Here is a 55375-nt window from a genome sequence, read left to right as displayed (position 1 = left end):
GTGCGGACGCCGCCGAGAACCTTGCCGCCGAACTTCTGCACGACGTTCTTGATGTCGCCCTCCATGGCATGGCCGAAGGCATAGTCGGCCGTGAGCAGGAACCAGCTCTTGCCGCCGCTCTCGACGACGGCGCGCGCGACACCCGACGAGAGCGCGTAGGTGTCGTAGGTCCAGTGCACGAGATTGGGCGAGCAGGACTTGCCGGTCAGGTCCGACGACGAGGCGCCGGAGACCAGCAGGGTTTTGTTGTTCTGCTGCACGACGTTGCGCACCGCGAGGGCGACGGCCGAATTCGGCGCATCAACGATGACATCGACGCCTTGCCGATCGATCCACTCGCGCGCGATGTTGGCGCCGAGATCGGCCTTGTTCATGTGGTCGCCGCTGATGATCTCGACCGGCCGGGTCAGCTTTGGACCCGAAGCCTGGAAATCCTCGACCGCCATTTTGGCAGCCAACAGCGAGCCCGGGCCGGTGACATCGGCATAGAGGCTGGACATGTCCGTCAGCACGCCAATGCGCAGCGGCTTTGCGTCTTGCGCCCGTGCACCGAGCCCCGTCATGCCCAGCGCCAATCCGCCGGCGCCAGCCAGCAGCCGGCGGCGGCTCACCCGAAATCGTGCTGCCATGGGCAGACCCTCCTTTGCCTTGTGCGTGTTTCTTCCCAATTTTCGCCGCCCGCATGTACATGGCACGCAGGCTGATCTTGTCGTTCAGGGTGTGAGGCGCTCGATGAGCCTGCGGTCCTCGACCTCGAATCCGCCGCCATAGACGTCCGACACCATGAAATGCGCGCCGAGAATCTCCGGCTCGAGCTCGGCAATCGGATCGTACGCGCTGGCGTGCAGCGTCATCGCGGCGCGGCCGGGCACCGGCGTCGAATATTTCAACGGCGTGCGGCGGTAGGCGATGTCCGCATAGGCCGTGCCGAGCCGCTCAGGATGCGGCAGACGGCGCACATGGATCTCGCCGGCCGGCAGCTCGTCGCCGTCGACGATGCGGACAACCGGCGCGGACGGATCCGGCGTGAAGGAGAAATCGGCGAGCGGAATGCCGCGGCGCCGCACCCATCCAGTGATCGATCCATCGGCATGCTCGTCGAAGGCGTAATGCGCATCCTTCTTGGTGTAGCCGAACACCTCGCGTCCGGCACAGATCCCCATGGGATCGCTGCAATACATGAAGATGTGCGTCTCGGTGAACAGCCCCTTGTAGCGCACGGGCACCGAGATCATCAGGTCGAACATCTCGCCCGCGTGCACGGCGAGGGAATGGCCGGGCGAACGCATGAAGCGGAAGGCGACGCGGTCGCTGGCGATCTCGAACGGCGTCTCTGCAAGCAAAGTCGCGACCTTGGCGGGCGCGACACGGGTCATGATCTCGACGGTCCGCAAGGTGCAGCCCCACTCCACCGGATAAGCCGGCGAATAGGGCGGGTTGACCCCGCTATTCGGCTTGAGCTGGTACTGCCCGAACATGCGTCCGCGCGGGTCGTCGGGATCGGTGACCACAGCCATTGGGCCGCTTCCTCTGAATTTATATATGATTTATTGATTTCATATATGAAATAGGAGACGAGTCAAGTTACCTTCCAAGGCGCGGTTCCCCAGGGCCATCGAATCGATTGGCGCAACGCGGCGAAAATCCTTAACGTCGGGTCTGACCCCCAAATGCCGAATCGTTTGCCGATGCCGCCCGCGGAACAACTCAACAACGCCTTCGAATTCACCGTCTCCGAGCTCTCCCTGTCCCTGAAGCGGACGGTCGAGGACGCCTTCGGCCATGTCCGGGTCCGCGGCGAGATCTCCGGTTTTCGCGGGGCGCATTCCTCCGGCCATTGCTATTTCGCGCTCAAGGACGAGAGCGCCAAGATCGAGGCGGTGATCTGGAAGGGCGTGCACAGCCGGATGCGCTTCAAGCCCCAGGAGGGGCTCGAGGTCATCGCCACCGGCAAGCTGACGACCTATCCGGGCTCCTCCAAGTACCAGATCGTGATCGAGGCGCTGGAGCCGGCCGGCATCGGCGCGCTGATGGCGCTGATGGAGGAGCGCAAGAAGAAGCTCGCCGCCGAGGGCCTGTTCGACGAGGCGCGCAAGCAGCTGCTGCCCTGGCTGCCGGAGGTGATCGGCGTCGTGACCTCGCCGACCGGCGCCGTCATCCGCGACATCCTGCATCGGCTGGAGGACCGCTTTCCCCGCCGCGTGCTGGTGTGGCCGGTCAAGGTGCAGGGCGACGGCTCGGCCGAGCAAGTCGCGGCCGCGATCCGCGGCTTCAACGCGCTCTCCGAGGGCGGCAGGATTCCGCGGCCCGATGTGCTGATCGTCGCGCGCGGCGGCGGCTCGCTGGAGGACCTCTGGTCGTTCAACGAGGAGATCGTGGTGCGGGCGGCGGCCGAGAGCATGATCCCGCTGATCTCGGCGGTGGGGCACGAGACCGACATCACGCTGATCGATTTCGTCGCCGACAAGCGCGCGCCGACGCCGACGGCGGCGGCCGAAATGGCCGTGCCGGTGCGCAGCGACCTGTTCGTCGAGGTGGGCGATCTCGGGCGCCGCACCCGCGCCTATTGGCAGCGCGCCCAGGAGAGCCGCCGCAGCGAGCTGCGCGCCGCCGCGCGCGCGCTGCCGGCGGCCGGCGATCTCTTGGCGATCCCGCGGCAGCGGCTGGATTCGGCGGGCGCGTCCCTGCCCCGCTGCCTCAAGGCCAACACGCATGCGCATTTCCGCAGGTTCACCGCCGCAAGCTCGAAGCTGACGCTGCGCGTGCTGCACGGCCATATCTCGCAGGCCGATCATCGCCTCACCGTTTGCGGCGAGCGGCTTGGTCTCTCCACGCGCTCGCTGCTGCGGCAGCGGCGCGACCGCTTTGCGGGACTGGAGGTGCGCCTGCGCGCCTCGAAACTTGCGAATGCGCAGGCGCAGCGCAACACGATTGCCCGCCAGCGCGAGCGCACGCATCGTCTGACTGAGCGGGCAGAGCGCGCGCTTGTCACGCTGCTGCACCGGTTGGAGGCGCGGGTCGAGAACAGCGGCAAGCTGCTCTCCGCTTTGTCCTATCGCAGCGTGCTCGCGCGCGGCTTTGCTTTGGTGCGCGACGAGGCCGGCCATCCCCTGCACGCGGCAGATAGCGTCGGCCCCGGCGCGCGGGTCGAGATCGAGTTCGCGGATGGACGCGTCGGCGCGACCGCGGATGCAGATCGCCCGGCGCCTGCGGAGAGGCGCGCGCCGGCGCAGGCCAAGCCGGCGGCGGAGACCAAGCCGGCGCCGAGGCGGTTGGTCAAGCCGGTGGATCAGGGCAGCTTGTTTTGAGGAGCGAGGAGCGAACGCTCCACCCTCGCTGTCATTCCCCGCGCAGGCGGGGAATCCAGTACGCCGCAGCTTCTCGATGACTCACTGACATCTCGGCGTACTGGATCGCCCGGTCAAGCCGGGCGATGACAGCGCGTGTGTGGAGGCAGCGCGTCGCCACAAATGCGTGGAGACCGTTCTCCTACCGGCACGACAATCCCGCCTCGATCGTGGTCCAGAAGCCGCAATGGTCCGGCGCGCGGTGGGGGCCGGCGTGGGCTTCGAACAGCAGGATCGCGACGGTGAAGACGATCAGGGCGGAGGCGAAGAGCGTGATGCGGCCATGCATGTGAGATGCGTTTAACCGACATCGTGGTCGAATGATGGCGCGGCCATGTGCGGCGCCACCGCCATCACCGCGCCAGCCACTGCGCGACGTCCTTCTGCGAGGCCGCGCGGGCCTCGGCATCTCCGTGCTCGGGCGCGGCGGCGTGCAGCGGCGCGCCGGCGCGGTCGAAATCGTGATCGGCGCCGGGATAGACCACGATGCGCGCCAGCGCGCTGCGGCCGCGCGCGCCGTCCACCATCTGGCGGCAGGCCGGCGGCGAGGACACCTCGTCATCGGCGCCGATCAAGACCAGCGTCGGCACCCGCGTGCTCCAGCCGAGGCCCGCCGAGATCCGGCAATCCGGATCAAACGCGATGGCGGCGCGGAAGTCCGGACCGGGATCGCGCCCCGCGCTCTGCGGACGCACGGCCCAGAGCAGCGCGCTCGCACCATTGGTCCAGCCGATCAGGCTGACGCGGTCCCGCGCCACGAAAGGCTGCTGCATCAGCCAGGCGCGCGCGGCCGCGATATCGGCGACGCGTTCGCGCCGCGCCTTGACGTGCATCTCCTTGACACGGCATTGCGGGCCGAGCTCGCGCGAGCCGTAACTGTCGGGCAGCAGCACGGCATTGCCGGCCTTGAGCAGGCGCTCGGCCCATTCGCGATAGCGCGGCAGCACGGGATCGGAATGGCTACCCAGCCCCCCGCAGCCGTGCAGCGCGATCACCGCCGGAAACGGCCCCTTGCCCTCGGGCTTGTAGAGCTGCGCATGGAGCACCCCGGACGCGAGCGGAATCTCGACCGGCTGCGGCGCCGGGGCGGCGTGCGCCGCCGACATCAGCAGCGTCAGGAACAGGGCGGTCATCGGAGTCTGCCGCAGGAGCTGCCGGAACCGGCGCGCCTTCGACTGAAGCCCTAGCATGCGAAAACGGCGGCAAATCATCACGAACCGGTGGGTTTAACGGGCGGACAAGCCACCCCATCTATGCTACATCCCGTCCAACACATCGTGCCTTCCACGGTTTTCCATGGAGAGGCCTCCCACGGAGACTTTCGACCGTGCTGAACAAGTTCGGCCCCTCGGGCCATGGCGAAGCGCAGGTGCAATATCTCGACGGTGATTTCCGCGTGATCTCGCCGGGGACCTTCGTGCGCTGCGCGATCACCGACGTCCGCATCCCGCTCGACGAGCTGAAGTACTGGAGCGTCGATCTGCAGGAGGCCTATGCCACGCCCACCGCGGTGCTGCAGCGGCATTTTCCCGGCGCGCTGAAGCAGCCGTGATCCTTGGGCTCTCGCAACTCTCGTAAGGCGGGTAAAACCGGCAGACCTATAATGCTGGCGGTAACAATTGCAGAGTGCAATTCCATCTGACTTCTCCTGGATGCGGCTTCATTCAATAAGATTGCGGCCATGAATGCCGGCTGAATGTTCGCCGATATCTAAAATTGTCCGGCTTCCATTGGGGCCCATTTAAGCCGCCCCGCACCACATTGCCTCGGGATAAAGTGGCAATCGGGTAGGAACGCATGGACCTCCGGAGAATTTTCAGCCGTTCGTTCGGTGCACCTTCGAGCGCAAAAGATCATTTGCTTGAACGGTTCATCCGCGACGAGCAGGGCAGCTACGTGCTCATTTCTGCGCTGCTCATGCCGGTCTTGGTCGGCACCGCCGGCCTCGGAACGGAAGTGGGCTGGTGGTACTACAAGCACAAGAACATGCAGAGCGTTGCAGATTCCGGCGCGGTCAGCGCTGCGACGGCTGCCAGTGCAGGCGGCGACCCCCGGTCCGAAGCCAAGGCGGTCGCGGCAAATTATGGCTACACCGACGGCGCGAACGACGTCACTGTCACGGTGAACCAGCCACCGAAAACAGGCAGTCAGGCGTCGAACGCGCAGGCCATCGAAGTCATCGTCAGTCAACCGCAGCGGCGGCTGCTATCGGCCTTGTTCGGTTCGGACCGCGTACCAATCACCGCGCGCTCGGTTGCGCTGCCCAACTCCGGGACGGGCTGCGTCCTTGCGCTCAACACGAGCGCAAGCCCCGCCGTCAACGTCAGCGGCGGCAACCAGCTCAATCTGATCAAGTGCAATCTCTACAGCAATTCGAGCGCGAGCCCCTCGCTCAACGTCGCCGGCAGCGCCTCGGTGGCGGCAAACCAGGTCGGCGTGGTTGGCGACGTCTCCGGCGCGAGCAGCATCACGGCGACCAACGGAGTCAAGACGCACATCACGCCTGTCGCCGATCCCTATGCCGACGTCACTCCGCCGACGCGGCCGAGCTGCAGCAATGCCAAGATCACGGTCAACGCCAACGGAAAGACGAACTCGCTCGACCCCGGCTGCTACATGGGCAGCATCACGGTCAACGCCGGCGCAGTCCTGAACCTCAATCCCGGCATCTATTATCTTGATGGCGCCAGCTTGAGCGTCGCCGGAAATGCCACCATCACCGGCAGCGGCGTCACCCTGGTGTTCACGGGCTCCGGCAGCGACTGGGGCACCGCCTCGATCGGCAGCAACGCGACCGTCGACCTGACCGGGCCGACCAGCGGCCCGACAAAGGGCATCGTCATGTACGGCGACCGCAACATGCCGGCCGGGACCAATTTCAATCTCACCGGCGGTGCTACGCAGAATTTCGGCGGTGCCATCTACCTGCCAAAGGCCAATCTCAGCTTCAGCGGCGGCAACGGCACCAGCACATCCTGCACCAAGATCATCGCGGATACGCTGACGTTCAGCGGCACGTCGAACCTGCAGGTCAATTGCACCGCGCTCGGCACCGCGACGATCGGTTCGCAAACCGCGCAGCTCGTCGAATGAGGTTTGGAGCGATGCAGATCCAGAATGTCTCATCCAGGTTTGGCCGTCGATGGCTTGGTTATCTGGCGCGGCACGTGCGCAATGCGGCCGGCGATCAACGGGGCGTCGCGGCGGCCGAATTCGCCATTCTGGTTCCCCTGCTGTCCCTGATGGTCGTCTCGGTCACGGACATCGGGCTTGCGCTCTATCGCAAGATGCAGGTCGAAAATGCCGCGCAAGCAGGAGCCCAGTACGCGATCGCGCGCGGCTTCGACACGAGCGGCATCGCGAACGCCGTCGCAAGTGCCACCAGCGCGACGAACATCACCGCTTCACCTCCGCCGGTCCAGTTCTGCGGATGTCCGACGAGTGCGGGCGTGAGCGCCACCAGCTGCGGAACAGTCTGCACCGGCGGTGCGCCGGCCGGGACATATACGACGGTCTCGGCGCAAGCGACGTACTATACGATCATCGACTATCAGATCGTGGCGGCTACCTACACATACACCGCGCAGTCCACCACGAGGCTGCAGTGAAGCTCACCGCATTATGGCGGGACACGCGCGGCACCACAGCGCTGGAATTTGCGCTGACCGCTCCCGTGTTCTTCCTGTTCATATTCGGGATCATCGAATGCGGGCTGCTGTTCTGGACTCAGCTCGGAATCCAGCATGGCAGCGAAATGGCCGCGCGCTGCGCGAGCGTCAACAACACGCTCTGCCCGAGCAGCAGCGCGATCACGACCTACGCTGCCCAGCAGGCCTACGGCCTCACGCTCCCGCCGGGGACATTCACCTTTGCCACGGCCGCATGCGGCAACCAGGTCAGCGCGAGCTATTCATTCGAGTTTCCGCAGATCATCAACCTGTCTCCGATCACGCTGACCGCGCGAGCCTGCTTCCCGAGTTGAGGTCGCCGACAGAAAAATGGTTTCTGCCATGCCAATCGCTTGCGTTCTACATTCCTTGCAGCCGTGGGTGAGTCGTTTCGCCCTGTGGTTGGATTCTTTGTTGCAATTCCGCGCCCTAGAGTTGTTTGATGAAGTTCTGCTGAAACAAAGCACTGCTATAGTGCAGGTTAGGTAATTGGCCCTGTTCTTTTTATCGCACAGACGATCAGGTCAACCAAACAGCCATCGAGCGTTGGAATTGGCGCGGTCTGTGAACGGGCTCATATCGAAGAGAGCCATCTGACGGGCGACGATCACCTTGAAAATTCGCGGTGGAATATCTGTAAATTGACAATCAAGCGATGGGGGTGATCATGCCCGCCATTTTCGACCTGCTCTATCGTGAATATTGCCGCGCCCGTCTCGCTGAGATGCGCAAACAGCTTCTGATCGCAGCTGAGCGCGCTGAAGCTGTCGCAGCGGATCATTATCCCGCCACGCTGAGTGACGATGAGAGAACGGACCCGCACCGCAAGACCGGTCTCGGCCTGCCGAATTGAAGCGGCTCCAAGACCGGCGATCACTCCCGCGTAGCAGTGACCAAGCAATTGGCAACAGTTTGGGAGACGGCAATGAATACACCCGAATGCTACACCGTCGTCGTCGCCTGCATGTCGTGCCTCACCATCATCGGATTGATGGCCGTCGGGGCGTGGTGAGCATGCCCTCGTCTCGTTGCAGACATGATTCCGACTTCGACATGAGTACAGCCGCCGCGTCGTCCGACGGCGGCGGCTGCGCTTTGGATCCGCAGATCAGCTTCGCGGCGGCGAATACGACACGTTTCGCAACCAGGGCAGAGACATTGCCTCACGTTGCGAGATCAGCGCGCACTGAACCTTCGCTCGCGCGCTCTGTATAGATGATCGCTGATCAATTGCCGCAGCTTCGCCAGGTCATCGAACTCGAGCTGAACGGCGAACGGCACGATGCCGTCAGGCACGCCTGCGCGGCCGCGCAAGCGTGCAAGATCCTTTTCCGTCGTCACCAGCGTGAGCTGCTCGCGCTGCGCCTCCGCTGCGAGCGCCGCAATCTCGCCGTCCGAAAACATGTGGTGATCGGCGAAGGCGCGCGTGCGAACGACGTCGATGCCGCTCGCACGCAGGGTACGGAAGAAACGCTCGGGATCGCCGATGCCGGCGAAGGCGAACACCCGCTTGCCGAGCAGCTGCGCGAGCGAGGCCGCATCCGGCTTCAGGCGCGCGCGCAGCTCGGGCTTGTTCCGCTTCGCGATCTCCGCCGCGACATCGTTGGCGGCATTGCCGTCGCCGATCAGCACCAGCGCATCGGTGCGCGCGAGCTGCGCCGCGAGCGGTGCGCGCAGGGGCCCTGCGGGAAACACCGCGCCGTTGCCAAGGCCGCGCTCGCCGTCGATCACGATCAGCGAGGCGTCCTTGAACAGGCGCGGATTCTGGAAGCCGTCATCCATCAGGATCACGGTGGCGCCTTGCGACTTCGCCAGCGCGACGCCGTCGAGGCGGTCGCGCGCGACCACGACCGGGACGTCACGCGCCATCATCAAGGGCTCGTCGCCGACGTCGGCCGCATCGTGACGCTCGCGGTCGACCATCACCGGCCCCTTCAGGCGCCCGCCATAGCCGCGGCTGAGCACGACTGGCGTCTCGCCGAGCTCGCGCAAGAGCTTGGTCAACACCAGCACCGTCGGCGTCTTGCCGGCACCGCCGACATGATAGTTGCCGACACAGATCACGGGGATGCCGGCGTCCACGCCCTGGCGCAGCATGCGCCGTGCAGTGATCGCGCCGTAAAGCGCACCGAGCGGCCATAGCGCGCACGATTGAAGGGAGCGTGGCCGGTACCAAAAGGCCGGCTCACGCATTGGCGGCCCCCATCTCGATCCGCAATTGCAGCAGATACGGCTCGAGCGCGGTCATGGTGCGATCGAGCGCACCGCCAAGCTGCTCGACCACGCCCGTGCCTGCGCGCTGCATCTTGTCGCGCATGGTGGGATCGGCCAGCAACTGGCCGAGCTGCTTGACGAGCGCCTCCTGCGTGTCGGCTTGCCGCGCCCCGCCGCTGGTATCGAGCGCTTCATAGACGTCGGCGAAGTTGAACACGTGCGGACCGTGGACGATCGCGGCGCCCAGCTTGATCGCCTCGATCGGGTTCTGCCCGCCATGGTGGATCAGCGATCCGCCCATGAACACGATTGCCGAAAGCCGGTAGAACAGGCCGAGCTCGCCCATGGTGTCGGCGACATAGACGTCGGTCGTCGCGGTCGGCAGCTCCTCGCGCGAGCGCAAGCTGGGTTTCAGGCCCGACGCCGTGACGAGGCCTGCGATCGATGAGCCGCGATCCGGGTGCCGCGGCACGATCACGGTGAGAAGCTGCGGGAAGAAGCCGACCAGGCTGCGATGCGCCGCGACCAGCATCTCGTCCTCGCCCGGATGGGTCGAGGCCGCGACGATGATCGGCCGCCCCCGCGTCATCGCCATCAGCCGCTCGAGCTTGGCGGGGTCGGCCGGCGGCGCGGGCACGTCGAGCTTGAGATTGCCCGTCGTCGCGACGTCGCGGCCGCCGAGCGCGGCAAAGCGCTCGGCATCGGTCTTCGACTGCGCAAGGCAGATGTCGAACCGCGACAGCAGCGCCGAGATGGTGCCGTGCATGCGGCGCCAGCGCGGGAAGGAACGCGGCGACATCCGCCCGTTGATCAGCACCATCGGCACCCGGCGCGCGGCGCCGGCGAGGATCAGGTTCGGCCACAAATCGGATTCGATGAACAGCGCCAGCGACGGCTTCCAATGATCGAGGAAGCGCGCGACGTAGCGCGGCGAGTCATACGGCACGTATTGATGGATGACGTCGGGCGGAAAGCGTTTTGCGACGACCGCGGCCGAGGTGACCGTGCCCGAGGTGAGCAGGATGCGCAGATTGAGATCGCGCAGGCGCTCGATCAGGGCGGCCGCCGCCAGGACCTCGCCAACGCTGGCACCATGAATCCAGACCAACGGGCCGTGCGGCCGCACGTCGGCGGACAGGCCGCGCCGCTCGCCGACGCGGGCGGGATCCTCCTTGCCCTGCTTCAGCCGCCGCTTGATCAGCGCAGGCGCGAGTGGCACCAGGCCGGCGGCCAGGCGCCGATACATCCGCAGCGTGATCGGCAGCGCAATGGGCAGCGACTTAGGCATCTTCCGGTCCCGGACGGCCGAGCTGCGCATAGGCGCGACGGGTCGCCTCGTTCAACGTGTCTTCCAGCTCCTGCCGCAACGTCTCCATCATGGCGGCGTCGGCATCTGCGGGAACGTGGATTTCCTTGATGCCGACCAAAGCGCCCCGCCCGAATGGCAAATTGATGGTGGTGCGATCCCAGTTCTTGAGCCGGACGAAGCGGCTGGTCGCCATCGCGAAAGGCATGATCGGCCGTCCCGATTCCCGTGCCAGCATGATAATGCCGAGCCCGACCACGCGCGAGCGCTTGGGGACATCGGCGGTCAGCGCGACATTACAACCGGCCTGGAGCGTCCGCACCATTTCCTTGAAGGCGCCGACGCCACCTTTGCGGTGGAACGCGCCGCCATGGTCGCCGGAACCGCGGATGGTGCCGATCCCGAGCCGCTCGGCGGCGATCGCATTGAACTCGCCGTCGCGGTGCCGGGAGATCAGCACCTTGGCCCGATAGGAGGCCTTGTTCTGGTTCTTGATGAAGGGCGTCAGGAAATGCTGGCCGTGCCAGAACGCGAAGATCGCAGGGAGCTGCGGCTCGACGCGCTCGTAGACGTCGGGCGGATCGAAGGTGAAGGTGTTGGTCCGCCAGACCAGACGCAGATATTCGGCCGCCAGGACCCCGACGGCACGCTGAAACCAGCTGCTTCGCAGCGTATTGCGAAGCAGTTTCTTCAACGCGCCGGTTCTTGATTCGGATCGAGCAGCCGATGCAGGTGGACGATGAAGTAGCGCATCTGCGCGTTGTCGACCGTGCTCTGCGCCTTGGCCCGCCAGGCGGCGTGGGCGCTGGCATAGTTCGGATACAGGCCGACGATGTCGACCTCGTCCAGATTCTTGAAGGTGTTGTGCTCGAGATCGACGAGCTCGCCGCCGATGACGAGGTGGAGCAGTTGTTGCGGGGCGCTATCTGGCATGAGTTCTGTTCCTAAGGGGCTGCCCGGCAAAGCAGTGTTCGAGAAGCACCACGAATGCGCCTTAGGCTATCGGACGGTTGCGAAAATGCGCGACAATGCCCGCATGACGTTCGCGTCCCGCTGCCACCAGCACCCCGTGCGCCACTTCGCGGCGGTTATAGAGGATGGGTTCTCCGGAGAGGTCGCTCATCCTACCATCCGCTTCCTGCACGATCAAATCGGCCGCCGCAAGATCCCAATCATGGCTGTTGCCGCCCGCAAATGCCGCATCCAGCGCGCCATCGGCGACCCGGCACAGCCGCAGCGCCAGCGAGCCGATCCGCCGGTGCAGCTTGATCTCGCCGAGTGACGGCTTCAGCCGCTCGACCAGCGGCTTCGGGCCGGCGACGCGGGCGAAGTCGAGTTCGGATCCGCCTGTCGCGCGCACCGGCTTGTCGTTGAGCGTCGTGCCCTTGCCGCGCACCGCGAAGAAGAATTCGTCGCTGGCCGGGGCGAATACGGCGGCGAGCACCGGCGAAGCGTCCGCCACCAGCGCCACGCTGACGCACCATTCGTCATGGCCGCCGAGATAATTGCGCGTGCCGTCGATGGGATCAACGATCCAGGTCAGCCGCCGCGACAGCCGCGCCGCATCGTCGGCGCTCTCCTCGGACAGCCAGCCATATTCGGGCGTTGCAGCACGCAGGCGCGATTCGAGCAGATCGTTGACGGCGATGTCGGCCTCCGACACCGGCGAGGACGCGCCCTTGGTCCACTTCCTCAGCTCGGTGCGGAACATCGACTGCGCCAGCGCGCCCGCCTCCCGCACCGTGTCCTTCAGCAGCGCCGCGTCGCGGGTCAGGAGAGTGTGGTCGAGAGAATGCGCGTCAGCGTCCGCCAAGCGTCAAACCCTCGATGCGCACCGTCGGCGCATTGATGCCGTAGCGGAATTCGAGATTGTTCGCAGGCTGCATCGACCTGAAGATCTCGAACAGATGGCCGGCGATCGTCACCTCGCTGACGGGATAGGTGATCTCGCCGTTCTCGATCCAGAAGCCGGAGGCGCCGCGGCTGTAATCGCCGGTGACGCCGTTGACGCCGGAGCCGATCAGGTCGGTGACGTAGAAGCCCTGCTTGATGTCGGCGATCAGCTCGGCCGGCGTTGCAGAGCCGGGCTCGAGATGCAGATTGTACGGCCCCGGCGAAGGCGAGGAGGACACTCCGCGATGGGCGTGACCGGTGGTGGTGAGGCCGAGCTCGCGCGCGGTGGCACAGTCGAGCAGCCAAGTCGTCAACACGCCGTCGTCGACCAGCGCGGTCCGCTTCACCGCGACGCCTTCGGCATCGAAGGTCTGCGAGCGCAGCCCGCGCTTGCGCAGGGGATCGTCGATGATGCGGATGTTGTTCGCGAACAGCTGCTGGCCGAGCTTGTCCTTCAGGAAGCTGGTCTTGCGCGCGATCGAGGCGCCGTTGATGGCGCCGACGAGATGGCCGACCAGCGAGCCGGCGACGCGCGGATCGAACACCACCGGGACCTTGCAGGTCTCGACCTTGCGCGGATTGTAGCGCGCCACGGTGCGCTCGCCGGCGGAGCGGCCGACGACCTCCGGCGACAGCAGATCGGCGCCATGCGGCGCCGAGGTGAAGTCGTAGTCCCGCTCCATGCCGGTGCCTTCGCCCGATATGGCGGTGGCGGAGATGCCCTGGCTGGAGCGCAGATAGGAGCCGTGGAAGCCGGTCGAGGTGACGAGCACCATGCCGCCGATGCCGGATGAGGCCGAGGCACCGCCGGACTTGGTCACGCCCTTGACGCCGAGCGCGGCAGCTTCGGCCGCGAGCGCGCGGCGCTCGAGCTCGGTCGTCGTGGGCACGGCGGGATCGAGCAGGTCGAGATCGGGAAAGTCGCGCGCGAGCAGCGCGGGATCGGCAAGGCCGACATATTTGTCGTCGGGCGCGACGCGTGCCATCGCAACCGCACGCTCGGCGAGCTTGGTGACGGCATCGCCGCTGAGGTCGTTGGTGGAGACCACCGCCTGACGCTGACCGACCAGCACGCGCAGACCGACATCGTCGCCCTCGGACCGCTCGGATTCCTCGACGCGTCCGTCGCGGACCTCGACGCCCTGCGAGACGCCGCGCACCGCGACCGCGTCGGCCGCATCCGCGCCGGCGCGCTTGGCCGCCTCGACCAGCCGCTGCGCGAGATCGGAGAGCGCGGACTGATCGAACAGGTCGCGATTGGCGGAAGGCGAAAGCGTCGGGCTTGGTGAAGAGTTCACGAACGAAATCCTGTTGGGGCGGGGTTCGGGACCGGAACCCACAGATGTGCCCTGAGAGCGCGGACTTCAAGCATTTTCAGCCCGCCAAAAGCTCAGATTCGCGATGTCGGCGCAACGTCTCGTCAATCATGCGCGCCAAGGTCTTGTCAATCATGAGGAGCGAGTGACGGTGGGTTAACCAGCCTTTTTAAGCGGTTTCGGACCGCCCGGCGCTAAGGTCCTCGCATCGACCGGGAACATAATCCTGGCGGGGAGAACGAAGCCGTGAGGCGTCAAACAGCAACATGCGGGGTCCACCCCGCCGGGTCGAGCCGCTCCTTGCGGCTCGACCCTCTTTCCCTTCCGGTCCGCTTCGATGCGCATGATCCGCGCGCCGACGGACATGTCAGGCAGATCGAGCTTCATCGCGAGCGTGTCGTGCTGCGCCGTGCCGTGCGCGGCATGCAGATGGCGATCAACGTGCGCGTCGCCGACTTCACCGGCGTTGCGCTCCGCGGCAATGACGAGACGCAGACGCTCGTCCTCGTGCATCGCGATCCTTCGCTGTCCATCCCGCTGCTGATCAGCACTGACGCGGACGAGATCGCGCAGGCCTGGGCGATCTGGAGCGAGATCTTTGCGCTGCCGCAGCTCGACGAAGGCGCGCGCAAACCCGCACCGCGTCGCCGCCGCACCAACGCGATCCGCGCCCGTCGTCCGAAATTCTTGATGCGCCGGCGCACCGCAATGGCGCGCGAGCTGCCGGTTCATCAGGGCGAGCGCGAGATCATCGCGAGGAATTAACGGTGCCGTGGGGTGGGTTAGCCCAAAGGGCGTAACCCACCTATTTGCTTTCTGCGCAGATAGAAGTTGGTGGATTACGCTTCGCTAATCCACCCTACGCATTCGCCTCACGCCGCCCGCAGCACCGCGTCGGCGAGCAATCCCGCAAACAACAGCAAGCCGGCATCGCGGTTCGACTTGAACAGGCGAAGGCAGAGCGCGCCATCGGCGATATTCAGCCGCACGATCTGCCACACCAGATGCGCGGCGAAGGCGGCAAGCCCAAGCCAGGCCGGCCAGCGCGCTTCGCCAGATGCCAGCGCGACGCCGATCAGCATCACCGCGAGCCCGTAGAACAGGACCAGCGCCTGGCGCGTATGCGCGCCGAACAGGCGCGCGGTCGACTTGATGCCGATCAACGCGTCGTCCTCAGTGTCCTGATGCGCGTAGATCGTGTCATAGCCGATCACCCAGGAGATCGCGCCCGCATAGAGCACGAGCGCGGTGGCGTCGAGGCGGCCGAAGGTGACGGCAAACCCCATCAACGCGCCCCAGGAGAAGGCGAGCCCGAGCACGATCTGCGGCCACCAGGTGATGCGCTTCATGAAGGGATAGATCGCGACGATCAGGAGTGAGGCGATGCCGGCTGCAATCGCGAAGCGGTTGAACTGCAGCAGCACCAAAAGACCGACCAGCGCCTGCGCGACCATGAAGACCAGCGCCTGCCTGGTGGTCACCTGCCCCGACGGCAGCGGCCGCGAGCGCGTGCGCTCGACCTTGTCGTCGAGGTCGCGATCGGTGATGTCGTTCCAAGTGCAGCCGGCCCCGCGCATGACGAAAGCGCCGACAAAGAACAGCACGATGGTGAGCGGCAGGCCGCGGACGTCGTGCGCCATGCCGGCGGCCAGCGCCGCCGACCACCAGCATGGCATCAGGAGAAGCCAGGAGCCGATCGGGCGATCGAAGCGGGACAGGCGCAGGTAAGGCCGCGCCCAATGCGGCGCGAGCGTATCGACCCAGTTGCCGGTGGAATCGGCAACGCGGGCGGATGTGCTGGTGCCCAGTTTTCGAAGTTCGTATTCCATCGCGGCGTATTCCGGTACGGACTTCGAAAACTACAAGGGCACGAGCAAGAAAACCAATTCACGCGCCGCTTATCGATTTGAAGTTCCTATGAGGATCTCGCGGCAAGCACCGTAGGAACTTCAAATCGGCGGCACGTGTATCATCGGGTCAGGACGTTGCCGTTGAGCGTATCGAAGGTGCTGCCGCCCTTCTTGCCGGCGTTAGCCTCGGGCGCGGAGCCAGAGCCCAGCACCTCGCTCAGCGACGGACCGGCCGGACCGCGCGGCTGGTTCTGCATCTGTTGCGCGACGTTGCAGACCTTCGTCGCCATGGCCTCGGTGTTCTTGTGACCTTCCTTCAGCTGGGCGCCGATCTGGGGCGGGATTCCGCATTTGGCGGCATTGGTCTCGATGTACTTGATCATCTTGACTTCAGCCTGGCTGAAATTGCGGATCAGCTTGCAGGCCTCGTCCGGCTGCGCACGACGATCGCTCGCGGCCTTGATCAGCTTGCCGCGCTTCTCGGCTTCCTCGCGCAGCGGAATGAATGCCTTCATGCAGTCCTCGCCGGGACCGGCCTGCGTCGGGGGAGCCGCGCTGAAGGCGCCGGCGCCACCGATCGGGGCAGCACCGTTCACGGGAAAGGACGATTGCGGCGCCGCACCGAGCGAAGCAGCGGGTGCCGAACCGTTAACCGGAGGAAATGGGGAATTGGCGGCAGGCTGGTTGGGCAGCGGCGCCGGGAACGCGCTTTGCGCAGACGCGCCCGCAGCACCCATGGCCACCATGGCGGCAGTGATCGGAACCATCAAATGGCGGATCATCAAGACAGTCTCTCCGGCAGGAGCTTACGGGTTCAGGGCTTCCCAATTGAAGCGCGACCAGCGTGTTCGCGTTTTTACGATTCCCGCCGGCGCTTAACAACCCGTGGAATAGGGCGAGAGCGCGGCGCTGGGACGCACCAGTTCGGCAATATTTACCCCCGAAATGGCGCCTTTCGGTTAAGAACGGCCGGTAATCGGATCCCAAGCGATGCCTTCCCACGATTTTCGCGCCCCCCGCCTGTTCGTCGATGCCCCCCTGGCCCAGGACGCCAGGGTGCCGCTCGACCGCGACCAGAGCAACTATCTAGGCAATGTGCTGCGGCTGGCGGCCGGGGCCGAGGTCCTGGCCTTCAACGGCAGGGATGGCGAGTGGCAGGCCGCCATCGAGGGCCGCAAGCGGCCGGACGGCCTCGTGATCCTGCAGCAGACCCGGCCCCAGGACCGGCTCGCGGACCTCACTTACGTCTTTGCCCCGCTCAAACATGCCCGGCTGGACTACATGGTGCAGAAGGCCATCGAGATGGGCGCCGCCGCCCTGCAGCCGGTCCTGACCCGGTTCACCCAGGCCTCCCGGGTCAACACCGAGCGGATGCGCGCCAATGTGGTCGAGGCGGCCGAGCAATGCGGCATCCTCAGCATCGCCAGCGTGGCCGAGCCGGTGCCGCTGGAGCGCTTCCTGAGCCAGCGGCCCGCCGACCGCCTGCTGATCTTCTGCGACGAGGCGGCGGAGGTCCAGGATCCCGTTCAGAGCCTGCAAGGCGCGCGCGAGATCGGACACGGCATCGACGTGCTGATCGGCCCCGAGGGCGGTTTTGCCGAGGAGGAGCGGGCGCTTTTGCTGCGCCAGCCCAAAATCCTGCGGCTGGCGCTCGGCCCCCGCATCATGCGGGCGGACACCGCCGCCGTGGCCGCGCTGGCGCTGGTGCAGGCGCTGCTGGGGGATTGGGGCGGCAAAAGCGCCTGATCCTGCGCATTGCCCACCCGTTAAGCGATTGATCCTTTGGAGGTCGAAACCGCTGTCGGGCCATGCTAAGGGCTGCGCCAATTCGCCTCCCCTTGCCTGCCCGGTTCCGCCGGGACGATGGACCCCTGAGATGACCGCGACTGCCACCTCAAATGCTGCCGGCTCCGCCGCCTGGGCGGATACGCTGCTCTTGTCGTTTGCGCAGGCCGGCTACGTCAGGGCCGAGCCCGCCATCCTGCAGCCGGCCGAGCCGTTCCTGGACCTGTCCGGCGAGGACATCCGCAAGAGCCTGTACCTGACCACCGACCTCTCCGGCGAGGAGCTCTGCCTGCGCCCGGACCTGACCATTCCCGTCGCGCGCGACTATCTGGCCTCGGGGCGCGCCGGCCAGCCGGCGGGGTTCAGCTATCTCGGTCCGGTGTTCCGCTACCGTAGCGGCCAGGCCCGTGAATTCCTCCAGGCCGGCATCGAATCGTTCGCCCGTCAGGATCGCGCCGCGGCCGATGCCGAGATGCTGGCACTGGGGCTGGAGGCGACGGCCGCCTTCGGCGTCCGCGACGTCGAGATCCGCACCGGCGATGTCGCCTTGTTCAATGCGCTGCTCGACGCCCTCAACCTCTATCCGGTCTGGCGCCGCCGCCTGGTCAAGGATTTCAACCGCAAGATCAGCCTGGAGCAGGATCTGGAGCGGCTCGCGGCCGCGACCACCGCGACGCGCAGCGAATATGAGGGCGTGCTGGCGGCCCTTGCCGGCTCCGACCGCAAGGCGGCGCTCGCCTTCGTCACCGATCTGATGTCGATCGCCGGCACCACCAATGTCGGCGGCCGCACCACCGCAGAGATCGCCGATCGCTTCCTTGAGCAATCGACGCTGAAGGGCGGCGCGCTGCCGCGCGAGGCGATCGCCGTGCTCAAGCGCTTCCTATCGATTTCGGGCAATCCAGACGACGCCATCGCCGAGCTTCGCGCACTCACGACGGACGCGAAGCTCGATCTCGCATCTGCGATCGATCAGTTCGAAAGCCGGGTCGGCTTCATGGCCGCGCGCGGCATCAACGTGAGGCAGATTCGTTTCTCGACCGCCTTCGGGCGCGGGCTCGACTACTACACCGGCTTCGAGTTCGAGCTGCATCACAGCGGCAACGGCACCGAGCCGCTGGTCGCCGGCGGCCGCTACGACGGGCTGATGACCCAGCTCGGATCAAGCGAGCCGATTCCGGCAGTCGGCTTCTCGGTCTGGGTGGAGGCGCTGAACCGGATCGGCCGCAAGGTGGGAGCGTAAAATCATGAGCGCGCCATTCGTTCTGGCCGTTCCCTCCAAGGGCCGCCTGCAGGAGAACACTGAGGCCTTCTTTGCCCGTGCCGGCCTCAAACTGTCAAAGGCCGGCGGCGCCCGCGACTACCGCGGCACCATCGCAGGCCTCGACAATGTCGAGGTCGCCTATCTCTCGGCGAGCGAGATCGCCGCGCAGCTGTCGCGCGGCTTCGCGCATTTCGGCGTCACCGGCGAAGATCTCGTGCGCGAGAACATCGCCGATGCCGACAAGCGCGTGTCGCTGATCGACGGGCTCGGCTTCGGCTATGCCGACGTCGTCGTCGCTGTGCCGCAGGCCTGGATCGACGTCCGCACCATGGCCGATCTCGACGACGTCACCACCGGCTTCCGCGAGCAGCATCACATGCGGATGCGGGTCGCGACCAAGTTCGTCAACCTCACCCGCGGCTTCTTCCAGACTCACGGCATCAGCGATTACCGCATCGTCGAAAGCGCGGGCGCCACCGAAGGCGCGCCAGCGGCCGGCAGCGCCGAGCTGATCGTCGACATCACCACGACCGGGGCGACGCTCGCTGCCAACGGCCTGCGGGTGCTCGACGACGGCGTGATCCTGCGCAGCCAGGCCAATCTGGTGGCCGCCAAGGAGGCCGACTGGTCGCCGCAGGCGCGCGAGACGGCGCGTGTCATCCTCGATCACATCGCAGCACGGGCGCGGGCCAACAAGTACCGCGAAGTCCGCACCCGCTTCCGCCAATGCGATGCCGACTTGCTCGGGGAAGCCCACAGCCGGTTCGGCGTGGAGGCCCCGTTCGGCGGTCCGACCTCGTCAGGCATGCTGACCCTGCACTGCCCACCGGGGCAGCTCTACGCGCTGGCGAGCTTCCTGCGCGAGCATGGCGCCGAGACCGTCTCGGTGGTGTCGCTCGACTACGTGTTCGACCGCGAGAATCCGCTGTTCGCCAGGCTGGAGGCGTTCCTGCGGCGGTGAGCCCAAGGTTTGTTCAGCTTTGCGACAGCAAACGGCAGCTACCATATGCGGTTGAGAAGACCTAAACACCTCTGGAACCTTGATCGATGACGCTGGGCTCTGACGTATCCGGCATGACGACCACCGCAGCCAGCGCAGCCGCGAAGGGGCTGTCGATCGTCGTTCCCGTCTACAACGAGGCGGCGGGCCTTGCCGGCTTGCATCAGCGCATCTGCGATCTCGCCAAGACCCTGCGGCAGCGCTATCGCCTGTCTTGCGAGGTGGTCTACGTCGACGACGGCAGCAAGGATGCGACGCTGGCGATCGCGCGCTCGTTGCCGGCCGACGCCATCGACGTTCAGGTGGTGTCGCTGTCGCGCAATTTCGGCAAGGAGGCCGCGCTGATGGCGGGCCTGGACCATGCCCGCCTCGGCGCGGTCATGTTCATGGACGGCGACGGCCAGCATCCGCCGGCGCTGGTCGAACAGCTGGTGCGGCACTGGATCGATGACGGCTATGACGTCGTCTATACCGCCAAGGCGCATCGCGACAACGAGTCCTTCCTGCGCCGGGTCGCGGTGCACGGCTTCTACGCGCTGATCAATTGGGGCGCCCGTCAAAAGATTCCGGAGGACGCCGGCGATTTCCGCCTGCTGTCGCCGCGCGCGGTCGCCGCGCTGAGGCAGCTGCCGGAACGCAACCGCTTCTTCAAGGGCCTCGCCAGCTGGATCGGTTTCCGCCAGATCCGCGTCGACTACGAGCCCGCAGCGCGCGCCCATGGCGTCACCACTTTCAACGCCGCGAGCCTGCTTGGCCTGTCGATCGAGGGCCTGACCTCGTTTTCGGTGGCGCCGCTGCGCTTCGCCAGCCTGCTCGGCGTCATTCTCGCAGGAGGCGCTTTCCTGTTCGGCCTTTCAATCCTCTGGGAGGTGTTCACGACCGGCAAGCAGGTGCCAGGCTATCCTTCGCTCGTGATCGGCCTGATGACGATCGGCGGCGTGCAGCTCATCATGATCGGGATCGTCGGCGAATATATCGGCAAGATCCTCTCCGAGCTGAAGGCGCGCCCGATCTACTTCGTCGCCGAGCACAGCGAGAAGCGTTCCGAAGCCGATGATGCCGCGAGCAGGACGGCAGCCGAATGAGCGTGGCCGCGAGCCCGCGGCGGATCTGGCTCTGCGCCGACGATTACGGCATCAGCCCGGGCGTCAACCGCGCCATTCGCGACCTGATCGAACGCGGCCGCCTCAATGCGACCTCGGTGATGATGGTGGGACCCGCGATCGCGCGCGGCGACGTCGAGGCGCTGCAGGCTTCGGCAACGCAAAGCCCGCGATGCGCGATCGGATTGCACGTGACGCTGTCGGCGCCGTTCCGGCCGCTCACCATGCATTTCCGCCCCTTGGACGGCGACATGTTCTTCGCCTTTCCCAAGCTGCTGCGCGCCGGATTGATGCGCCGGCTCGACCGTGAATTCATCCGCAACGAGGTGAAGGCGCAGCTGGCCGCCTTCATGGACGCGTTCGGACGCACCCCCGACTTCGTCGACGGTCACCAGCATGTGCAGCTCTTCCCGCAGGTGCGCGACGGTTTTGTCGATGCGGTCAGCGAAGTCGCGCCGAACGCCTGGGTGCGCCAGGGCGGCCGCGACCTGCCGCTGCGGCAGCGGCTGGCCTCACCGAAGGCGCTGGTGCTCGATATCCTCAGCGCGCAATTCCGCCGCCGCGCCGGCAGCGCCGGCCTCAGCTTCAACCCCGGCTTCGCCGGCGCCTATGATTTCACGCGCGCCGCCGATTTCGGTGCGCTGATGCGGCAATTCCTGGACGGCCTTCCCGATGGCGGCCTCGTGATGTGCCATCCCGGCTTCGTCGACGATGTCCTCACCGGCCTCGATCCCATGACCGACGTGCGCGAGCGCGAGCACGCCTATCTCGCGGGCGATGCCTTCGTGCGCCTGCTGGCCGACAGCAACGTGACACTGCAGTGAACGGCGAAAAGCGGCCCAGAGGCAGCTTGTCGCATACCGAAATTTAATCCGGTCGGCACTGTTGGGGCCACAATGGAACCCTACATCTCCTCCGCGCTTGGTTTGGCGCGAAGGAGACAGATCATGACGCCGCAGGAACGCCAGCTCGTCGACGACCTTTTTGACCGGCTTTCTAAGCTGGAGAATGCACAGCGCGATCCCGATGCGATCGCCGCGATCTCCGACGGCCTGCGCAAGGCGCCCGGCGCCATCTACGCGCTGGTGCAGACCACGCTGGTCCAGGACGAAGCGCTGAAGCGCGCCAATGCCCGCATCCAGGAGCTGGAAGCGGCCCACGCGCCCGAGCAGGCGCAGTCCGGCGGCTTCCTCGACACCATGCGCGACACATTGTTTGGCGGCGGCCCGTCCCGCGGCTCGGTGCCGAATGTGCCGCAGCGTGAGCAGCGTCCGGCTTGGAATACCGGACAGGCGATGCCGCAAGGCCAGCCGGGTTACGGCGCTCCTCCGCCTTATGGACAGGCCTACGGCCAAGGTCCGGGTCAGGGCGCTTCGCCGATCGGAGGTGGCGGCGGCTCGTTCCTCGGCACGGCCGCGGCAGCCGCGGCCGGCGTCGTCGGCGGCTCGCTGCTGCTCTCCAGCATCCGCGGCATGATGGGCGGATCGCACCAGCAGGGTTTTGGCGACAGCAACGCGCTCGGCGACCGCAGCGCTGGTGGAAGTCCTTGGGGCGGCGGCGATCAGTCCGGCGGCTCGCTGGCGCGCGAGGCCGGCCTCGATGACATCGGCTCGAACCGGGAATCCCGCCAGGGCTTCTTCGACCAGGCGTCGAACGAGCGCGACAGCAACGACCAGAACTACGGCAACGATCACGACGACAGCTTCGATACGGCCGACAACAGCGATTTCGGCGACGACGACGGCGGCAGCGATTACGCGTAGACCATTCGACCGACAGATGTGGAACGGCCGCCTCCGGGCGGCCGATTTCTGTTCAAGCAGAGCTCAACGCACTTCTGCTCTGCCACCACACGCCATGATGCCATTCGATATAATATGACTAGTGCGTGCGTAGTCGGACAGCACCGTGCAGGACGTCACGAGGTGCGCCTGACTTCACCATGCCGGGCGAAATCGTCCTCCGACACACGCCGCCGTAGACTCCCGGATTTCCAAATTTGGACATGGGTGTTCAATTGGAAGAACACACTGCTTATGCCACACATCGTGGCTGCCTCTCTTGGCTACAGTCGGGGGTTTTGAGAATGAGTCCACTTCAGCAGCGCATAGCGACCCTGAGCGACGTCACGACCCATCTCATCACCGAATTGTACGAGTTGGAGGGACTGCACGAGCGCCTCAGGAAGGCAGAGCTGTCGGTGCGGCGGCTGAACCGCTCGGCTCGCGCACCGCATTCGGCTTCATCAACTCGTCCTCGCCGCTCCGCTGTCCCTCGTCCCGGGTCGAGGCACCGTCATCGGACGTAGGACTATTCAGGCAGACGTTTGGCGGCGGCAGCGTCCCTTCGACGCCGCGCATTTCGAGCCGACGCGGCACCCGGACTTGATCGCTCCATCGAGCGCATGACGCTTCACATCACCACGACCTTGGTGCCGACGTTGACGCGGCCGTAGAGGTCGATGACGTCCTCGTTGCGCATGCGGATGCAGCCGGAGGAGACGTTGGTGCCGATGGTCCAGGGCTCGTTGGAGCCGTGGATGCGATAGAGCGTCGATCCCAGATACATCGCACGGGCACCGAGCGGATTTTCCGGGCCGCCTTCCATGTGCCTGGGCAGATCGGGCCGGCGCGCGAGCATTTCCGCCGGCGGCGTCCAGTCCGGCCATTCGCGCTTGGCGGTTATCGATTTCACGCCGGACCAGGTGAAGCCGGGACGGCCGACGCCGATGCCGTAGCGCAATGCCCGGCCGTTGCCCTCGACGAGATAGAGGAACTTGTTCGGCGTATCGACCACGATCGTGCCGGGACTTTCCTTGCCGCTATAGTCAACGAGTTGTTTCTCGAATTTCGGATCGAACGGACGCTGCCGCGGATCGACCGCCTCCTGCTGCAGAGACGCGCCCTGCTGATATCGGCCTTGTTGATACCCACCTTGCATCTGCGGCTCGCCCATCGGCGGCAGGCGCCGCTGGTCGTAATAGCCCGGCTGCTGCTGATACACCGGCTGCTCCGGCGCATAGGCCGGGCCGCGGCCGGGGCCATCGCCGAACAGGAATTCGATGAAGCCGCCGCCCATGTTGGAATGGGACGCCACGCGCACCGGCGCCGGCGGCACGCGCGGCTGGTACAGCACCGCCGGCGGATCGTTCGGCACGCTGTTGTCGAAGGCGCCTGCGTCGTTCGCGCCGGCCATGAAGGTGCAAGCGCTGCCGAGCAGCGCGACAGACATTTTCTTGAACATCGACGTACTCTGTACTGTTTCGTCTAGATCACATGCGTCGTGGAGAGCCGGTGGCTGATCCGCGCTCTTCGACGTGGTCAATAAAAAGCAAAAGCCGTTTTGTTTGGTAAACGGACAGCGCGTTTGGATTCACCACGTCGCGAGCGCGCCTGCAATTTGGCGATCAGCGTTTATTTTCGATGAACGCCGCGCGGCCATGGTTAATCGCTTCTTTGCGCCGCGTCGCGCGCGGCCGATCAGCAGTTCCTGCTGTGAACTTCGTGTTAAATCGCTTCTGTCTACAAAGACGCGTGAGTGAGGTGGGGGGAGTATCCTGATGGCTGTTCACCGCAAGCGTTTTCGCGTCGAAGATATCGTCGGTGGCGAGATGCCCATTGTAGACGTAACTGAAGAGGCACCCCCGATGCATAGCGAGATCATGGCCGAGCTGCGCGCGATCCGCGCCCAGATGGCGAAGGGCATCGTCGCGGCCCCGCTGTCCGGCAGCGCTGCCATGGCGGCGATCGACGCCTCGACCGCGCACGAGCTTGCCGAAGCGCGCACCATGCTCGAGACCTACCGGGCGCAGATCGAGCAGTGCGAGAAGCTGAAGGTCGAGCTCGACCTCATCCACGACGCCATCGACCGCACCAAGCGCGAGATCGCGACGCTGCACGGCAAGAGCTTCGACGGCGGCGAGATGGCCAAGGTCAACGGCGAGCTCGGCGCGGTGGTCGGCGGCACCGAGCAGGCGACCCAGCAGATCCTCGAAGCCGCGGAATCGATCGACCAGGCCGCCAGCGCGATGTCGAAGGTGGACTCGATCGATCAGCAGAAGCGCCTTGCCGACGACATCCAGGAACGCGTCATCTCGATCTTCGAAGCCTGCAACTTCCAGGACCTGACCGGCCAGCGCATCAGCAAGGTCATGGGCACGATGAAGTTCATCGAGCAGCACATCAACGCGATGATGGAGATCTGGGGCGGCGTCGACGCGATCAAGTCCCATGTGCCCGCGCAGGTCGACAACCGCAGCGAGGACGAGAAGCTCCTCAACGGCCCCAAGCTCGCCGGCGACGTCGGCCACGCCTCGCAGGACGACATCGACGCTCTGTTCGACTGAGCGGCGACGACATAGGAATAACAAAACGCCGGCCTTGGGCCGGCGTTTTTTGTTTGGGGCCCCTCCGCTGTCATCGTCCGGCTTGACCGGACGATCCAGTATTCCAGAGGCATCAGTGATTGAGCCGGGCAGCCGCGGCATTCTGGATGCCCCGCCTTCGCGGGACGAAGGAAAGATATTACGCCCTCGGCGCGCAGCGGACGTAGACCATGTTGCCGTAGCGGGTGCCGGCGTCCTTGTCGATGAAGCGGGTGATCATGACGCGACCGTCGAAGGAGACGATTTCGCGGTCCTGGTCGCCGGGGGTCGGGCCGGCCGGCCCGATGTAGTTCTTGCCGCTCGGCGAGCCCTTCAGCCGCAGCTCCTGCGGCGTCGCCTGGTCGGCGAGATGCATGATCACGCCACCGGAGGAACCGGCGGTGATCACGTAGGGGTTCCTGCATTGCTCGCGCGCCATCTTCTCGGTGCGGGCGCGATCGGCCGGGTTCTGGAACGAGGCGAGGCCCCAGCGGCCGACGATCTCGTCGGCGCGGATGGTGGCGGGCATTTCCGGAGCGACGCCAGGTTCGGCTTCGGGCGGCGGCGGGGACGACGTGAGGGACGGCAGGTTGAAGCCGCCGCCGCAGGCGCCCAGCAGCAGCGCCAGACAAGAGGCGGCCGCCAGATTGGCAACCATGCGCGCGTGAGCCGAACTGATCATGGCATTCCCCCGAACAAGACCATGGCCGCACCCCTCCCGCAGCCAAGCGCAAAACCGCTGCCGGAGCAATGACGTCGTTCTCTACGCCGACGCCCCGAGCGAGTTTCCAATGCCACCATCCTATATCCGCCTCAACAATCGCTTAACCACCTTTGCTTGACAGGATCGCGGCCAAGCCATATTTCCGGACCCACTATTAGCACTCGGAGAGCCCGATTGCTAAGCGCGCCGTTCGATCCTCGACGAGAGGGGGACGGAAGCGCCGCCCCACCGACCCCACTACTTCCGAAGCGAGCCTCCAAAGGGAAACGTCATGGCTAAATCCAAATTTCGTCCGCTGCATGACCGTGTCGTGGTCAAACGTATCGACGCCGAGGAAAAGACCAAGGGCGGCATCATCATTCCGGACACGGCCAAGGAAAAGCCGTCCCAGGGCGAGATCGTCGCCGTCGGCCCCGGCGGCCGCGACGAGACCGGCAAGCTGATCCCGATCGACCTCAAGGTCGGCGACCGCGTGCTGTTCGGCAAGTGGTCGGGCACCGAGGTCAAGATCGACAACGAAGAGCTCCTGATCATGAAGGAGTCGGACATCATGGGCGTGCTGGCCTAAGGCCGTCCGCCTGAACAGCCGCTGAATGTCATGCCCGGATCCAGGCGATCCGGGCATCCATCGTTCCGCCGCACGGCACAAGACAACACACATCACATAACACGAGGGATTGCAGACCATGGCTGCCAAAGACGTCAAGTTTTCCGGAGACGCGCGCGATCGCATGCTGCGCGGCGTCGACGTTCTCGCCAACGCCGTCAAGGTGACGCTCGGCCCGAAGGGCCGCAACGTCGTCATCGAGAAGAGCTTCGGCGCCCCCCGCATCACCAAGGACGGCGTCACGGTCGCCAAGGAGATCGAGCTCGAGGACAAGTTCGAGAACATGGGCGCCCAGATGGTGCGTGAGGTCGCCTCCAAGACCAACGACCTCGCCGGCGACGGCACCACCACCGCGACCGTGCTGGCCCAGGCCATCGTGCGCGAAGGCGCCAAGGCGGTCGCCGCCGGCATGAACCCGATGGATCTCAAGCGCGGCATCGACACCGCGGTTGCCGCCGTCATCAAGGATATCGAGAAGCGCGCCAAGCCGGTCGCCGCCTCCTCCGAGGTCGCCCAGGTCGGCACCATCTCGGCCAACGGCGATGCCGCCATCGGCAAGATGATCGCCCAGGCGATGCAGAAGGTCGGCAACGAGGGCGTCATCACCGTCGAGGAGAACAAGTCGCTCGAGACCGAGGTTGATATCGTCGAGGGCATGAAGTTCGACCGCGGCTATCTCAGCCCCTACTTCGTCACCAATGCCGAGAAGATGACCGCCGAGCTCGAGGACGCCTACATCCTCCTGCACGAGAAGAAGCTCTCGGGCCTGCAGGCCATGCTGCCGGTGCTGGAGGCCGTGGTGCAGTCGGGCAAGCCGCTCGTCATCATCGCCGAGGACGTCGAGGGCGAGGCGCTGGCCACCCTGGTCGTCAACCGGCTCCGTGGCGGCCTGAAGGTGGCCGCGGTGAAGGCGCCGGGCTTCGGTGACCGCCGCAAGGCCATGCTGGAGGACATCGCGATCCTGACCGGCGGCCAGCTGATCTCCGAGGAGCTCGGCATCAAGCTCGAGAACGTCACGGTGAAGATGCTCGGCCGCGCCAAGAAGGTGGTGATCGACAAGGAGAACACCACGATCGTCAACGGCGCCGGCAAGAAGCCTGACATCGAGGCCCGCGTCGGCCAGATCAAGGCCCAGATCGAGGAGACCACCTCGGACTACGACCGCGAGAAGCTCCAGGAGCGCCTCGCCAAGCTCGCCGGCGGCGTCGCGGTGATCCGCGTCGGCGGCGCCACCGAGATCGAGGTCAAGGAGAAGAAGGACCGCGTCGAGGACGCGCTCAACGCCACCCGCGCCGCGGTTCAGGAAGGCATCGTCCCCGGCGGCGGCGTCGCGCTGCTCCGCGCCAAGAAGGCGGTCGGCCGCCTCACCAACGCCAATGACGACGTCCAGGCCGGCATCAACATCGTGCTGAAGGCGCTGGAAGCCCCGATCCGCCAGATCTCCGAGAACGCCGGCGTGGAAGGCTCGATCGTGGTCGGCAAGATCCTGGAGAACAAGTCCGAGACCTTCGGCTTCGACGCCCAGAACGAGGACTACGTCGACATGGTCGAGAAGGGCATCATCGATCCCGCCAAGGTGGTGCGCACCGCGCTGCAGGACGCCTCCTCCGTGGCCGGCCTCTTGGTGACCACCGAGGCCATGGTCGCCGAGATGCCGAAGAAGGAAGCTCCGCCCGCGATGCCCCCCGGCGGCGGCATGGGCGGCTTCTAAGCCTTCCGTTCCGTGACAGAGTTGCGAAGGCCGCCTCCGGGCGGCCTTCTTTTTTGCCGACCCTGCCCGTTTCGCTTTCCGATTCAACCAGCGGCCAAAACCCACTACGGTGGCGCGCCGATTCTGATTGTTTGGGCATGATCCTAGAGACCGCTTCACGCTTTGCGGATCATGGCCGTTGCGCGAGGATGTCATCGATGCGTGCGCTTCTGGTTTGCTCCACGGCCGTTCTGGCCCTGCTCGCCGTTCCGCCGCAGGCCTCCGCCCAGATGAAGCTGTCGCCGAAGGCGACCGCGCCGGGGGGAACCGAGACGCGCTATTTCACCGCGATGGACGGGCTGATGGACGGTAATGCCGACGTGATCCTGAAGGAGACGCGCCAGGGCAAGACGCTGACCGCGGCGGTGCTCGACGTCTGCTACCCCATCGCCAAGAACTCCGACCGCAAGGACCGCTTCGTCGTCAACCTCCAGGTCGCCGGCCAGACGCTGACCGGAACGACGCAGAGCATCAGTGAGAAGTCGCCGGTCAGCGTCAAGCTGACGCGCAAGCAGTCCGGCGACATGTTCGAGTTTCGCGGCCAGATCGCGGTCGGCCAGGCGGTGACCGAAGTGACCTCGCCGGACAATTCCGATCTCAGCGAAAAGGAATTCCTGGACAGTCAGACCTCCGACGACGGCATCACGCCGCAGCCGAAGGATTTCACCGACGTCTCGCCGGAAGCTATCGCGGTCAAGGTCAAGCTCGACGCCGCGACCGACTTCCTGAAGAGCCTGAAGGGCCAGGAGGTCGAGGTGACGCTGGCGAGCCTCAATGTCGGCTGCGACGCGCTGCGCGCGGGCGAGCAGACCATCACCATGTCGGTCGATCCCGAGCGCGCCGGCGCGCTGCTGGCGAAGTTCAAGGCAATGCCGGGCGTCACGGCCGCAGGCTGGACCGCGGGCATGACCGAGATGGACCGCACCATCCGCTTCCCTGCGGCCGACTGGCGCGAGGGCGACAAGATCAACAAGGGCAAGCTTGCAACGGCGGTGGCGAGCGTGCTGAGCAGGACGCTCGCCGCAAAGCCGGTCACGCAAAACTTCAACCCAGCCACCGGCAGGCTCAAGCTGGTGTTCAAGCGGCCGAACCAGGACTTCCCGGCGCTCGAGCTCACCGACACGATCGAGGTTGCAGGCCTGGTCTCGCCCGACAAGCCGGGCACCACCGACAAGCTCATGCTCTGGATCGGCAGCCCGGCGACCACGACGGCCGACGAGGGCAGCGGTGCCAGGCTCAATCTGTCCGACGATGCCAGCCTCGACGAAGAAGGCGATCTGCCCGACGACAACGGCTCGATCGAGGCGCTCGTCAAGGAGCTGAAGGGCCAGCGCTGGGACGCCGACAAGTCGGTGTGGAAGTAGGCTTGACTTCCAGTACTCCGAGACAGCAGCGATGGAATCGATAGGCTGCGGCGTACTGGATTCCCCGCCTTCGCGGGGAATGACAGAGGCCTAATTCCCCGTCGTCCTGAAGCGCAGCGGCTTCGGGCCGATCAGCGTCAGCACGTCGCCCTGGCGCTTCCAGGTCTCCACGCTGCCGAGGGCTGCGACGAGCTCGTCGTCGGCCTGCGCTCTCGCCGGCGGACAGTTGCGGTTCTCGATCTGGCCGGGCACGAAGATCACGGTGTTGCCGGCGACCGAGAACTGGCCCTTGCCGCCCTTGCACCAGAGCTCCAGCACGACCTCACCATTGTCGCCGATCTCGATGTTGGGAATCCGCTTCGAGCCTGCCTGCGGCAACGCCTCCAGCGTCATCTCGGTGCCGAACGGAAACCCCTCCTGGGCACGCGCGAGTGTGGACATCGCGAACATTGCAACTGCCGTACACACCAATCGCTGGAACGAAACCATGAGACCTCTCGACCGACCTGATTTGCCGCACCTTCTATGAGACGGCGGGGGCGTTGAGAAGGTTCGCGCATGGTCGATGCAGGCGCACCGGCATGGCGAAGCCCGGGGCGCCTTCGAAGACCACGCCGAACGAGAAAGCGATCGGCAGCCAGTTGCAGCCGCGGCGCGAAGTTCTCGCGCATGCGGCGGTTCCCGTCCGCTCACAAGGTCGCGAAATCGCGGAGCACCTTGCCCCGCACCGGCGGGCACCATGCTAGGGTTGCTGGCTGCGACAATCCAACGCAAATTGCAGAACTTGCGACTTTAGTCTAAGCGCGCCCATTTCCGCCATCGCCTCAGCTATTTGGCTCTGGGCATCGTGCACATCCCCTGAGGAGATCCAGCTCTGTGAACAACATCCGCGCCACGCTCGCGATCGTCTGGCGAATCGCCATCCCTTATTTCCGATCAGAGGACAAATGGGCCGGCCGCGGCCTGCTCGCCGCGGTGATCGTGATCGAACTGCTGCTGGTCGCCATCGATGTGCTCGTGAACCAATGGTACAGCCGCTTCTACAACTATCTCCAGGAGCGCGACTGGAACGGCTTCGTCTGGGAGCTGGGCGTCTTCACATTACTCGCGAGCGCCAGCGTCGCGCTTTCCGTCTACCAGCTCTATCTCAATCAGTGGCTCCAGATTCGCTGGCGGCAATGGCTGACACGTCACTATCTGGGCGAATGGCTGAATAGCGCGACCCACTATCGGATGCAGCTCAAGGGCGATGCGGCCGACAACCCGGACCAACGCATCACCGACGACGTCAGGAGTTTCGTCGAGCAGACTCTCAATATCGGCATCGGGCTGCTCTCCTCGATCGTCACGCTGCTCTCGTTCGTGGTCATTCTGTGGGGGCTGTCGAACGCGGCACCGCTGCATATCTCGGGCCTCGACTTTCCCATCCCCGGCTATTTGGTGTGGGCGGCGCTCGTCTACGCGATCTTCGGCACCGCGCTCACGCACTGGATCGGTTCGCCTCTGGTCAATCTCAACTTCGAGCAGCAGCGCTACGAGGCCGACTTCCGCTTCAACCTCGTCCGCGTGCGCGAGAACTCCGAACAGATCGCACTGCTCAAGGGCGAAGGCGCCGAACGCGAACGGCTGCTGCTCCGCTACGGCTATGTCGTCGGCAATTGGTACGCGATCATGAGCCGGACCAAGCGTTTGACTGCTTTCACGGCGAGCTATTCCCAAGCCGCCGTGATCTTCCCCTTCATCCTCACCGCGCCTGCCTACTTTGCCGGTAAGATTCAACTTGGAGGGATGGTGCAGACCGGGTCCGCCTTCGGCAGCGTGCAGAAGGCCCTGTCCTTCTTCGTGAGCGCCTACCGATCCCTGGCCGAATGGCGTGCGGTGGTTGCCCGTCTCGATGGCTTCGAGATGTCGGTCGCCTCGGCGGTCAATCTGCCGGCGCATGAGCCTGCCATCGCGCTGGAAGTCGCCGGCCGCCATATCGACCTCGAGCAGCTCTGCGTGAACCTGCCCAACGGCACGCCGCTGGTGGCCGCCAAGGCCTTCACCATTCAGGCCTCGGAGCGCGTACTGGTGACCGGACCGTCCGGCTCCGGCAAGTCCACGCTGTTCCGGGCCATCGCCGGCATCTGGCCGTTCGGCACCGGCACGGTTGTGGTCCCGGAAAAGGCAAAGCTGATGATGCTGCCGCAGCGGCCCTATTTCTCGGTCGGTGTGTTGCGCGATGCCGTGGTCTATCCGGCAGCGCCGGGCGCGTTCGACGCCGCGCAGGTCCGCGAGGCCCTGATCGCGGTCGGGCTGCCCGATCTCGCCGAGCGGCTGGACGAGGACGGCCACTGGAACAGGATGCTCTCGCTCGGCGAGCAGCAGCGTCTCGGGCTAGCGCGCGCGCTGCTGCATGCGCCGGACTATCTGTTCCTGGACGAAGCCACCGCCTCGCTCGACGAGCCGTCGGAAGCCCGGCTCTACCGGCTGCTGGCGGAGAGACTGCCGCAGGCCACCATCGTCTCGATCGGCCACCGCTCGACGCTCGATGCCTTCCACACCCGCAAGGTGGCGCTGGTGAAGGACGGTGCGATGCACGTCGTCGGCGGCGAGCGGACTGCGGCGGAGCCGAGCGCCGCGCGCTGAGGCGAGCGCTGTGTGGCCGCTGATCATCAAGTTCGAGTCGTCACTCCATACACGCGTCATGCCCGGGCTTGACCCGCCTGCGCGGCCGAAGCCGCTTCGGCCCGGCGAAGGCCCGGGCATCCACGTCTTTCCCGGCCTCGGAGCTAACACGTGGATGGCCGGGTCAAGCCCGGCCATGACGGCGTGGAGAAAAGCAAAAGGGCGGCAGGTTGCCCTGCCGCCCTCGCGAAGTCGTTTCGGGAAGAAGCTTACTTCAGATTGCTCATCGCCGTCAGGTCGAACGAGAGCTTGGCCACGCCTGCCGCGCTGCACCAGTTGGAGCCGAAGCCGCCCGGGTTGATGGGGGTGAAGCTTCCGGTGAACTTCGCGGTGTGATCGCTGGTCAAGGCGTTACAGTCGCCCTTGTTCAGGTCGGTGTCGTGATAGCGCAGATCGAGCGTGAACACCTTGTAGGTGAAGCCGACGCCGACGTTCCAGGTGTTGTAGCTCGGCTCCTTGATGCCGTTCGCATAAACCGGATCGCCCGCGATGCCGTAGAAGATGTCGGAAGTGCCGAACCACTGCCGGCCGAACTCACCCGACACATACATGCCGACGCCGCTGGCACCGAAGATCGTGCTCGGGGCGGTCCACTTGGCGGTGATCGAGGCGTAATTGCCCCAGGCGCCGAGGTTCAGGAAGTTCGGCGAGTAATACTCGTTGAAGCCGACCGTCCACTGATCGTTGATGACGACGTTCAGCTTGGCGTAGGCTTCGAAGAAGCTGGCGTCCTTCTTGGCGAAGTTGCCGTTGATGGGAAGGCCGATCGCGCCCTGCGAGTAGTCGATGTCGCCGCCACAATTGCCCTGAGCCAAGGTGCCCTGCGAGCCGAAGCATTGTCCGCCCGGATAGAGGTAGCCCCAGAGACCGAAGTCGAAGGCGAACATGCCGAAGGTCGGGCGGATACCGCCGTAGAAGTCGACTTCCGCCGCAGCGCGGTTCGGGAAGGAGATGCTCGAGGCGGACGTACCGACGTAGAGCTGGAGGTCCTTGGTGACGTTGTAGCGAGGCTCGAAATAGGCCGTGACGGCCGGCTTATGGTTCGACTGGGTGATGCCGCGGAAGACGTAATCGCTCATGATGCCGCCGCCGAAGGCGATATCCCAAGGATCGAACGCCGGGGGCGGCGGGGCCTTCAATGCCTTCACGCGCAGATCTGCCGCGAACGCCGAACCCGTCGTCACCATTGCCAGCGCCGTTGCCAACAAAGCCACTTTTTTCATTTCGATCCCCATTTACCCGTTCTTACTTAGCAGTCGCCCCCGGAAGCCCCCCGGGGCATGCGGCCTACCTGCAAAATTGCGTCACTGCGGCAATTTGGATCGATGGACAGGAACCGTGAAGCAAAAAGCACGGGCATCTGCCGACTTTTTAGGCGTTTTGACGAATTCACGAAAGGTTGTCAGGCTGTGTGGCTTCTCGATCACATTATTTGCATTCCAAGGTGCAGTGCAGACCCGTGTAAACCCGGGGATCGCCAAGCGGCGTGACACCTTCGCTACGAATCAGGCTGGGCCCCGCATGGCGGCCGACGGGGCCGCTCGCCGCGATGCAAAAAGGCCGCAGCACCGGGGTGCCGCGGCCTTCTCGTTACAATCCCAAGTAACAGTCCCGAGTGACAGTCCGAAGGCGATGAGAGACCGCCTTCCTACCCCTGCCCCTCGGCCGGCGCCGCTTCCGCAGAAGACGAAGGCATCGCCCAGCTTGTCTCGGCGGGCGCGGGAGTCTCCGCCGGTGCCGACGGCTTCGGAGCAGGCGCTGCCTTCGCCTTCTTCGGTGCCGCCTTCTTCGCGGCCTTCTTCGGAGCAGCCTTCTTGGCCGCCGACTTCTTTGCGGTCGTCTTGGCAGCCTTCTTCGGGGCGGCCTTCTTGGCAGATTTCTTGGCAGACTTCTTGGCGGTCTTCTTGGCCGCCTTCTTCTTCGTCGCCTTCTTCGCGGACTTCTTCGCCGCTACGGCCTTCTTGGCCTTTTTGGCCTTCTTGCTTTTCTTCTTCTTCGCTTTCGCCATCGTGGTCCTCCTGTTGCCGCCGAACAATGCTTGATCGGGCGTCTTCAGTCGTCACCTCGGGAGGACAGTTCGGGCTCCTGAAAGCTCAAACCTGCGCGTTCAGTGCCGGCCGCGCCCCGCCCGTCGCCCAATCGAGAAGCTCAATCGTGTGTACGACCGGAACTGACGTGCCACTGGCAATCTGCACCATGCAGCCGATATTGCCCGCGGCAATCATGTCCGGCTTGACGCTCGCGATGTTGGCGACCTTGCGATCACGCAACCGACCCGCAAGCTCGGGCTGGAGAATGTTGTAGGTCCCCGCCGAACCGCAACACAAATGGCTCTCGGGCACATCTTTCACCACGAATCCATTCTTGGAAAGCAATTCTTTCGGAAGCCCTGTGATTTTCTGTCCATGCTGCAACGAACACGCGGAGTGATAGGCGACGACGATGTCGTCCGCTCGCGCCGCCGTCGCAAGCTCGAGGCCGGCGACGTATTCGGTGATGTCCTTGGCGAGCGCCGAGACCCTCGCAGCATCGGCCGCGCACGCTGTGTCCTCGCGCAGGAGATAGCCGTAATCCTTGATCACCGTGCCGCAGCCGGAGGTCGTGACCAGGATGGCATCGAGCCCCTCGCCGGCCATTTCCTTCCTCCACGCCGCGACGTTGGCGCGAGCCCGCGCCAGCGCATCCTGGTCGTTGCCGAGGTGATGGGTCAGCGCGCCACAGCACTGCTCGTCCCTGACAAGGACGACCTCGATGCCGTGGCGGGTCAGGAGACTGATGGCGGCCTGGTTGATGCGCGGCGCCAGCACCTGCTGGGCGCAGCCCTGGAGCAGTGCCACACGGCCGCGCTTCTTGCCCAGCGCCGCGAACACGCTGCCGGCGGCGGGCCCTGCCGGCGGCAGCCGGTCCGGCGCCAGCGCCAGCATCGCCTTGATGCGCTGGATCAAGCCCGGCGTCGCCGCAGGCCGGGGTGTCGGCAGCAAGACGCCGAGCGGACGGGCGAGCCGCGCCAGCCACATACTGACGCGAAAGCGCTGCGGGTCCGGCAGGACGAAGGCCAGCACCTGGCGCAACAGCCGCTCGCTCAGCGGCCGCCGATAGCGCTGCTCGATTTGCACCCGGGCCTGGTCGACCAGGTGCATGTAGTTCACGCCCGAGGGGCAGGTCGTCATGCAGGCAAGGCACGACAGGCAACGGTCGATATGCTTGACCACGTCGGCGGTCGGCGCCTGGTCCTTCTCCAGCATCTCCTTGATCAGATAGATGCGGCCGCGCGGGCTATCGAGCTCGTCGCCGAGCAGCACATAGGTCGGGCAGGTTGCGGTGCAGAAGCCGCAATGGACGCAGGCGCGCAGGATCTTGTCGGCTTCCGCGATATCGGGGTCGGCGAGCTGCGCGAGTGAGAATTCGGTCTTCATCAGCCAGCGCTCCGCGTGAGCCGCCCCCGGTTGAGAATGATCTTCGGATCGAAGCTGGCGCGCACCCGCTCGCTCAGCGCGGCAATCCCCGGCGCCTGCGGATGGAACACGTCGACCTCGCGCCTGACATCATCAGTCGCCCGGATCAGCGTGGCATGCCCGCCGGCCGCGTTCGCGCGCGCACGCACCGCCGGGGCATGCGCGTCCGGCTTCGGCGGGAGCGCCGCCCAGATCAGGCCGCCTCCCCAATCGTAGATCACATCGCCCCCCGTCTCGCGCGCCAGCTGCGTGCCCAGCGCCGCGCCCGAGGCCGGCGGGCAGACGATCCGCCAGACCGGCCAGGCGCCGAGCGCTCCGCTCGCCGCGAACGGCAGCACGTCGCGGATCGCGCTCCACAAGGCCGCGGATGCCACGTCCTCGATCAGCGTCGCGGTTCCAAACGGCGCAAGCAATTGGCGCAGCGAGCCGGCGCGGTGCGCAGCGGACGCGGAGATGCCCTCGAGCCGCAGCACGGTCAGCGCCTCGGCCTTGTCCTCGGCCTTGCCCTCCACCTGGCCCGCAATGTCGCTCAGCCCCTCGGCGCCGACCCGGAACGCGGATTTCGGCAGATGCGCGGCGGCGGAGATGTCGAACGGCGAGCCCAGCGCCGCGGTCATGGCCTTGTTGGCCACGGCATCGTCGAGCCCGCGCAGCAGCAGCGTCCGCTCGGCCTCGGGCTTGGGCATCACCTTGAGCGTCACCTCGGTCATCACCGACAGCGTGCCCCAGGACCCCGCCAGCAGCTTGCAGAGGTCGTAGCCGGTGACGTTCTTCACCACCTTGCCGCCGGTCTTGAAGCTGTCGCCGAAACCCGAGACGGCATGCGCGCCGAGCAGGTGGTCGCGCGCTCCGCCCGCCCGGATCCGCCGCGGCCCGGCGAGCCCTGCCGCGATCATGCCGCCGATGGTGCCTGTTGCCGGCGTGCCGAGCAGCGGGGCGGTGTTTACAGGCTCGAAGGCGAATTGCTGGTTCTTGGCGTCGATCAGCGCCAGCACGTCGGCCAGCGGCGCGCCGGCCTGGAGCGTGATGATGAGCTCGTTCGGCTCGTAGGCGGTGACGGCATTGAGTGCGGAGACGTCGAGCACGGCGTTGGTCGCCATGGCGTGGCCGATGCCGCGCTTACCGCCATGGCCGATGATCTCGAGCGGCTGCTCGCTCGCGATCGCCGCGCGCACCACCTCTTCGACGTCTTTGGCGTCTCTGACCTTGAGCGTATCCACGGGAAAAGGCGGTAGCGAAATTCGCGCAGGAAATCAATTCGACCCGCGACGGAACGCATTTGAGCTGGATCAAGCCCCGGCCTTGCACGTGATTCCGCCGTCGACAACGAGCTCGATGCCGGTCACGTATTTCGACTCGTCCGAGGCCAGGAACAGCGCGGCGTTGGCGACGTCCCATGCATCGCCCATATGACCCATCGGCACCTGGGCGTCGCGCGCGCGCCACATCGCCTCGACATCGCCCTTGGCGTAGCTGGCGGCGAGGCCGGCGGAGTGCTCGACCATCGGCGTCTTCATCAGGCCGGGCAGGATCGCGTTGACCCGGACGTGATGGCGCGCGAACTCGATCGCTGTGGTGCGCGTCATCTGGTTCATCGCCGCTTTCGAGGCGCCGTAGGTGACGTAGGAGATGCCCATGTGGCGGATCGAGGCGATCGAGGAGATGTTGATAATCGAGCCGCCGCCCTGCTTCACCATGATCGGGATCACGTGCTTCATGGCGAGATAGGCGCTCTTGAGGTTGACGCTGAAGACGCGGTCCCAGCTCTCTTCGCTCACCTCCACCACGCTTCCCATCTCGGCGATGCCGACATTGTTGTCGAGCACGTCGATGCGGCCATAGGCCTTGAGGCACGCCGCGACCATCGCCTCGATCTCGCTGGCGCGCGACACGTCGGCCGTGAACGCAATCGCCTTGCCGCCCTCGCCGCTGATGATCCTGGCGGTCTCCTCGGCCGCGGCGCCGTTGCGGTCGACGCAGAACACCTGCGCGCCCTCGCGCGCGAAGGTCACCGCGGTCGCCTTGCCGTTGCCCCAGCCTGGACCGATCGAGCCGGCCCCCACCACCATCGCAACCTTGCCCTTGAGCCGATCCATCGCGTGTCTCCCCTTATTTCTCTTGTTGTTTGCAGACGCTCAACGTGGTGACGTTAGCACCAATGGGATGCCCGACAACCTCCGACAATGTCCGGCACCTCCCGTCATGGCAGAGTCGCCATTCTCCGGCCGCGCCGGAATCGCCGAGCACCAATTCCGGCATCGGCGCACGCTGCGGCCGCCATTGAAACCAGCCGTCGACCAGCCGCGCCTCGGCCGGCGGCTCCATGCCGGGGCCGGTGCCCTTGACGCGGGCTTGCACCAGCTCGAGGCCGGCGGGCGTGAGGCGCCAGTCTTCCTGCCATTCGACCTTCGCGATCGAATGCGTCCAGACAAGCGTGAACGCGGACAGCGTCAGCGCTTTCACGCCGCCCGCTGTCGCAAGACAGAGGCTCACACCGCCTCGACCGGCGCCGGCGGACGCTGCCGCCATTGCCACAGCACCAGCGCGGCGGCGAGCACGAAGCCCGCAGTGTCGCTGAAGGGGAATTCGCCGAGCAGGCAGAACGCGGCGCCGAGCGCGACCAGGCGCTCGATCAGCGTCAGCCGCGTGAACAGGAAGCCGATCGCGGCCATGCCGAACAGGCCGATCGCCACCAGCGCCTTCAGGCTCGCCAGCGCCACCGCGCCGTAGAAGCCGAGCTTGGCCGCCATGGGATCGCCGGCCTGCAGCATCAAGGCCGGCGAAAAGACGAAGATGAAGGGAATGACGTAACCGGCGAGCGCGATGCGCATCGCCTCCCAGCCGATCTTGTCCGGGTTCTCCTTGGCGATCGGCGCGGCCGCAAGCGCGGCGAGCGCCACCGGCGGCGAGAGGTCGGCCATGATGCCGTAATAGAATGCGAACATGTGGCTCGCGATCAAGGGCACGCCGAGCTTGGCCAGCGCGGGAGCTGCGAGCGCGGCGGTGATGATGTAGGTCGGGATGGTCGGAATGCCGGTGCCGAGCAGGATCGACAGCAGCATGGTCATGACCAGCGCCAGGAACAGGCTCTTCTCGCCGAGCCCGATCACCCAGCCGCCGAAAATGGTGCCGACGCCAGTCTGCGACATCATGCCGATGATGACGCCGACGATCGCGCAGGCCATGCCGACGGTGATGGCGGATTTCGAGCTCTCGGCCAGCGCATCGCGGCAGGCGCGCAACGCCGCAAAGCCGCCGCGCACGAACGCCGTGATCACGATCAGGCCGACCACGACGGTCGCGACCGGCACGATCTGGAGGCCGTCGCGCGACAATGCCGCGACGACGAGCGCGAGCCCGACCCAGAAGATGGTGCGGATCACGTTCGAGGAGGCGCCCGTCGTGATGGCGGTGCCGAGGATCAGCGTCACCGTCAGCGCAAGGCCCATGCTGCCGGCATAGAGCGGCGTAAAACCTTCGAACAGCATGTAGACCAGCGCTGCGAGCGGCAGCACAAGGTACCAGCGCGTCACCAGCGCCTTCCAGGCGCTCGGGATCTCCGAACGCTTCATGCCGACGAGGCCGTGCTTGCCGGCTTCCAGATGCACCATCCAGAACGCGGAGGCGAAATAGAGGATCGCGGGGATCGCGGCGGCCTTGACGATCTCCGAATATTGCACGCCGAGCGTCTCGGCCATGATGAAGGCGACCGCGCCCATCACCGGCGGCATGATCTGGCCGCCCATCGAGGCCGTCGCCTCGACGCCGGCCGCGAAGGCGCGACGGTAGCCGAACCTGATCATCAAGGGAATCGTGAACTGGCCGACGGTGACGACGTTGGCGACGCCCGAGCCGGAGATGGTCCCCATCATGCCCGAGGCGAACACCGCGACCTTGGCAGGTCCACCGCGGGTGCGGCCGAACAGGCCGAGCGAGACGTCGGTGAACAGCTGGATCATGCCGGCGCGCTCCAGGAACGAGCCGAACAGGATGAACAGGAAGATGTAGGTCGCGGAGACGTAGACCGGCACGCCGTAAAAGCCTTCGGTGCCGAACGACAGATGCGTGACGATCTGGTCGAAATCATAGCCGCGATGGTTGAGCGGCGACGGCAGGTACTGACCGAAGAACCAATAGACGAGACACGCACCGCACATCAGCGGCAGCGCCGCGCCCATCAGCCGCCGCGTGCCCTCGAAGATCAGCACCGCGAGCAGGGTGCCGACGGCGAGATCGAGCCTGGTTGGATCGCCGTCGCGCGCGATCAGGTCGGCATAGAAGATCCATTGGTAGAGTCCGCAATAGAAGCCGGCGGCGCCGATCGCCCAGCCCAGCGCACGGCCGAAATTGCTCTTCGCGGTGAAGTTGGCGATCAGGCCGAAGGTCAGCAGCAGCAGGAATCCGACATGGACGCCGCGCACCACCTGGCTCGGCAGATAGTTGAAGGCAGCGACGTAGAGCTGGAAGATTGCGAATGCGATGCCTATCCAGTAGGCGAGCTGGCCCCACCAGCCCGGACCGAAGCCTTCCGGAAAACCATGCTCGAAATTGTCGAACTCGACCTTGACCTTCTCGGGCGCCGTCACGGTGCCCTCTGCCTTTTCCAGCATCTCAGCCCATCCCCAATCGTCGAGCGCTTGTAGCATTGGCACGGTATGCCCCGAGCCGTCATGCCCGGGCTTGTCCCGGCATCCACGAAACTTCCATGCACAGCCGCAGAACGTGGATGGCCGGGACAAGCCCGGCCATGACGTCCGACGACAGGAGCTGATTACTTGATCAGCCCCTTTTCCTTGTAATAGCGGATCGCGCCGGGGTGCAGCGGGACCGGGCTGCCGGTGGCGGCGGTCTCGAGCTTGATCTCCTTGCCGGCCGCGTGCGCAGTGACGAGCTCGGGCAGCGATTCATAGACCAGCTTGGTCATCTGATAGGCGAGATCGTCCGAGACGGCGGAGCTCGTGACCAGATAATTGATCACGGCCGCAGTCGGCACGTCCTTGTCCTGGCCGGTATAGGTGTTGGCCGGAATGGTCGCCGCCACGAAGGGCGGGCCGATCTTGTCGACGGTCTCCTTCGGCACCGACACCACCGTGATCGGGCTCGAGGTCGAGAGGTCCTTCAGCGAGGCGACGCCGAGCCCGGCCGATTGCAGCGTGGCGTTGAGCTGCCGGTTCTTCATGAGATCGACGGATTCGGCAAAGGGCAGATATTCGACCTTGCCGAGCTCCTTGTAGCTCATGCCGGCAGCGGCCAGGATCGCGCGGGAGTTCAGCTCCGTGCCCGATTTCGGCGCACCGACCGACAGGCTCTTGCCCTTGAGATCGGCGAGCGTCTTGATGCCGCTGTCGGCGGTCGCGACGATCTGGATGTAGTTCGGGTAGATCGCGCCGATGGTGCGCAGCTTGTCGAGCTTGGTCTTGAAGCCCGCCTCCTCCTCGCCGTCCCAGGCGGCTTTCAGCGAGTCGCCCAGCGTGAACGCCAGCTCGCCGCGGCCCTGCTGCAGCAGGATCAGGTTCTCGACCGACGCCTTGGTGGCCTGCACCTGCGTCTTCACGTTCGGAATCTTGTCGCCGTAGATCTTTCCGATCGCGACCCCGAGCGGATAGTAGACGCCGGAGGTTCCACCGGTCAGCACGTTGATGAAGGATTGCGCCTGCGCGCAAGGTGCCGACGCCGCCAGAGCCAGAGCCGCGGCCGCGCCGAAAATCGTCCGTTTCATGGTTGTTGTTCTCCCCAAACCGGCGGCGAAATTGGCCGGATGAGGGATGCGGGTCAACCCATCCAAAAGGCAAAACAGGACTGCGGCAAAGGACCGTTCCGGCTGGGCTTTCGGGAACAGGACGGTGCGGCGAGGTGGCGCAGCGTGACTGGGGTCGCGTTAGGTTCGAGCCGGAGCGGCTTGCTCGGTCACCTCTCCCGCTTGCGGAAGAGGTCGGATCGCGCAAGCGATCCGGGTGAGGGCTTTCTCCTCTAGGGGAGTGTCCCGTTGTGGAGACACCCTCTCCCCAACCCTCCCCGCAAGCGGGGGAGGGAGCGCACCTTCTACGAGGCGACGGTCAAGCCTGGCCTCATCGCACGTAAGCGCTCCCTTACTGGAACGTCATGTCCAGGCATTTGGAGATGTCGGAGCCGAGGCCGGAGGAGATGGTGATGCAGCCGCGCACCTTCTGCGCGCCGACGTCGGCGGCCCAGACCGAATAGCCGCCGGGGCCGAAGAACGAATTGGTGTTCGGCGGCTCGGTCTCGGTGGCGTCGAAATCGTACTTGCCGTCGGTCTCGAAAATGCGCGGTTTCTTGGTGCAGCCGCCGTCGGTCTGGACGTTGATGACTTCCTTGTTGTCGCGGGTCAGCGCCAGAGAGACCTGGCAGCGGAAATATTCCGAGGTCCTGGTGTTGAAGAGATAGGTGTAGGACTTGCAGGTCGCCGTGTTCAGCTTGCCCGGGGCAAGGCCGCGGCTGCACGAAATCCGCTGGTTGTGGCTGAGCCGGTAGTCATCGGCTTGGGCGGCCGGCGCCAGCGCCGGGAGCAACAGCGCGGCAGCCGAGCAGGCTTTGACGACACGGTTCATTCGAATCACCCCCACCAATATTTTTGTCGAGTTGCGTTCTAGACGGAAAGCGGAACATAGTCGCGAGGGGACGGAGGGAAAATCACAAACTGCTGGGCAAGACGTGATGCGCTGCGGCGCTTTCGCAAATTGACGGGGACGCAGCGTTCGTGATTTGTTCAATCCTGGAATGTCCCGATCTTGGGAGGATGGGATGACGGCATTTTCAATCAAGACATTTGCACTCGCAGCCGCGCTCGGCGCATTGGCCTGGCCCGCATTGGCGCAAACCGCAGCGACGCCCTGGGAGCTGAAGACCGACACCGGCTATGCCTACGACAGGGACGGCAAGACCTATTCCTACAAGATGGGGACCAGCAACGCCGGCGAGCTCTTGAAGGGCGCCAAGAAGGTGCCCAAGGGCACGCTGTTCTTCATCGGCCAAAACGGCCAGCTCTACATGCGCACCGGCCCGTATCTGGAGGGTGACGGCAAGTTCAAGTTTGGACCGGATCAGTAAGGGCTTAAGGTGGCGGAGCGACACAGCCGCTACACACTCGGTGTCATCACCCGCGAAGGCGGGTGATCCAGTATTCCAGAAGTAGCAGCGATTGAATCGAGAGGCCGCGGCGTACTGGATGCCCCGGTCGAGCCGGGGCATGACAGCGGAGGATTCGGCAAGTAAGGGCTAAAACGCCCCTGCCAATTCCCTTGCGCCGGGTTTGCCGCTGTTCACGTCCATGCGCTCGTCGGTCACGGCCAGCAGCTTCGCCACCGTGTTGTGGCGGATCGCGACTGGGTTGCGCTCATAGCCGCCGCGCTGGAAGAAATTCGAGGTCGGCACCCGCTCGCGCAGCGCCTGCGGCATCGTCACCATGTCGAGGCCGGTGCCGTCGCCGGTGAGGTTCATCATCTCGAGCTCGGCCGCGGAGAGCGGGCGCGTGTGGCCCTTGGCGCGGGCGAAATGCACTGAAGTCAGCAGCTTGTGGGTCTGCAGCATCGGTCCGATGTCAACGTCGAGCACCATCGCATGCATGGCCCAGCCCTGCGGGGTGGCGCCCATCTTCTCGTGCTCCGACCAGGTATCGGGCACCGACTTCGCGTGCGCCACCATCTTCTTCAGGACAGTGAGCTTGTGCTCGAGCGCATGCCGCGCCGGTCCTGATGTGCGCGTCACCTTCTCGGACAGCGCGCGGATCAGTTCATGGCCCTGCTCGGCCAGCAGCTCGACGCTGTTGGTGGTGAGCAGCTGGTTGTAGCCCATCGCGGTCGAGATCGCGCGCTTGCCGCCGTGCTCGATGCCCGCCTGCACGTCGTAACTGCCGGTGCCGCCGGTCTCGAACGAATAGACCCGCACCGCCTGCTCGCGCGTCAGGCCATGGGCCAGCGCGTAGCGCGCATAGGCGCGCTTGAACTCGAGCTCGCTGGTCGGGCGCTGCGGCGTGAACTGGTAGAGCTCCTGCGCCGCGCGCAGGAAATCGGCGACCACGGGGATCGGTCTTCTCGCGGGGCGATCCGGCGTTTCCTCCGGCTCCGGATTCACCGGCTTCTTCGGCCCGGTATAGAGCGGCGGATGCTCCAGCACGTAATCATCGAGCGTGATCTGCTGCCCATTGCGCCGCTTGGCGTTGCGGGCCTTCCGCTTCTCGGAGATCTGGCTCCAATAAGCGCCGGCCTCGGCATCGAAGGCGGCGCGCGCGGCCTGATATTCCGCGAGCTTGCGGCGATATTCGAGCACGACGGGCGAAGCCCCCCCGCCTTGTGCGAAAAACTGCGACAGCAGCTGGGCGTTGGCATTTCGAACGGCGGGCGGCAGTGCGTCGGCCTCGGTGCCGCGCGCCGCGGGCGAGATCAGGACGAGCGCGAGCGGAACCAGCGCCAATCTGTTTCGAATCGAATGATGCATGCTGCCTTCTTAGCAGGCATCCGGTAACCGTCGCGTTAACGCGCCGTTTACCATCGTCACGTCCAGGCGAATACCGGCTGTTCCAGGTCGGTGACGCGGGTGTGCCGCCCCGCCAGCACCTCGCGGAACTGGTAGATCAGCGCCGCGGTCGGGGCATGGATCAGGCTCATCTGGTGATGGAAGCGGATCACGCGGCGGCTGCTCTCGGGGATCTCCGTGAAATCGAAGGCATCGTCGCGCTCGATCGTGGCCAGCGCGATGCGATGGACGGAGGCGACCTCGTCCGGGTTCGGGCGGATCGCAGCACTGTCGGCCGCCCAGACCACGACCGGCGTGATCAGATAGCCCGAGCGCGTCGGATAATCGTCGAGCAGGCCGAGCACCGCATCGGCTGACAGCGCGAGCGCGAGCTCCTCGTCGAGCTCGCGCAGCGCCGCCTCGACCGGCGTCTCGCCGGCATCGCAGCGTCCGCCGGGCAGCGCCCATTGGCCGCGATGGGCGCGCAGGTGCGAGGCGCGCCTGGTGAGCAGGAAGGCGGTGTCGCCACCGTCGTCGGATTCGGTTAGAGCCAGCACCACCGCGGCCCGCTTCAGCGCCGACGGCTCGGCTGTGTCGGGCAGCCGCGCGAAGGCCGCGCAGACCTCTGCGATATTCCGTCTGGTGGCATCGTCGAACGCTCTCATGATGCTTGACTACACCAGGACTGCATCTGATGAAACGAGGAGACATCGCGTTGCAAGGACGAACGACGACATGACCAGCAAGGCCGCCGCAAGGTTGAAATCAGAGGGCTGGAGCATCCTGGAGACCACGGGCTTCCTGCATCTGATCGGCCCGTTGTGGGAGCGCAAGGTCGACGGCCATCACGAGTTCGCGCTCGCGACCGAGGACAAGCACCACAACCGCCGCGGCATGGTCCAGGGCGGCGTGATGATGACGTTCGCCGATCGCACCTGCGGCATGACGGCCCGTTACGTCTCCGGCAAGGAGTACTTGGCGACAGTGCAGCTCGACACTCATTTCGTCGAGGCCGGCCAGATCGGCGACACCCTGATCTCCCGCCCGCGCGTGGTGCGCTCGACCCGCAGCCTGATCTTCATGAGCACCGAGGTGACTGTGGACGACCGCTGCATCGTGATGGCGAACGGCGTGTTCAAGATCTTGAAGGGGCCGGGGTAGCTAGTCGGGCTAGCACCGCCCTCTCCCCGTCATTGCGAGCGCAGCCAAGCATTCCAGGACTCTCCGCGGACGCATCTCTGGCTTGCTTCGCTGCGCTCGCAATGACGGACTTTGCTGGCTATGCTGCCGTCCACCAACATCGAGGACTCGCTCATGCAATACCGCCAGCTCGGCCGCAGCGGCCTCAAGGTCTCGCCGATTTGCCTGGGCACCATGATGTTCGGCGGGCCGACCGATGAGGCCACGTCAAAGCGGATCATCGACAAGGCACGCGATTCCGGGATCAATTTCATCGACACGGCGGACGCTTATTCGAAAGGCGCCTCCGAGGAAGTCGTCGGCCGCGCGATCGCGCGCAATCGTGGTGCCTGGGTGCTTGCCACAAAGCTCGCAAACCCCATGGGGGACGATCCCAATCGCGGCGGGCTGTCGCGGCGCTGGGTGTTGCAGGCGGCGGACGAGAGCTTGATGCGGCTCGGCACCGATCACATCGACATCTACTATCTGCACAAGGAAGACCATGCCACGCCGTTGGAGGAGACGGTGCGCGCCATGAGCGACCTGATCCACGCCGGCAAGGTGCGCTATTTCGGCGTCTCCAACTACCGCGCCTGGCGCGTCGCCGAGATCTGCAACATCTGCGACCGCCTCGGCATCGACCGGCCCGCGGTGAGCCAGCCTTATTACAACGCCATGAACCGCATGCCGGAGGTCGAGCACTTTCCGGCTTGCGCTTATTACGGCCTCGGCATCGTGCCCTACAGCCCGCTTGCGCGCGGCGTGCTCACCGGCAAGTACAAGGTGGATGCGGCTCCCGACAAGGAGACGCGCGCGGGGCGCAACGACACCCGCATGATGCAGACCGAATGGCGGCCGGAATCGCTCCAGCTTGCGCAGGAGATCAAGGCTCACGCCGAGAAGAAAGGCATCACCGCCGGCCAGTTCGCGGTCGGCTGGGTGCTCAACTCCGCCTTCGTCTCGTCGGTGATCGCCGGTCCCCGCACCGAGGAGCAATGGGACGGCTACATCAGCGCGCTCGATTATCGTTTCACCGCGGAGGACGAGGCGCTGATCGACCGCCTGGTGACACCAGGCCATCCCTCGACGCCGGGCTATAACGACCCGGCCTATCCGATCGAAGGCCGCCGCGCGCGGACGGTCAGCTTCTAATCGCGTTTTGATGACAAAGAAAATTGTGCGAGCAATGCGACATTGTATTGCAGTATAGCGAGTCCAACGAAGCGCGCCCCGACTCCTTGACAAGTTGAACAACTACTCGCGATGGTTGCGCGTAGATCGGTACCTTTCATCTAGGCCAACTACATGATTGCTCCACAAGCAGAGCCTGTTGTTCAAGCGCCACTTTACGCACCCTATTCTGAGGTTGCCAACGCCATTCGTCTACTCAATGGCGAGCCCGTTCAACGGGTGCGCGATATGATCAGCGCAATTGCCGACCAAACGGGGACACCACAAAATCCTGTTGATTGGTCAGATCCCGACACCTGGATTGGAGAGCGCCTTTCGGGCGACCTGCAAGACCTGGCGCGCAAAATATGGGAAGGGAGCGGCAAGGAGCTGAATCCTCGCTACCTGAGAGGATGTTATCTTTTCATCAACAGAATGAGGCTCCTGGATCGAGTTGGTGGCGCTTATCAACTTGGAGATAGGGGCCAGAAGTTCTTAGCGAAGGACGAGTCCACTCTTCGCGAACTTGATGCAGCAGAAGGTATCCCCAAACTACTTTCCCTAGTTGCCGAGCGCTCTCCCTGTAAGAGAGGAGACATACTTCCAGCTTGGTCTGATTATCTAAAAGCCGTTTCACTATTCACGACGCCGAAGACCTTTGCTGACACCCTGCGGCGGAGGCTGATTGCGATGGCCGAACGCAGCTTGATCACTCGAGAGGGAAATTATTACACGATCACCGAAACTGGATTGAATTGGCTAAAGGGCTTTTCCCAACCAATCGAAGCTAACTTAGCCAGCACGGCGCCTTCTTCGAAGCGCACTACAGTTGCGGAAGCTGCTCATGCGCACAATGAAGAGCAATTGATAGCATTTCGAGCCCGTCTGATGCAGTTGGAGCCGACTCAATTTGAGCACTTCGTTAAAGAACTGCTTGATGCAATGGACTATGAAGATGTTCGCGTCACAAAAGTCAGCGGCGACAAGGGCGTTGATGTAGTTGCGCGTGTTCAGTTTGGTATAACTGAAATAACCGAGGTGGTGCAGGTCAAGCGCACCGAAAATACAATTACTCGCCCTAAAGTCGACGAGCTGCGTGGAGCGCTCCCTTATTTTAAAGCCATTCGCGGCACAATTATCAGCCTCGGTAGCTTCGCAAGAGGTGCGCAGGAGGGCGCTCTGTTTATTGGAGCCGCCCCAATAACTCTAATTGACGGGAAACGCCTTCTTGATCTCTGTATAAAGCACCAGGTTGGTATTCGACGCAGCCCTGTCGAAATATACGAGATTGACGAGGCCTTCTTCGCAGAAAAATTCACTCAGGAGGACGCCGAAGAGGAAGGCTCGATCGTCAGCAACATTGACGATACATAGGCGCATCAGATGCCACTCGAAGACCGCTACGGCCTGCCGCTCTCGACCTCGTCGCACGAGGCAGCATCCGCCTATCGCGACGGCGTCGACCTCATGCTCGCGGGCTGGACCGGCACGGCGGAGATGCTGGAGCGCGCGATCGCGGCTGATCCTGATTTCGCGCTGGCCCATATCGCCCGCGGCCGCGTTCATGCCTTCTACCAGCAGGGCGATCTCGCACGGCAGAAGGCGGCGCTGGCGCGCGAGCTGGTGATGAAGCGCGGCAGCGAGCGCGAGCGCTCGCATGTCGAGACCTTGGCGCTCGCGATCGAGGGCCGGCTGCCGGAGGCGATCGCATCGACGCTGAAGCATATCGACGCATGGCCGCGCGACGCTGTCGTGCTGTCGCTGCCGCTCGGCGCGTTCGGCCTGTTCGCCTTCTCCGGCATGGCCGATCACGACCGCGCCCGGCACGAGCTCTGCGAGAACGTCGCGCAGCATTACGGCGAGGACTGGTGGTTCCTCACGATGTCCGGCTGGGCGATGACGGAGAATGGCGACGTCGCGCGCGGCCGCGCCGTCACCGAGCGCGGCTTCCATCTGCGCCAGGAAAATGCCCACGCCGCGCACGCGGTGCTGCATGCGATGTTCGAGGACGGATCAATCGAGGACGCCGATCGTCTCGTGGACGAATGGCTGCCGGCTTATGACCGCTCCGGAATCCTCCACGGCCATATAAGCTGGCATCAGGCGCTCGGCGCGCTCGAGCATGGCGATGCGGCGCGGGCGCTCGCGATCTATGCCGACGTGCTTCGGCCCACTGCCACGCAGGCGCCGCCGCTCAACGTCATTACCGACAGCGCCTCGCTGCTGTGGCGCCTGTCGATGTACGGCCATACGGTGCCGAAAGCGCTGTGGCTGGAAGCCGACGCCGCCGCGCAAAAACTGTTTCCGAAATCGAGCTTGTGCTTTGCGGACGTTCACATGGCGCTATTCGCAGTCGCGACGCAGAATCGCGAAGCGCTCGCCGCCCGCCTTGCGGCGATCGAGCAGCGGCTGGCCGACGGCAAGCTGCCGGCGGGCCCTGTGGTGCCGGCGATCTTCCGCGCACTCGCGGCTTTCGCCGATGAGGACTACCGGACTTGCGTGCAGATGCTCGCGCCCGTGCTAGGCGAGGTCGTGCGCATCGGCGGCAGCCACGCCCAGCGCGAGCTGATCGAGGACACCTATATCGTCGCGCTCATGCGCAGCGGTGAGCTGCCCCGCGCCCGCGCCGTGCTGGACGCCCGCCTCCACCGCCGCCCCTCCTTCCGCGACAGGCGCTGGCAGGCGGCGATGGGTTAGGTTATTGTTTGAGCATGAGCCTTTCGGAAAACCGCTACGCACTTTTCCGGATCATGCCACGAAAAAAACACCGCCCTGATGGCATGTGCCCGCCGGGATGGATCGGGCGATTTGAACGAATCGCCGTCGGGGTGGCCGCGGTGGTATTCCAGACGGGATTTGCAGCACAAACGGGATCGCAACCAATTTGCGGCTCGATGGCTATGGTGCGGAACTCTTCCGCCATAGCCCCCTGGCTCATGAGCCCGACGATGCGCCTTCGCCGATTGGTCCTCGCCGCGCTGCTCGTGCTTGCGGCAAGTCCTTGTTTTGCCGAGACTTCCAAACCGATTCCGGTCAACAATCCGCCGGCGCGGCCGAACGCCTTCATCGATCTCCTGGCGCTGATGTCCGGCCACTGCAAGACGTTCAGGGTCGCAGGCCGCACCTTCCCGTGCAAGACGGTGGCCTATGCCCATGGCGACACGGGACGGGTCAATTTCGCAGTCGCGGTCGACGATCCCTCCGATGACAGCCACGTGGTGTCGTTCTCCGGCGAGAACGGCAAGCGCGCCGACGACAATTCCTACGAGCTGCCGATCGACCGCGTGCTGCTCAACTCCAAGAACCGCCCCAAGGTCGACGGCCTGCCGGTGCCCGCCGAGCAGACCTCGACCGGCATCTGCCGGCAGACCGGCAACTTCGCCGCCAGAAAGGTGAACGACGTCACCTGCTCGGCGACCGATAGCGAGGGCCGCAAATACGAGCTGCTGTTCGTCTCCGACGGCACCCCGGTCAGCGTGCGCCGCATCCGCCAGTCGGCCCCGTCGATCCAGGACCCGTTCAAGTAACTGCGTGTCCGCTGGCGTCAACCTGTACGATCGCGATGATGCCACGGAGCCCTGGCACTGCGCGCTCAGCTATCACGTCGTACATTCATCGCAGACAAGGACGCGATCCTCGCTGCGCTCTCCGAGCGGCACGGCTTTGCCGCTCCGAATCCGTGACGGTGTTTGCGAAATCTGCGTGCGCCACTCGTGTCCCGGACTCGCAGCTCAACGTCGAAGAGACGCTGCGCCGCGTCCCGCGCACGAGTCGAAAGGCCGCGTCTCGTTCATGCGACGATAGATCGCGCGGCCTTCGCTCGTTCACAAACGTTAACGTGCGTTCATCGGGGAACTGAAAATCTGCGTCGTTTCGACGCCCGCAGCGGCAGGAACACGCGGGATGCTCATGTGTTGTCACACGACCTTCAACTGGAGTGATGACATGAAATATCTCATTGCCGCGATCGCCCTCGGTGCTGCGGCGTTGGCCGGTGGATCGGCGAGCGCGGCCGGCAGCGTAAGCGCCAAGCAGACCGCGCAGGAAAGCCAGACCACCGACATCAGCGCGCACCGCAGGCATTACCGCCACCATCATCATTGGCGGCATCATCACGGCTATTACCGGCCGTATTACAGGAGCTACGGTTATTACCCGCGGCACCACGGCTATTACGGCGGCGGACCGTACGGCTATTACGGCGGAGGCCCCGGCGTGACGTTCAGCTTCGGCGGTGGACGCTGGTAAGATCTGGAGAGACACGCGACGAGAGGCCCGCATCAGATGCGGGCCTCTTTTCATTGTCCCCGAAGGATCATGTCCGCCGTCTCCAGGCCGCTCACCAGTGCCGCCTCGACCGTGCCCATGTCGCGGCCGCGATAGAGCGCTTCGCCGGAAAACAGCACCAAGCCGTCGCCGCGCGCGAGGATCGCCTGTGCCGCTCGCGTGCGCGGCGTCGCCCACGAATAGGCGCCGCGCGCGAACGGATCATGCGCCCAGTTGGTCGCGGCGGACGCCACCAGCTCGCGCGCGATGTGATCGCGCGGCAGGCCGAAGATTGCGGCGAGCGAGCCGAGCCCGGCATCGATCCATGCTCGCGCGTCGAGGCTTTCCAGCTCCGCCGTGCGCGGGCCGCCGAACCAGCCCGTCAGCACGGGATGCTGGTCCGGGTAGCGCGTCCACCAGACCGGGATCGCCTCATCCGACAGCAGGAAGGTCATGTCCGCAAGATCTTCCTTGCGCTCGCGCCACCATGGCCGCGCGAAGCGCAGCAGGATCTTGATGACGTTGCCAAAGCCGATGTCGTCGACAGCAGCCAGCTTGGCACGCGCGCCTGCCGGTAGCGCGATCTCGCGCAGCAGCGGCAGCGGCACGGTGAGGATCATGCGGTCGCAGGCGTGCACGTCGCCGCCGGCGCAGCGAACGATCACCGCTCCGCCCTCCTCCGCGATCGCCGACACGACGCTGCCGAGGCGGATGGTGACGCCCTGCCTGCGGCAGTCGGCCGCCAGGATATCGATCATCGCGCCGTAGCCGCCTTCGATGCGCGCCTGCGGAGCGTGCCCGCCGTCCATCCATTCCGCGCGCAGCGCCAGCGTGGAGGCGCGTTCGGGATCGGCCGCGTCATAGCCCTCGACCATCCGCTCGATCGAATGGCGCATCGGCGCGTAGTCGTCACCTGCAAAATGCCGGCGCAGGAAGTCGGCGACCGTGAGATCGTCCTTCAAGTCCGCTAGCTTGGCCTGAAGCTCCGCTTCATGGGGATCGTCACGCGCCTCGCGTGTGAGCTTCGTCCCGTCAAAGCTCCACTGCTCGCCGTCGATCTCCTGAAGCGACAGGCCGGCCTCGCGCAGCAATGCGCGGGTGACCGGCGCCTCGCCATGGACGAACTCGGCGCCGCCGTCGGCGGCATAGCCGAACTGCGAGGCCGGCAGCGGATGAATGCGGCCGCCGCAGCGCTGACGCGCCTCCAGGATCGTCACCTTGCACCCGGCACGCGCCAGCTCGCGCGCCGCCATCAGGCCGGCCGCGCCGGCGCCGACGATGACGATATGCTCGGACGGATCGGACATAGCCGCGCCTTACCGGCTCACGGCTTGCGGATCGTTCCGGATCAGATAGCGCAGCAGCAGGACGCCGCCGCCGAGCTCGCGCGTGCTCTCCAGCGTCATCGCGGCGATCGGCGCGCGCCGATCGCTGTCCGCCTCGGTGGAATCGAACACGAAGGGGGCGCCTTTTGCGCCATCGATCGCGGGGCTGAGGATCAGATTGAATTCGTCGATGAGGCCGGCGCGCAGAAACGCGCCGTTGGCAACGCCGCCGCCCTCGACCAGCAGGCGCTTGACGCCGAGCTCGCGGCTGAGAATGTCCAGCGTCAGTGCGAGGTCGATCTCGGATTTGCCGGCAAAGATGTAGGACACGCCCTCGCCGCGGAGGCCAGCGAGATGCGAATCCGGGACGTTCTCGGTCAGCACGACGACGATCGGATCGCCGCCGATCTCCGCGCGCCCCCAGCCGATCTTGCCCTCGGCATCGAGCACGACGCCGTAGGTCTTCGCATCGCGCCGGGCGAACCAGTTTTCGCGCGGAAATTTCGCGTCTGTCGAGGGATAGGGCCTGCCCTTGGCGAACTCCGAACCCGTGACGCGGCCGATCACCCAGGCATCGCCGCCAAGCTCATCGTGGATCTTCTCGAACCAGTCCGTGCCCGCGCCTTTCGGGCGCCAGCGGCTGGGATGCGTGCGGCCGTCGAGGCTGGAGTGCATCAGGCAGATGACGTGGGGCTTCATGCAATCCTCCGGGCAGCACTCAGGCCGCGGGTCCACCGCGCGCGGCACGATCGTTCACGATCGCCGCCAGCGGATTGAGCTTGGGTGGCGCTATGAGCTGGAGCGTGTTGGTGTCGTGGTGATTGAACGGCGCGCCGCGCACGAACAACTCGGTCTGGATCAGATAGGTCCAGCTGCCGTCGTCGTTGAAGGTGATGTCGCAGCGGTAAGCATCGGTGCGGAAGGCCTGCTCCAGAAAATCGGTCGAGCAGATGCCGTAGGCGGTGTCGCCGCGCTTGGCCGTGACTGAGATCGCCCTGTCATCCGGCCCGGCCTTGCCCGAGGCCAGCAGCACCTGCCCGCGCGGGATCGCCAGGGTCTGCATGATCAGCCCGGTCGCCGGCTCCCACAGCCAGTAGCCGACCTGGTCGTGGAAGGTGATGTCTTCCTCGGGCGTGTTGATGTGGATGTGGTAGCGCAGCCCGTACAACAGCTGCGGCCCGTTGGCCTGCGGATCGATCGGGTCCATGCGGATGTGCTCGATGAAGGTCCGCCGCTCCGGCCCTTCCGCCTTCGGATTGATGTCGATGCCCTTGTCCGCCTGCCAGGTGCCGGCAAGACGCCGAAGGGGGCCGAGATTGGCCAGGCCGTCGGGCGAGACGTCCTCGGGTTCGGTGAAGATATCGGCGGGAATGGGGAGCATGGCGGCCTCGCGGGGGTGCAGAGACCAGCCATAACACGGGCAGGCGGCGGCCTGAATTCAACTGTTAGCGGCACAGCGCCGGAGGCATTCGAGCCATGCGAGGATGCGCATTGCATCCCGCGCCCGCCTCTGGCGCTGCAGCCGGCCGGTTGACGAAGACGTCGAGGCTGGCGCGCCCCGCGACCGCTTCAGGCCGCTTCCGACACCGATCTCGCACGCTGCTCGAGCACGCCGATCGTCGCGACCAGATTGTCGCGTCGGGCGCGAAGGTTGGCCGCGAGAAGCGGATAGGTCGGCTGAACCGGGTCGAACACCCCGGCGCGCGCCTCTTCCTCGAGAATGTCGGTGTTAATCAGCCGAACGCGCCACCATAGATCGGCGATCAACGCGTCGAGCCGGAGTTCGTCAGCAGCACCAGAACGGGACACTTCCTGCATCACTTGCCTCAACCTGAAACGGCCTCTCCGCCGAGGCCTGGACTTGGGTCATGGATGAGCAAGCGGAATGCCAGGACCGGCGGCGCGCAGGCGCAGGCTTCGGAACCGACAATTGAGCAGCTCACAGTGATCTGACGCCCGTTCCCGCCCGTTCTCAGCCTCAGAGGTCGCTTGTCGAGGCGCTATGATCGCTGCTATCCGGGCTTTAGACGTGCCAATCCGGGCTGAAGCTGGTTTGACCCGGCGGTTTGAGGCGCGGCGGTCGATTGGTACGAGCAAAGGGCCGAAGGCAAAGGTGGACTGGGCTGATTTGATCGGACGCGTCGCCTCTCACCACGACCGGGAGGCCTTCAAGCGGCTATTCGAGCATTTCGCGCCCCGTATCAAGGGGTTGATGCAGAAGGCCGGGTGCAGCCCCGACGAAGCGGAAGAGATCGCGCAAACCGCGATGTTCGCGGTGTGGCGGAAAGCAGGCCTGTTCGATCCCGCCACAGCGGGAGCGGCGGCCTGGATCTTCACGATCGCGCGCAATCTGCGGATCGACCTGCTCCGCCGCAGAGCACGGACCGACCGCCTGGAAGCCGTCTCCGAGCTGCCTGATGCACCGGACCCGGCCGAACCGGCTGACGCCGTCATTTCGCGCGGACAGGACGCCGCGCGCATCAAGTCCGCCATCAAGCAACTCTCGGCAGAGCAGATCATGGTGGTCAGGCTGTCGTTCATCGAGGAGAGGGCGCATCCTGAAATCGCGAGCCTGCTTGGTATTCCCCTCGGTACGGTGAAATCGCGGATCAGACTGGCGATGAACCGGTTGAGAGACATATTGGACGAAGACACATGACGATCAGCCACCATCCGCCTGAAGATCTTCTGGCCGATTTCGCGGCCGGCAAGCTGGAAGAGGCCCATCAGCTGGTGGTCGGGGTGCATGTGGCAGGATGCGCCCGGTGCAGCCGCTTCGTGCGCGCCATAGAGCAGCTTGCGGGTGCGGCGCTGGAGGAGATCGAGCCGGTGCCGACCGCGCCGGATGCGTTCGACCGCGTCATGTCGCGAATTGAGAATTCTCCCGCCGCTCGTGCGGCACCTCCCCCCGCCTCCGTCACGGATCATGAAGTTCCGCCGGCCCTCCGAAATTACCGCATCGGCAAGCGCCGGCGCGTCGCACCCGGTCTGAGCATGCGGCCGATCGAGCTTTCCGGTTCGGGCAAGGCGCGCGCCTTCCTGCTTCGGTCCGCGCCGGGATCGCGCATGCTCGAGCACACGCACACCGGCACCGAGCTCACGCTCGTGCTCGAGGGCAGCTTCAGCCACGAGGGCGGTCGGTTTGGTCCCGGTGATTTCGACTACGGCGACGACGAGGTCGAGCACCGTCCGATCGTCGGCGACGAAGGCCCATGCCTCTGCCTGGTCGCGATGACCGGCGACCTGCGTATGAACGGCTTGCTCGGCCGTCTGATCGGGCCATTCGT

General features: G+C 65.2%; 57 protein-coding genes (2 of these 57 only partly in view). 27 read left to right on the top strand and 30 right to left on the bottom strand.

Annotated elements, in window-relative coordinates; genetic code table 11:
* Together I6F17_RS21930 and I6F17_RS21925 are read right to left on the bottom strand one after the other, a co-directional pair.
* On the bottom strand, window positions 1–563 hold the 5' portion of the coding sequence (locus I6F17_RS21930) for an ABC transporter substrate-binding protein (protein WP_225124450.1). 613 nt of this gene lie to the left of the window's left edge; 563 of the gene's 1176 nt are visible here — the first part of the coding sequence; its start codon is at window positions 561–563; its stop codon lies off the left edge, out of view.
* A gap of 150 nt (window positions 564–713) precedes the next feature.
* Window positions 714–1517: an acetoacetate decarboxylase family protein gene (locus I6F17_RS21925; protein WP_225124436.1), complete on the bottom strand. Its 804-nt coding sequence runs from the start codon at window positions 1515–1517 to the stop codon at window positions 714–716.
* Window positions 1518–1688: 171 nt separating this feature from the next.
* On the opposite strand from I6F17_RS21925, the gene xseA reads away from it, so the two are divergent.
* Window positions 1689–3308, top strand: coding sequence for an exodeoxyribonuclease VII large subunit (gene xseA, locus I6F17_RS21920; protein ID WP_225124449.1), 1620 nt, complete (start codon window positions 1689–1691; stop codon window positions 3306–3308).
* A 181-nt stretch (window positions 3309–3489) separates the two neighbouring features.
* On the opposite strand, the gene I6F17_RS21915 is transcribed toward xseA, so the two are convergent.
* Window positions 3490–3636 carry a hypothetical protein gene (locus I6F17_RS21915; RefSeq protein WP_197424412.1) on the bottom strand — a complete coding sequence of 49 codons (147 nt, stop codon included), beginning with the start codon at window positions 3634–3636 and terminating at the stop codon, window positions 3490–3492.
* 64 nt (window positions 3637–3700) lie between these two features.
* Window positions 3701–4480 (bottom strand): dienelactone hydrolase family protein, encoded by a 780-nt coding sequence (locus tag I6F17_RS21910; RefSeq protein WP_225124435.1) that lies wholly within the window; start codon window positions 4478–4480, stop codon window positions 3701–3703.
* Window positions 4481–4674: 194 nt separating this feature from the next.
* On the opposite strand from I6F17_RS21910, the gene I6F17_RS21905 reads away from it, so the two are divergent.
* From I6F17_RS21905 to I6F17_RS21885, 5 genes are all read left to right on the top strand, one after another.
* Entirely contained in the window at window positions 4675–4899 is a 225-nt protein-coding gene (locus I6F17_RS21905) for a DUF2093 domain-containing protein (protein WP_036009228.1), read from the top strand.
* Between the two features lie 305 nt (window positions 4900–5204).
* On the top strand, window positions 5205–6440 hold the full coding sequence (locus I6F17_RS21900) for a pilus assembly protein TadG-related protein (RefSeq protein WP_225124434.1): 1236 nt from the start codon (window positions 5205–5207) through the stop codon (window positions 6438–6440).
* Between the two features lie 11 nt (window positions 6441–6451).
* Complete coding sequence (locus I6F17_RS21895) at window positions 6452–6955, top strand: TadE/TadG family type IV pilus assembly protein (RefSeq protein WP_081494560.1); 504 nt, start codon at window positions 6452–6454, stop codon at window positions 6953–6955.
* Window positions 6952–7329, top strand: coding sequence for a TadE/TadG family type IV pilus assembly protein (locus I6F17_RS21890; protein ID WP_225113339.1), 378 nt, complete (start codon window positions 6952–6954; stop codon window positions 7327–7329). The genes I6F17_RS21895 and I6F17_RS21890 overlap by 4 nt, the downstream gene beginning before the upstream one ends.
* Before the next feature lie 353 nt (window positions 7330–7682).
* On the top strand, window positions 7683–7868 hold the full coding sequence (locus tag I6F17_RS21885) for a hypothetical protein (protein ID WP_225124433.1): 186 nt from the start codon (window positions 7683–7685) through the stop codon (window positions 7866–7868).
* Window positions 7869–8191: 323 nt separating this feature from the next.
* On the opposite strand, the gene lpxK is transcribed toward I6F17_RS21885, so the two are convergent.
* The 6 genes from lpxK to I6F17_RS21855 form a co-directional block, all read right to left on the bottom strand.
* Window positions 8192–9208 (bottom strand): tetraacyldisaccharide 4'-kinase, encoded by a 1017-nt coding sequence (gene lpxK, locus I6F17_RS21880; RefSeq protein ID WP_225124432.1) that lies wholly within the window; start codon window positions 9206–9208, stop codon window positions 8192–8194.
* Window positions 9201–10547, bottom strand: a complete 1347-nt coding sequence (locus I6F17_RS21875; protein WP_225124431.1) for a 3-deoxy-D-manno-octulosonic acid transferase — start codon at window positions 10545–10547, stop codon at window positions 9201–9203. The genes lpxK and I6F17_RS21875 overlap by 8 nt, the downstream gene beginning before the upstream one ends.
* Window positions 10510–11229 carry a lysophospholipid acyltransferase family protein gene (locus I6F17_RS21870; protein WP_036039958.1) on the bottom strand — a complete coding sequence of 240 codons (720 nt, stop codon included), beginning with the start codon at window positions 11227–11229 and terminating at the stop codon, window positions 10510–10512. The genes I6F17_RS21875 and I6F17_RS21870 overlap by 38 nt, the downstream gene beginning before the upstream one ends.
* Window positions 11226–11468 (bottom strand): DUF4170 domain-containing protein, encoded by a 243-nt coding sequence (locus I6F17_RS21865; RefSeq protein WP_036039955.1) that lies wholly within the window; start codon window positions 11466–11468, stop codon window positions 11226–11228. The genes I6F17_RS21870 and I6F17_RS21865 overlap by 4 nt, the downstream gene beginning before the upstream one ends.
* Before the next feature lie 61 nt (window positions 11469–11529).
* Window positions 11530–12348, bottom strand: coding sequence for a 3'(2'),5'-bisphosphate nucleotidase CysQ (locus I6F17_RS21860; RefSeq protein WP_036009209.1), 819 nt, complete (start codon window positions 12346–12348; stop codon window positions 11530–11532).
* Window positions 12335–13726 carry a TldD/PmbA family protein gene (locus I6F17_RS21855; RefSeq protein ID WP_225124430.1) on the bottom strand — a complete coding sequence of 464 codons (1392 nt, stop codon included), beginning with the start codon at window positions 13724–13726 and terminating at the stop codon, window positions 12335–12337. The genes I6F17_RS21860 and I6F17_RS21855 overlap by 14 nt, the downstream gene beginning before the upstream one ends.
* Before the next feature lie 264 nt (window positions 13727–13990).
* Between I6F17_RS21855 and I6F17_RS21850 the strand changes: the two genes are divergently transcribed.
* Window positions 13991–14509 (top strand): DUF6101 family protein, encoded by a 519-nt coding sequence (locus I6F17_RS21850; protein ID WP_225124429.1) that lies wholly within the window; start codon window positions 13991–13993, stop codon window positions 14507–14509.
* Between the two features lie 107 nt (window positions 14510–14616).
* On the opposite strand, the gene ubiA is transcribed toward I6F17_RS21850, so the two are convergent.
* A complete protein-coding gene (gene ubiA / locus I6F17_RS21845; protein ID WP_225124428.1) occupies window positions 14617–15573 on the bottom strand; it encodes a 4-hydroxybenzoate octaprenyltransferase in 957 nt (318 codons plus the stop codon).
* Between the two features lie 140 nt (window positions 15574–15713).
* Window positions 15714–16376, bottom strand: a complete 663-nt coding sequence (locus I6F17_RS21840) for a hypothetical protein (protein ID WP_225124427.1) — start codon at window positions 16374–16376, stop codon at window positions 15714–15716.
* Between the two features lie 208 nt (window positions 16377–16584).
* On the opposite strand from I6F17_RS21840, the gene I6F17_RS21835 reads away from it, so the two are divergent.
* The 6 genes from I6F17_RS21835 (at window position 16585) to I6F17_RS21810 (ending at window position 22509) form a co-directional block, all read left to right on the top strand.
* Window positions 16585–17340, top strand: coding sequence for a 16S rRNA (uracil(1498)-N(3))-methyltransferase (locus I6F17_RS21835; RefSeq protein WP_225124426.1), 756 nt, complete (start codon window positions 16585–16587; stop codon window positions 17338–17340).
* Window positions 17341–17470: 130 nt separating this feature from the next.
* Entirely contained in the window at window positions 17471–18622 is a 1152-nt protein-coding gene (locus I6F17_RS21830) for an ATP phosphoribosyltransferase regulatory subunit (RefSeq protein WP_057027635.1), read from the top strand.
* Between the two features lie 4 nt (window positions 18623–18626).
* Window positions 18627–19604 (top strand): ATP phosphoribosyltransferase, encoded by a 978-nt coding sequence (gene hisG, locus I6F17_RS21825; protein WP_225124425.1) that lies wholly within the window; start codon window positions 18627–18629, stop codon window positions 19602–19604.
* A gap of 86 nt (window positions 19605–19690) precedes the next feature.
* Window positions 19691–20728: a glycosyltransferase family 2 protein gene (locus I6F17_RS21820; protein WP_225124424.1), complete on the top strand. Its 1038-nt coding sequence runs from the start codon at window positions 19691–19693 to the stop codon at window positions 20726–20728.
* Window positions 20725–21570, top strand: a complete 846-nt coding sequence (locus I6F17_RS21815; protein WP_225124423.1) for a ChbG/HpnK family deacetylase — start codon at window positions 20725–20727, stop codon at window positions 21568–21570. Before I6F17_RS21820 ends, I6F17_RS21815 begins: the two co-directional genes overlap by 4 nt.
* Window positions 21571–21693: 123 nt before the next feature.
* Entirely contained in the window at window positions 21694–22509 is an 816-nt protein-coding gene (locus I6F17_RS21810) for a DUF2076 domain-containing protein (protein WP_225124422.1), read from the top strand.
* A gap of 649 nt (window positions 22510–23158) precedes the next feature.
* Here the strand turns inward: I6F17_RS21810 and I6F17_RS21805 are convergent.
* The gene (locus I6F17_RS21805) at window positions 23159–23989 is read right to left on the bottom strand and encodes a L,D-transpeptidase (RefSeq protein WP_225124421.1); all 831 of its coding nucleotides are present in this window, start codon (window positions 23987–23989) and stop codon (window positions 23159–23161) included.
* A gap of 316 nt (window positions 23990–24305) precedes the next feature.
* Between I6F17_RS21805 and I6F17_RS21800 the strand changes: the two genes are divergently transcribed.
* Window positions 24306–25091, top strand: a complete 786-nt coding sequence (locus tag I6F17_RS21800) for a protein phosphatase CheZ (RefSeq protein WP_225124420.1) — start codon at window positions 24306–24308, stop codon at window positions 25089–25091.
* A 178-nt stretch (window positions 25092–25269) separates the two neighbouring features.
* Here I6F17_RS21800 and I6F17_RS21795 read toward each other — a convergent pair whose 3' ends face one another.
* Entirely contained in the window at window positions 25270–25791 is a 522-nt protein-coding gene (locus I6F17_RS21795; RefSeq protein ID WP_225124419.1) for a hypothetical protein, read from the bottom strand.
* A 313-nt stretch (window positions 25792–26104) separates the two neighbouring features.
* On the opposite strand from I6F17_RS21795, the gene I6F17_RS21790 reads away from it, so the two are divergent.
* The 3 genes from I6F17_RS21790 to I6F17_RS21780 all read left to right on the top strand — a co-directional run bounded on the left by I6F17_RS21790 (window position 26105) and on the right by I6F17_RS21780 (window position 29554).
* Window positions 26105–26401, top strand: a complete 297-nt coding sequence (locus tag I6F17_RS21790) for a co-chaperone GroES (protein ID WP_008544107.1) — start codon at window positions 26105–26107, stop codon at window positions 26399–26401.
* 118 nt (window positions 26402–26519) lie between these two features.
* Window positions 26520–28151: a chaperonin GroEL gene (gene groL, locus I6F17_RS21785; RefSeq protein ID WP_036014289.1), complete on the top strand. Its 1632-nt coding sequence runs from the start codon at window positions 26520–26522 to the stop codon at window positions 28149–28151.
* A gap of 197 nt (window positions 28152–28348) precedes the next feature.
* Window positions 28349–29554, top strand: coding sequence for a hypothetical protein (locus I6F17_RS21780; protein ID WP_036039915.1), 1206 nt, complete (start codon window positions 28349–28351; stop codon window positions 29552–29554).
* A 90-nt stretch (window positions 29555–29644) separates the two neighbouring features.
* Here I6F17_RS21780 and I6F17_RS21775 read toward each other — a convergent pair whose 3' ends face one another.
* The gene (locus I6F17_RS21775) at window positions 29645–30043 is read right to left on the bottom strand and encodes an META domain-containing protein (protein WP_036039913.1); all 399 of its coding nucleotides are present in this window, start codon (window positions 30041–30043) and stop codon (window positions 29645–29647) included.
* A gap of 387 nt (window positions 30044–30430) precedes the next feature.
* Between I6F17_RS21775 and I6F17_RS21770 the strand changes: the two genes are divergently transcribed.
* A complete protein-coding gene (locus tag I6F17_RS21770) occupies window positions 30431–32182 on the top strand; it encodes an ABC transporter ATP-binding protein/permease (RefSeq protein ID WP_225124418.1) in 1752 nt (583 codons plus the stop codon).
* 248 nt (window positions 32183–32430) lie between these two features.
* On the opposite strand, the gene I6F17_RS21765 is transcribed toward I6F17_RS21770, so the two are convergent.
* From I6F17_RS21765 to I6F17_RS21725, 9 genes are all read right to left on the bottom strand, one after another.
* Window positions 32431–33444 (bottom strand): TorF family putative porin, encoded by a 1014-nt coding sequence (locus tag I6F17_RS21765; RefSeq protein WP_128264864.1) that lies wholly within the window; start codon window positions 33442–33444, stop codon window positions 32431–32433.
* 425 nt (window positions 33445–33869) lie between these two features.
* Window positions 33870–34229, bottom strand: coding sequence for a hypothetical protein (locus I6F17_RS21760; RefSeq protein ID WP_036039910.1), 360 nt, complete (start codon window positions 34227–34229; stop codon window positions 33870–33872).
* 85 nt (window positions 34230–34314) lie between these two features.
* Window positions 34315–35637, bottom strand: coding sequence for a glycolate oxidase subunit GlcF (gene glcF, locus I6F17_RS21755; protein ID WP_225124417.1), 1323 nt, complete (start codon window positions 35635–35637; stop codon window positions 34315–34317).
* Window positions 35637–36896, bottom strand: coding sequence for an FAD-binding protein (locus I6F17_RS21750; protein ID WP_225124416.1), 1260 nt, complete (start codon window positions 36894–36896; stop codon window positions 35637–35639). The genes glcF and I6F17_RS21750 overlap by 1 nt, the downstream gene beginning before the upstream one ends.
* Before the next feature lie 69 nt (window positions 36897–36965).
* Window positions 36966–37772 (bottom strand): glucose 1-dehydrogenase, encoded by an 807-nt coding sequence (locus I6F17_RS21745; RefSeq protein WP_225124415.1) that lies wholly within the window; start codon window positions 37770–37772, stop codon window positions 36966–36968.
* 13 nt (window positions 37773–37785) lie between these two features.
* Window positions 37786–38205 (bottom strand): DUF1850 domain-containing protein, encoded by a 420-nt coding sequence (locus I6F17_RS21740; RefSeq protein WP_225124414.1) that lies wholly within the window; start codon window positions 38203–38205, stop codon window positions 37786–37788.
* Complete coding sequence (locus I6F17_RS21735; RefSeq protein WP_225124413.1) at window positions 38166–40286, bottom strand: TRAP transporter permease; 2121 nt, start codon at window positions 40284–40286, stop codon at window positions 38166–38168. The genes I6F17_RS21740 and I6F17_RS21735 overlap by 40 nt, the downstream gene beginning before the upstream one ends.
* Window positions 40287–40447: 161 nt before the next feature.
* Window positions 40448–41395 carry a TAXI family TRAP transporter solute-binding subunit gene (locus I6F17_RS21730; protein ID WP_157283231.1) on the bottom strand — a complete coding sequence of 316 codons (948 nt, stop codon included), beginning with the start codon at window positions 41393–41395 and terminating at the stop codon, window positions 40448–40450.
* A 370-nt stretch (window positions 41396–41765) separates the two neighbouring features.
* Entirely contained in the window at window positions 41766–42245 is a 480-nt protein-coding gene (locus tag I6F17_RS21725) for a hypothetical protein (protein ID WP_036039895.1), read from the bottom strand.
* A 193-nt stretch (window positions 42246–42438) separates the two neighbouring features.
* Between I6F17_RS21725 and I6F17_RS21720 the strand changes: the two genes are divergently transcribed.
* Complete coding sequence (locus tag I6F17_RS21720; protein ID WP_225124412.1) at window positions 42439–42744, top strand: hypothetical protein; 306 nt, start codon at window positions 42439–42441, stop codon at window positions 42742–42744.
* A gap of 168 nt (window positions 42745–42912) precedes the next feature.
* Here I6F17_RS21720 and I6F17_RS21715 read toward each other — a convergent pair whose 3' ends face one another.
* The gene (locus I6F17_RS21715) at window positions 42913–44130 is read right to left on the bottom strand and encodes a hypothetical protein (RefSeq protein WP_225124411.1); all 1218 of its coding nucleotides are present in this window, start codon (window positions 44128–44130) and stop codon (window positions 42913–42915) included.
* A 56-nt stretch (window positions 44131–44186) separates the two neighbouring features.
* Window positions 44187–44813 carry a CoA pyrophosphatase gene (locus I6F17_RS21710; RefSeq protein ID WP_157283235.1) on the bottom strand — a complete coding sequence of 209 codons (627 nt, stop codon included), beginning with the start codon at window positions 44811–44813 and terminating at the stop codon, window positions 44187–44189.
* Between the two features lie 70 nt (window positions 44814–44883).
* Here I6F17_RS21710 and I6F17_RS21705 point away from each other — a divergent pair, with 70 nt between their 5' ends.
* From I6F17_RS21705 to I6F17_RS21680, 6 genes are all read left to right on the top strand, one after another.
* Window positions 44884–45309, top strand: coding sequence for a PaaI family thioesterase (locus I6F17_RS21705; protein WP_225124410.1), 426 nt, complete (start codon window positions 44884–44886; stop codon window positions 45307–45309).
* A gap of 153 nt (window positions 45310–45462) precedes the next feature.
* Window positions 45463–46479 (top strand): aldo/keto reductase, encoded by a 1017-nt coding sequence (locus tag I6F17_RS21700; RefSeq protein ID WP_225124409.1) that lies wholly within the window; start codon window positions 45463–45465, stop codon window positions 46477–46479.
* Between the two features lie 153 nt (window positions 46480–46632).
* Window positions 46633–47871 carry a restriction endonuclease gene (locus I6F17_RS21695; protein ID WP_225124408.1) on the top strand — a complete coding sequence of 413 codons (1239 nt, stop codon included), beginning with the start codon at window positions 46633–46635 and terminating at the stop codon, window positions 47869–47871.
* A 9-nt stretch (window positions 47872–47880) separates the two neighbouring features.
* Window positions 47881–49194, top strand: a complete 1314-nt coding sequence (locus I6F17_RS21690; protein WP_225124407.1) for a tetratricopeptide repeat protein — start codon at window positions 47881–47883, stop codon at window positions 49192–49194.
* A gap of 251 nt (window positions 49195–49445) precedes the next feature.
* Entirely contained in the window at window positions 49446–50024 is a 579-nt protein-coding gene (locus I6F17_RS21685; RefSeq protein ID WP_225124406.1) for a hypothetical protein, read from the top strand.
* Window positions 50025–50442: 418 nt separating this feature from the next.
* A complete protein-coding gene (locus I6F17_RS21680; protein ID WP_193760572.1) occupies window positions 50443–50745 on the top strand; it encodes a hypothetical protein in 303 nt (100 codons plus the stop codon).
* Window positions 50746–50795: 50 nt separating this feature from the next.
* Here I6F17_RS21680 and I6F17_RS21675 read toward each other — a convergent pair whose 3' ends face one another.
* The 4 genes from I6F17_RS21675 to I6F17_RS21660 form a co-directional block, all read right to left on the bottom strand.
* Window positions 50796–52070 (bottom strand): NAD(P)/FAD-dependent oxidoreductase, encoded by a 1275-nt coding sequence (locus I6F17_RS21675; RefSeq protein WP_225124405.1) that lies wholly within the window; start codon window positions 52068–52070, stop codon window positions 50796–50798.
* A 9-nt stretch (window positions 52071–52079) separates the two neighbouring features.
* Window positions 52080–52787 (bottom strand): dihydrofolate reductase family protein, encoded by a 708-nt coding sequence (locus I6F17_RS21670; RefSeq protein WP_225124404.1) that lies wholly within the window; start codon window positions 52785–52787, stop codon window positions 52080–52082.
* A gap of 19 nt (window positions 52788–52806) precedes the next feature.
* Window positions 52807–53469 carry a heme-binding beta-barrel domain-containing protein gene (locus I6F17_RS21665; RefSeq protein WP_225124403.1) on the bottom strand — a complete coding sequence of 221 codons (663 nt, stop codon included), beginning with the start codon at window positions 53467–53469 and terminating at the stop codon, window positions 52807–52809.
* A gap of 188 nt (window positions 53470–53657) precedes the next feature.
* A complete protein-coding gene (locus I6F17_RS21660) occupies window positions 53658–53906 on the bottom strand; it encodes a hypothetical protein (RefSeq protein ID WP_025032359.1) in 249 nt (82 codons plus the stop codon).
* Between the two features lie 295 nt (window positions 53907–54201).
* Here I6F17_RS21660 and I6F17_RS21655 point away from each other — a divergent pair, with 295 nt between their 5' ends.
* Window positions 54202–54747, top strand: a complete 546-nt coding sequence (locus I6F17_RS21655; protein WP_225124448.1) for a sigma-70 family RNA polymerase sigma factor — start codon at window positions 54202–54204, stop codon at window positions 54745–54747.
* On the top strand, window positions 54744–55375 hold the 5' portion of the coding sequence (locus I6F17_RS21650; RefSeq protein ID WP_036039862.1) for a ChrR family anti-sigma-E factor. 10 nt of this gene lie beyond the right edge of the window; 632 of the gene's 642 nt are visible here — the first part of the coding sequence; its start codon is at window positions 54744–54746; the stop codon falls past the right edge of the window. Before I6F17_RS21655 ends, I6F17_RS21650 begins: the two co-directional genes overlap by 4 nt.

This window comes from Bradyrhizobium sp. NBAIM18, assembly GCF_020193825.1.
Classification (GTDB): Bacteria; Pseudomonadota; Alphaproteobacteria; order Rhizobiales; family Xanthobacteraceae; genus Bradyrhizobium; species Bradyrhizobium yuanmingense.
This window is presented reverse-complemented; position numbering and strand designations above follow the sequence as displayed.

What these genes read in the sequence shown, in the direction of transcription:
- I6F17_RS21660 (WP_025032359.1), bottom strand. Translation starts at nt 53,906, where the DNA reads ATGCAGGAAGTGTCCCGTTCTGGTGCTGCTGACGAACTCCGGCTCGAC.
- xseA (WP_225124449.1), top strand. Translation starts at nt 1,689, where the DNA reads ATGCCGCCCGCGGAACAACTCAACAACGCCTTCGAATTCACCGTCTCC.
- ubiA (WP_225124428.1), bottom strand. Translation starts at nt 15,573, where the DNA reads ATGGAATACGAACTTCGAAAACTGGGCACCAGCACATCCGCCCGCGTT.
- I6F17_RS21735 (WP_225124413.1), bottom strand. Translation starts at nt 40,286, where the DNA reads ATGCTGGAAAAGGCAGAGGGCACCGTGACGGCGCCCGAGAAGGTCAAG.
- I6F17_RS21790 (WP_008544107.1), top strand. Translation starts at nt 26,105, where the DNA reads ATGGCTAAATCCAAATTTCGTCCGCTGCATGACCGTGTCGTGGTCAAA.
- I6F17_RS21885 (WP_225124433.1), top strand. Translation starts at nt 7,683, where the DNA reads ATGCCCGCCATTTTCGACCTGCTCTATCGTGAATATTGCCGCGCCCGT.
- I6F17_RS21875 (WP_225124431.1), bottom strand. Translation starts at nt 10,547, where the DNA reads ATGCGCAGCTCGGCCGTCCGGGACCGGAAGATGCCTAAGTCGCTGCCC.
- I6F17_RS21765 (WP_128264864.1), bottom strand. Translation starts at nt 33,444, where the DNA reads ATGAAAAAAGTGGCTTTGTTGGCAACGGCGCTGGCAATGGTGACGACG.
- I6F17_RS21840 (WP_225124427.1), bottom strand. Translation starts at nt 16,376, where the DNA reads ATGATCCGCCATTTGATGGTTCCGATCACTGCCGCCATGGTGGCCATG.
- I6F17_RS21805 (WP_225124421.1), bottom strand. Translation starts at nt 23,989, where the DNA reads ATGTTCAAGAAAATGTCTGTCGCGCTGCTCGGCAGCGCTTGCACCTTC.
- I6F17_RS21925 (WP_225124436.1), bottom strand. Translation starts at nt 1,517, where the DNA reads ATGGCTGTGGTCACCGATCCCGACGACCCGCGCGGACGCATGTTCGGG.
- I6F17_RS21745 (WP_225124415.1), bottom strand. Translation starts at nt 37,772, where the DNA reads ATGGATCGGCTCAAGGGCAAGGTTGCGATGGTGGTGGGGGCCGGCTCG.
- I6F17_RS21915 (WP_197424412.1), bottom strand. Translation starts at nt 3,636, where the DNA reads ATGCATGGCCGCATCACGCTCTTCGCCTCCGCCCTGATCGTCTTCACC.
- I6F17_RS21865 (WP_036039955.1), bottom strand. Translation starts at nt 11,468, where the DNA reads ATGCCAGATAGCGCCCCGCAACAACTGCTCCACCTCGTCATCGGCGGC.
- lpxK (WP_225124432.1), bottom strand. Translation starts at nt 9,208, where the DNA reads ATGCGTGAGCCGGCCTTTTGGTACCGGCCACGCTCCCTTCAATCGTGC.
- I6F17_RS21675 (WP_225124405.1), bottom strand. Translation starts at nt 52,070, where the DNA reads ATGTCCGATCCGTCCGAGCATATCGTCATCGTCGGCGCCGGCGCGGCC.
- I6F17_RS21725 (WP_036039895.1), bottom strand. Translation starts at nt 42,245, where the DNA reads ATGAACCGTGTCGTCAAAGCCTGCTCGGCTGCCGCGCTGTTGCTCCCG.
- I6F17_RS21715 (WP_225124411.1), bottom strand. Translation starts at nt 44,130, where the DNA reads ATGCATCATTCGATTCGAAACAGATTGGCGCTGGTTCCGCTCGCGCTC.
- I6F17_RS21815 (WP_225124423.1), top strand. Translation starts at nt 20,725, where the DNA reads ATGAGCGTGGCCGCGAGCCCGCGGCGGATCTGGCTCTGCGCCGACGAT.
- I6F17_RS21895 (WP_081494560.1), top strand. Translation starts at nt 6,452, where the DNA reads ATGCAGATCCAGAATGTCTCATCCAGGTTTGGCCGTCGATGGCTTGGT.
- I6F17_RS21820 (WP_225124424.1), top strand. Translation starts at nt 19,691, where the DNA reads ATGACGCTGGGCTCTGACGTATCCGGCATGACGACCACCGCAGCCAGC.
- I6F17_RS21720 (WP_225124412.1), top strand. Translation starts at nt 42,439, where the DNA reads ATGACGGCATTTTCAATCAAGACATTTGCACTCGCAGCCGCGCTCGGC.
- I6F17_RS21780 (WP_036039915.1), top strand. Translation starts at nt 28,349, where the DNA reads ATGCGTGCGCTTCTGGTTTGCTCCACGGCCGTTCTGGCCCTGCTCGCC.
- I6F17_RS21800 (WP_225124420.1), top strand. Translation starts at nt 24,306, where the DNA reads ATGGCTGTTCACCGCAAGCGTTTTCGCGTCGAAGATATCGTCGGTGGC.
- hisG (WP_225124425.1), top strand. Translation starts at nt 18,627, where the DNA reads ATGAGCGCGCCATTCGTTCTGGCCGTTCCCTCCAAGGGCCGCCTGCAG.
- I6F17_RS21700 (WP_225124409.1), top strand. Translation starts at nt 45,463, where the DNA reads ATGCAATACCGCCAGCTCGGCCGCAGCGGCCTCAAGGTCTCGCCGATT.
- I6F17_RS21710 (WP_157283235.1), bottom strand. Translation starts at nt 44,813, where the DNA reads ATGAGAGCGTTCGACGATGCCACCAGACGGAATATCGCAGAGGTCTGC.
- I6F17_RS21830 (WP_057027635.1), top strand. Translation starts at nt 17,471, where the DNA reads ATGACCGCGACTGCCACCTCAAATGCTGCCGGCTCCGCCGCCTGGGCG.
- I6F17_RS21740 (WP_225124414.1), bottom strand. Translation starts at nt 38,205, where the DNA reads ATGGCGGCAGCGTCCGCCGGCGCCGGTCGAGGCGGTGTGAGCCTCTGT.
- I6F17_RS21910 (WP_225124435.1), bottom strand. Translation starts at nt 4,480, where the DNA reads ATGACCGCCCTGTTCCTGACGCTGCTGATGTCGGCGGCGCACGCCGCC.
- I6F17_RS21695 (WP_225124408.1), top strand. Translation starts at nt 46,633, where the DNA reads ATGATTGCTCCACAAGCAGAGCCTGTTGTTCAAGCGCCACTTTACGCA.
- I6F17_RS21775 (WP_036039913.1), bottom strand. Translation starts at nt 30,043, where the DNA reads ATGGTTTCGTTCCAGCGATTGGTGTGTACGGCAGTTGCAATGTTCGCG.
- groL (WP_036014289.1), top strand. Translation starts at nt 26,520, where the DNA reads ATGGCTGCCAAAGACGTCAAGTTTTCCGGAGACGCGCGCGATCGCATG.
- I6F17_RS21810 (WP_225124422.1), top strand. Translation starts at nt 21,694, where the DNA reads ATGACGCCGCAGGAACGCCAGCTCGTCGACGACCTTTTTGACCGGCTT.
- I6F17_RS21835 (WP_225124426.1), top strand. Translation starts at nt 16,585, where the DNA reads ATGCCTTCCCACGATTTTCGCGCCCCCCGCCTGTTCGTCGATGCCCCC.
- I6F17_RS21690 (WP_225124407.1), top strand. Translation starts at nt 47,881, where the DNA reads ATGCCACTCGAAGACCGCTACGGCCTGCCGCTCTCGACCTCGTCGCAC.
- I6F17_RS21705 (WP_225124410.1), top strand. Translation starts at nt 44,884, where the DNA reads ATGACCAGCAAGGCCGCCGCAAGGTTGAAATCAGAGGGCTGGAGCATC.
- I6F17_RS21685 (WP_225124406.1), top strand. Translation starts at nt 49,446, where the DNA reads ATGCGCCTTCGCCGATTGGTCCTCGCCGCGCTGCTCGTGCTTGCGGCA.
- I6F17_RS21760 (WP_036039910.1), bottom strand. Translation starts at nt 34,229, where the DNA reads ATGGCGAAAGCGAAGAAGAAGAAAAGCAAGAAGGCCAAAAAGGCCAAG.
- I6F17_RS21670 (WP_225124404.1), bottom strand. Translation starts at nt 52,787, where the DNA reads ATGAAGCCCCACGTCATCTGCCTGATGCACTCCAGCCTCGACGGCCGC.
- I6F17_RS21680 (WP_193760572.1), top strand. Translation starts at nt 50,443, where the DNA reads ATGAAATATCTCATTGCCGCGATCGCCCTCGGTGCTGCGGCGTTGGCC.
- glcF (WP_225124417.1), bottom strand. Translation starts at nt 35,637, where the DNA reads ATGAAGACCGAATTCTCACTCGCGCAGCTCGCCGACCCCGATATCGCG.
- I6F17_RS21665 (WP_225124403.1), bottom strand. Translation starts at nt 53,469, where the DNA reads ATGCTCCCCATTCCCGCCGATATCTTCACCGAACCCGAGGACGTCTCG.
- I6F17_RS21795 (WP_225124419.1), bottom strand. Translation starts at nt 25,791, where the DNA reads ATGATCAGTTCGGCTCACGCGCGCATGGTTGCCAATCTGGCGGCCGCC.
- I6F17_RS21730 (WP_157283231.1), bottom strand. Translation starts at nt 41,395, where the DNA reads ATGAAACGGACGATTTTCGGCGCGGCCGCGGCTCTGGCTCTGGCGGCG.